The sequence below is a fragment of the Caballeronia grimmiae genome (assembly GCF_000698555.1).
Taxonomy (GTDB): domain Bacteria; phylum Pseudomonadota; class Gammaproteobacteria; order Burkholderiales; family Burkholderiaceae; genus Caballeronia; species Caballeronia grimmiae.
In genome coordinates, this window is the sequence record NZ_JFHE01000026.1 from 1 (window position 1) to 56,228 (window position 56,228).

51 protein-coding genes and 5 pseudogenes (1 of these 56 running past the window's edge) are annotated in these 56,228 nt (G+C 63.6%); 29 read left to right on the top strand and 27 right to left on the bottom strand.

Annotated elements, in window-relative coordinates:
- Positions 1–474: 474 nt before the first annotated feature.
- The gene (locus BG57_RS21745; RefSeq protein WP_035967957.1) at positions 475–1,050 is read right to left on the bottom strand and encodes a TetR/AcrR family transcriptional regulator; all 576 of its coding nucleotides are present in this window, start codon (positions 1,048–1,050) and stop codon (positions 475–477) included.
- 179 nt (positions 1,051–1,229) lie between these two features.
- Here BG57_RS21745 and BG57_RS21750 point away from each other — a divergent pair, with 179 nt between their 5' ends.
- The gene (locus BG57_RS21750) at positions 1,230–2,639 is read left to right on the top strand and encodes an amidase (RefSeq protein WP_035967958.1); all 1,410 of its coding nucleotides are present in this window, start codon (positions 1,230–1,232) and stop codon (positions 2,637–2,639) included.
- Between the two features lie 350 nt (positions 2,640–2,989).
- On the opposite strand, the gene BG57_RS21755 is transcribed toward BG57_RS21750, so the two are convergent.
- Entirely contained in the window at positions 2,990–3,763 is a 774-nt protein-coding gene (locus BG57_RS21755) for a helix-turn-helix transcriptional regulator (protein ID WP_035967960.1), read from the bottom strand.
- A 115-nt stretch (positions 3,764–3,878) separates the two neighbouring features.
- On the opposite strand from BG57_RS21755, the gene BG57_RS21760 reads away from it, so the two are divergent.
- Entirely contained in the window at positions 3,879–4,958 is a 1,080-nt protein-coding gene (locus BG57_RS21760) for an alcohol dehydrogenase catalytic domain-containing protein (RefSeq protein ID WP_035967962.1), read from the top strand.
- Positions 4,959–5,369: 411 nt separating this feature from the next.
- Here BG57_RS21760 and BG57_RS21765 read toward each other — a convergent pair whose 3' ends face one another.
- On the bottom strand, positions 5,370–6,356 hold the full coding sequence (locus BG57_RS21765; protein WP_035967963.1) for a zinc-dependent alcohol dehydrogenase family protein: 987 nt from the start codon (positions 6,354–6,356) through the stop codon (positions 5,370–5,372).
- Positions 6,357–6,467: 111 nt separating this feature from the next.
- On the opposite strand from BG57_RS21765, the gene BG57_RS21770 reads away from it, so the two are divergent.
- Positions 6,468–7,337 carry a LysR family transcriptional regulator gene (locus BG57_RS21770; RefSeq protein ID WP_035968055.1) on the top strand — a complete coding sequence of 290 codons (870 nt, stop codon included), beginning with the start codon at positions 6,468–6,470 and terminating at the stop codon, positions 7,335–7,337.
- A 207-nt stretch (positions 7,338–7,544) separates the two neighbouring features.
- On the opposite strand, the gene BG57_RS21775 is transcribed toward BG57_RS21770, so the two are convergent.
- The gene (locus tag BG57_RS21775) at positions 7,545–8,294 is read right to left on the bottom strand and encodes a glucose 1-dehydrogenase (RefSeq protein ID WP_035967964.1); all 750 of its coding nucleotides are present in this window, start codon (positions 8,292–8,294) and stop codon (positions 7,545–7,547) included.
- A 906-nt stretch (positions 8,295–9,200) separates the two neighbouring features.
- Between BG57_RS21775 and BG57_RS32675 the strand changes: the two genes are divergently transcribed.
- The gene (locus BG57_RS32675; protein ID WP_035967966.1) at positions 9,201–9,431 is read left to right on the top strand and encodes a hypothetical protein; all 231 of its coding nucleotides are present in this window, start codon (positions 9,201–9,203) and stop codon (positions 9,429–9,431) included.
- A gap of 758 nt (positions 9,432–10,189) precedes the next feature.
- On the opposite strand, the gene BG57_RS21785 is transcribed toward BG57_RS32675, so the two are convergent.
- From BG57_RS21785 to BG57_RS21810, 6 genes are all read right to left on the bottom strand, one after another.
- Positions 10,190–11,167, bottom strand: coding sequence for an aldo/keto reductase (locus tag BG57_RS21785; RefSeq protein ID WP_052005931.1), 978 nt, complete (start codon positions 11,165–11,167; stop codon positions 10,190–10,192).
- A gap of 92 nt (positions 11,168–11,259) precedes the next feature.
- Positions 11,260–12,051 carry an IclR family transcriptional regulator gene (locus BG57_RS21790; protein WP_035967967.1) on the bottom strand — a complete coding sequence of 264 codons (792 nt, stop codon included), beginning with the start codon at positions 12,049–12,051 and terminating at the stop codon, positions 11,260–11,262.
- Positions 12,052–12,087: 36 nt separating this feature from the next.
- Complete coding sequence (locus tag BG57_RS21795) at positions 12,088–12,897, bottom strand: sugar phosphate isomerase/epimerase family protein (protein ID WP_035967968.1); 810 nt, start codon at positions 12,895–12,897, stop codon at positions 12,088–12,090.
- Between the two features lie 45 nt (positions 12,898–12,942).
- Positions 12,943–13,809, bottom strand: coding sequence for an intradiol ring-cleavage dioxygenase (locus tag BG57_RS21800; RefSeq protein ID WP_035967970.1), 867 nt, complete (start codon positions 13,807–13,809; stop codon positions 12,943–12,945).
- A gap of 8 nt (positions 13,810–13,817) precedes the next feature.
- Positions 13,818–14,903 carry a maleylacetate reductase gene (locus BG57_RS21805; RefSeq protein WP_035967972.1) on the bottom strand — a complete coding sequence of 362 codons (1,086 nt, stop codon included), beginning with the start codon at positions 14,901–14,903 and terminating at the stop codon, positions 13,818–13,820.
- A complete protein-coding gene (locus BG57_RS21810) occupies positions 14,903–15,490 on the bottom strand; it encodes a nuclear transport factor 2 family protein (protein ID WP_229753946.1) in 588 nt (195 codons plus the stop codon). The genes BG57_RS21805 and BG57_RS21810 overlap by 1 nt, the downstream gene beginning before the upstream one ends.
- A gap of 210 nt (positions 15,491–15,700) precedes the next feature.
- Here BG57_RS21810 and BG57_RS21815 point away from each other — a divergent pair, with 210 nt between their 5' ends.
- Both BG57_RS21815 and BG57_RS21820 read left to right on the top strand, forming a co-directional pair.
- Positions 15,701–16,456 (top strand): SDR family NAD(P)-dependent oxidoreductase, encoded by a 756-nt coding sequence (locus BG57_RS21815; RefSeq protein WP_035967974.1) that lies wholly within the window; start codon positions 15,701–15,703, stop codon positions 16,454–16,456.
- 60 nt (positions 16,457–16,516) lie between these two features.
- Positions 16,517–17,917 carry an MFS transporter gene (locus BG57_RS21820; RefSeq protein WP_035967975.1) on the top strand — a complete coding sequence of 467 codons (1,401 nt, stop codon included), beginning with the start codon at positions 16,517–16,519 and terminating at the stop codon, positions 17,915–17,917.
- 27 nt (positions 17,918–17,944) lie between these two features.
- Here BG57_RS21820 and BG57_RS21825 read toward each other — a convergent pair whose 3' ends face one another.
- The gene (locus BG57_RS21825; protein WP_035967976.1) at positions 17,945–18,331 is read right to left on the bottom strand and encodes a MerR family transcriptional regulator; all 387 of its coding nucleotides are present in this window, start codon (positions 18,329–18,331) and stop codon (positions 17,945–17,947) included.
- An 85-nt stretch (positions 18,332–18,416) separates the two neighbouring features.
- On the opposite strand from BG57_RS21825, the gene BG57_RS21830 reads away from it, so the two are divergent.
- Positions 18,417–19,325, top strand: coding sequence for an alpha/beta fold hydrolase (locus BG57_RS21830; RefSeq protein WP_035967977.1), 909 nt, complete (start codon positions 18,417–18,419; stop codon positions 19,323–19,325).
- A 25-nt stretch (positions 19,326–19,350) separates the two neighbouring features.
- Complete coding sequence (locus tag BG57_RS21835) at positions 19,351–20,250, top strand: alpha/beta fold hydrolase (RefSeq protein WP_035967978.1); 900 nt, start codon at positions 19,351–19,353, stop codon at positions 20,248–20,250.
- Between the two features lie 189 nt (positions 20,251–20,439).
- On the opposite strand, the gene BG57_RS21840 is transcribed toward BG57_RS21835, so the two are convergent.
- Entirely contained in the window at positions 20,440–21,222 is a 783-nt protein-coding gene (locus BG57_RS21840; protein WP_035967981.1) for an IclR family transcriptional regulator, read from the bottom strand.
- Between the two features lie 136 nt (positions 21,223–21,358).
- Between BG57_RS21840 and BG57_RS21845 the strand changes: the two genes are divergently transcribed.
- From BG57_RS21845 to BG57_RS21860, 4 genes and pseudogenes are all read left to right on the top strand, one after another.
- Positions 21,359–22,204 (top strand): sugar phosphate isomerase/epimerase family protein, encoded by an 846-nt coding sequence (locus BG57_RS21845; protein ID WP_035968057.1) that lies wholly within the window; start codon positions 21,359–21,361, stop codon positions 22,202–22,204.
- A gap of 31 nt (positions 22,205–22,235) precedes the next feature.
- A complete protein-coding gene (locus BG57_RS21850; RefSeq protein ID WP_035967983.1) occupies positions 22,236–23,591 on the top strand; it encodes an MFS transporter in 1,356 nt (451 codons plus the stop codon).
- Between the two features lie 16 nt (positions 23,592–23,607).
- Positions 23,608–24,642, top strand: coding sequence for a Gfo/Idh/MocA family protein (locus BG57_RS21855; protein WP_035967984.1), 1,035 nt, complete (start codon positions 23,608–23,610; stop codon positions 24,640–24,642).
- A gap of 317 nt (positions 24,643–24,959) precedes the next feature.
- Positions 24,960–25,687, top strand: a pseudogene (locus BG57_RS21860) (FAD-dependent oxidoreductase); the annotation flags it as partial.
- A 122-nt stretch (positions 25,688–25,809) separates the two neighbouring features.
- On the opposite strand, the gene BG57_RS21865 reads toward BG57_RS21860, so the two are convergent.
- The 9 genes and pseudogenes from BG57_RS21865 to BG57_RS21900 form a co-directional block, all read right to left on the bottom strand.
- Positions 25,810–27,414 carry a gamma-glutamyltransferase family protein gene (locus BG57_RS21865; RefSeq protein WP_052005932.1) on the bottom strand — a complete coding sequence of 535 codons (1,605 nt, stop codon included), beginning with the start codon at positions 27,412–27,414 and terminating at the stop codon, positions 25,810–25,812.
- A gap of 20 nt (positions 27,415–27,434) precedes the next feature.
- Complete coding sequence (locus BG57_RS21870; protein WP_035967985.1) at positions 27,435–28,343, bottom strand: LysR family transcriptional regulator; 909 nt, start codon at positions 28,341–28,343, stop codon at positions 27,435–27,437.
- Positions 28,344–28,413: 70 nt separating this feature from the next.
- A complete protein-coding gene (locus BG57_RS21875) occupies positions 28,414–29,724 on the bottom strand; it encodes an MFS transporter (RefSeq protein ID WP_052005933.1) in 1,311 nt (436 codons plus the stop codon).
- A 70-nt stretch (positions 29,725–29,794) separates the two neighbouring features.
- Positions 29,795–31,075: a M20/M25/M40 family metallo-hydrolase gene (locus BG57_RS21880; RefSeq protein ID WP_035967986.1), complete on the bottom strand. Its 1,281-nt coding sequence runs from the start codon at positions 31,073–31,075 to the stop codon at positions 29,795–29,797.
- Positions 31,076–32,082: 1,007 nt separating this feature from the next.
- Positions 32,083–32,397 (bottom strand): annotated as a pseudogene (locus BG57_RS21885) (dihydrodipicolinate synthase family protein); the annotation flags it as partial.
- A pseudogene (locus BG57_RS21890) lies at positions 32,397–32,702 on the bottom strand (LLM class flavin-dependent oxidoreductase); the annotation flags it as partial. The pseudogenes BG57_RS21885 and BG57_RS21890, both read right to left, overlap by 1 nt.
- Positions 32,703–32,812: 110 nt before the next feature.
- A complete protein-coding gene (locus tag BG57_RS21895; protein ID WP_052005936.1) occupies positions 32,813–33,073 on the bottom strand; it encodes a hypothetical protein in 261 nt (86 codons plus the stop codon).
- 145 nt (positions 33,074–33,218) lie between these two features.
- Positions 33,219–33,420, bottom strand: a pseudogene (locus tag BG57_RS31755) (cold-shock protein).
- A gap of 221 nt (positions 33,421–33,641) precedes the next feature.
- Positions 33,642–34,835 (bottom strand): porin, encoded by a 1,194-nt coding sequence (locus BG57_RS21900; RefSeq protein WP_035967994.1) that lies wholly within the window; start codon positions 34,833–34,835, stop codon positions 33,642–33,644.
- 329 nt (positions 34,836–35,164) lie between these two features.
- Here BG57_RS21900 and BG57_RS21905 point away from each other — a divergent pair, with 329 nt between their 5' ends.
- The 8 genes and pseudogenes from BG57_RS21905 to BG57_RS21935 all read left to right on the top strand — a co-directional run bounded on the left by BG57_RS21905 (position 35,165) and on the right by BG57_RS21935 (position 41,303).
- Positions 35,165–36,106 (top strand): TauD/TfdA dioxygenase family protein, encoded by a 942-nt coding sequence (locus BG57_RS21905; RefSeq protein WP_035967995.1) that lies wholly within the window; start codon positions 35,165–35,167, stop codon positions 36,104–36,106.
- Positions 36,052–36,180 (top strand): annotated as a pseudogene (locus BG57_RS34440) (hypothetical protein); the annotation flags it as partial. The gene BG57_RS21905 and the pseudogene BG57_RS34440, both read left to right, overlap by 55 nt.
- Positions 36,154–37,134, top strand: a complete 981-nt coding sequence (locus tag BG57_RS21910) for an ABC transporter substrate-binding protein (RefSeq protein WP_479389482.1) — start codon at positions 36,154–36,156, stop codon at positions 37,132–37,134. The pseudogene BG57_RS34440 and the gene BG57_RS21910, both read left to right, overlap by 27 nt.
- Before the next feature lie 19 nt (positions 37,135–37,153).
- Positions 37,154–37,954 carry an ABC transporter ATP-binding protein gene (locus BG57_RS21915; RefSeq protein WP_035967996.1) on the top strand — a complete coding sequence of 267 codons (801 nt, stop codon included), beginning with the start codon at positions 37,154–37,156 and terminating at the stop codon, positions 37,952–37,954.
- Between the two features lie 21 nt (positions 37,955–37,975).
- On the top strand, positions 37,976–38,767 hold the full coding sequence (locus BG57_RS21920) for an ABC transporter permease (RefSeq protein ID WP_035967998.1): 792 nt from the start codon (positions 37,976–37,978) through the stop codon (positions 38,765–38,767).
- Entirely contained in the window at positions 38,764–40,380 is a 1,617-nt protein-coding gene (locus tag BG57_RS21925; protein WP_035968066.1) for an FAD-dependent oxidoreductase, read from the top strand. Before BG57_RS21920 ends, BG57_RS21925 begins: the two co-directional genes overlap by 4 nt.
- Positions 40,377–40,700, top strand: a complete 324-nt coding sequence (locus BG57_RS21930; RefSeq protein WP_035968000.1) for a 4Fe-4S dicluster domain-containing protein — start codon at positions 40,377–40,379, stop codon at positions 40,698–40,700. Before BG57_RS21925 ends, BG57_RS21930 begins: the two co-directional genes overlap by 4 nt.
- Positions 40,701–40,838: 138 nt before the next feature.
- Positions 40,839–41,303 carry a RidA family protein gene (locus BG57_RS21935; protein WP_035968002.1) on the top strand — a complete coding sequence of 155 codons (465 nt, stop codon included), beginning with the start codon at positions 40,839–40,841 and terminating at the stop codon, positions 41,301–41,303.
- Between the two features lie 59 nt (positions 41,304–41,362).
- Here BG57_RS21935 and BG57_RS21940 read toward each other — a convergent pair whose 3' ends face one another.
- Positions 41,363–42,190 carry a MetQ/NlpA family ABC transporter substrate-binding protein gene (locus tag BG57_RS21940; protein WP_035968003.1) on the bottom strand — a complete coding sequence of 276 codons (828 nt, stop codon included), beginning with the start codon at positions 42,188–42,190 and terminating at the stop codon, positions 41,363–41,365.
- 243 nt (positions 42,191–42,433) lie between these two features.
- On the opposite strand from BG57_RS21940, the gene BG57_RS21945 reads away from it, so the two are divergent.
- From BG57_RS21945 to BG57_RS21970, 6 genes are all read left to right on the top strand, one after another.
- Entirely contained in the window at positions 42,434–43,456 is a 1,023-nt protein-coding gene (locus BG57_RS21945; protein ID WP_035968004.1) for an ABC transporter permease, read from the top strand.
- Positions 43,450–44,259: an ABC transporter ATP-binding protein gene (locus BG57_RS21950; protein ID WP_035968005.1), complete on the top strand. Its 810-nt coding sequence runs from the start codon at positions 43,450–43,452 to the stop codon at positions 44,257–44,259. Before BG57_RS21945 ends, BG57_RS21950 begins: the two co-directional genes overlap by 7 nt.
- A gap of 19 nt (positions 44,260–44,278) precedes the next feature.
- Entirely contained in the window at positions 44,279–45,301 is a 1,023-nt protein-coding gene (locus BG57_RS21955) for an ABC transporter substrate-binding protein (protein ID WP_035968067.1), read from the top strand.
- Positions 45,302–45,317: 16 nt separating this feature from the next.
- Positions 45,318–46,757, top strand: a complete 1,440-nt coding sequence (locus BG57_RS21960; protein WP_035968006.1) for an NAD(P)-binding domain-containing protein — start codon at positions 45,318–45,320, stop codon at positions 46,755–46,757.
- A 267-nt stretch (positions 46,758–47,024) separates the two neighbouring features.
- Positions 47,025–48,245 carry a sulfite dehydrogenase gene (soxC, locus tag BG57_RS21965; protein ID WP_052005937.1) on the top strand — a complete coding sequence of 407 codons (1,221 nt, stop codon included), beginning with the start codon at positions 47,025–47,027 and terminating at the stop codon, positions 48,243–48,245.
- Positions 48,238–48,846 carry a c-type cytochrome gene (locus BG57_RS21970; protein ID WP_035968008.1) on the top strand — a complete coding sequence of 203 codons (609 nt, stop codon included), beginning with the start codon at positions 48,238–48,240 and terminating at the stop codon, positions 48,844–48,846. The genes soxC and BG57_RS21970 overlap by 8 nt, the downstream gene beginning before the upstream one ends.
- Positions 48,847–49,020: 174 nt before the next feature.
- Here BG57_RS21970 and BG57_RS21975 read toward each other — a convergent pair whose 3' ends face one another.
- The 3 genes from BG57_RS21975 to BG57_RS21985 are packed head-to-tail and all read right to left on the bottom strand — an operon-like array spanning position 49,021 to position 51,645.
- Positions 49,021–49,782 (bottom strand): ABC transporter ATP-binding protein, encoded by a 762-nt coding sequence (locus BG57_RS21975; RefSeq protein WP_035968009.1) that lies wholly within the window; start codon positions 49,780–49,782, stop codon positions 49,021–49,023.
- On the bottom strand, positions 49,779–50,630 hold the full coding sequence (locus tag BG57_RS21980; RefSeq protein WP_035968011.1) for an ABC transporter permease: 852 nt from the start codon (positions 50,628–50,630) through the stop codon (positions 49,779–49,781). Before BG57_RS21980 ends, BG57_RS21975 begins: the two co-directional genes overlap by 4 nt.
- Positions 50,631–50,643: 13 nt before the next feature.
- Complete coding sequence (locus BG57_RS21985) at positions 50,644–51,645, bottom strand: aliphatic sulfonate ABC transporter substrate-binding protein (protein ID WP_035968012.1); 1,002 nt, start codon at positions 51,643–51,645, stop codon at positions 50,644–50,646.
- Between the two features lie 241 nt (positions 51,646–51,886).
- Here BG57_RS21985 and BG57_RS21990 point away from each other — a divergent pair, with 241 nt between their 5' ends.
- Genes BG57_RS21990 through BG57_RS22000 form a run of 3 tightly spaced genes read left to right on the top strand, consistent with a single transcriptional unit; the run spans position 51,887 to position 54,543 of the window.
- Positions 51,887–52,237: a DUF3088 domain-containing protein gene (locus BG57_RS21990; protein ID WP_035968072.1), complete on the top strand. Its 351-nt coding sequence runs from the start codon at positions 51,887–51,889 to the stop codon at positions 52,235–52,237.
- A gap of 24 nt (positions 52,238–52,261) precedes the next feature.
- Positions 52,262–53,590, top strand: a complete 1,329-nt coding sequence (locus BG57_RS21995) for an LLM class flavin-dependent oxidoreductase (RefSeq protein ID WP_035968014.1) — start codon at positions 52,262–52,264, stop codon at positions 53,588–53,590.
- Positions 53,590–54,543 (top strand): aliphatic sulfonate ABC transporter substrate-binding protein, encoded by a 954-nt coding sequence (locus BG57_RS22000; protein WP_035968015.1) that lies wholly within the window; start codon positions 53,590–53,592, stop codon positions 54,541–54,543. Before BG57_RS21995 ends, BG57_RS22000 begins: the two co-directional genes overlap by 1 nt.
- 311 nt (positions 54,544–54,854) lie before the next feature.
- On the opposite strand, the gene BG57_RS22005 is transcribed toward BG57_RS22000, so the two are convergent.
- Together BG57_RS22005 and BG57_RS22010 are read right to left on the bottom strand one after the other, a co-directional pair.
- Complete coding sequence (locus BG57_RS22005; protein ID WP_052005935.1) at positions 54,855–56,030, bottom strand: acyl-CoA dehydrogenase family protein; 1,176 nt, start codon at positions 56,028–56,030, stop codon at positions 54,855–54,857.
- Positions 56,027–56,228: the 3' portion of an aldo/keto reductase gene (locus BG57_RS22010; protein ID WP_035968017.1), read on the bottom strand. Its footprint extends 854 nt past the window's final position; the window shows 202 of its 1,056 coding nt (coding positions 855–1,056); its start codon lies beyond the right edge, outside the window — the gene reads right to left on this strand; the stop codon is at positions 56,027–56,029. The genes BG57_RS22005 and BG57_RS22010 overlap by 4 nt, the downstream gene beginning before the upstream one ends.

A 56,228-nucleotide genomic window follows, 5' to 3' on the forward strand; every position in this document is an offset into this window, starting at 1 on the left:
CCGCGTGTCCAGCTTTCGCGAATTACGCAGCTTAAGCAGGATTGGGAGCTATCCCCGTGCCCGGATCTAGGGGATAAAAGATGGTGATTAGTGACCGTTGTCGAACCGCGATAGGCGCGATTTTATTGACGCACCTCGGTGCGCGATGGCAACACGCAAAGCGCGGTCGCGGGAATCTGCACTAGGCCGCGGATTTTTGCCAGACCAGCGCAGGGTCGCGGATCAGGATGCCTGGCAGCGTCTAGCTGTCTCTGTTCGAATACTCCCAACCAAACGAAGTGGGTAGGGTCGCGGCGCGCCAAGTCGCATGAAACGCGACGGCGGGCTCATCTCATTTGCCGCGTCTCGTAGCGGGGGTATCCGGGCGACAGGCCGAACCTGATAAAGCCGCCTAACGTACGGGTCGCCGTTGCGAGGCGGAGAATGTTGCGGATGGACGTTGATTGCACTCACCGCGAAGTTCAAGAGCATCTCCTACCCGGGCAACAAGCCGACTTTCCTGTAACTGCTCATCAAGGCGTCGAACAAGGCAATGTCTGCCCGGCCGCGCGCCATCAGTTGAGCACCGGCCACTGCGGCGTAGATCGCGCACGCGCGCTCTTGGCTCCCCTCGGCAGTGACGACGCCCGACGCTTCCAAAGACTTGCGGAGCCAGGCCACGTTGACGTCAGCAAAGGTCTGCACTTCCTTTTTGACTGCTTCAGGCAGATCGTCATATTCCGCGGCCATAAAGCTGCTTAAGCACATGCGGTTGTCGCACTCTAGAGACCGGCGAAACGTCTCCGGGTAACGTCGCAAACTGACGAGCGGATCGCCTGACGACGCCGAGAGTTCTTCTAGCGCAGCGGCCGCGTCTTGGTAGTATCGTCGCGCGACCGCCGCCGCGAGGTCCGCTTTGCTCGCGAAATGATGGTAGATGCTGGCCGCTTTAATGCCGACCTCCTGCGCGAGTTCTCGAATGTTGAGCCCGGTGTACCCGTGCGCCTGCGCCATTCTTGTCGCAGCCACGAGGATCCGGTCCCCTGAGCGGGCGACGGCCTCAGTAGTCATCAAAGCCTTCGTAAAAAAATGGTTGACCCGACGCATTGTACCGCTTAGAGTCACCCTAACAAACGTTAGGCAGGGTGCTTGGTGCCGCACAAAATGGCGGCATTTTTTTGATCCGTTGAATCTACCTAATGTTAGGTAGATTCAACGGGGTGATAATTCACAACTGCAAGGGAACAACCATGACCTCCGAACTGTTCTATTTCGACGCCACCCGTCTCGCTGAACTCATTCGCACGCGCGAAGTCTCGCCGGTGGAAGTTGTGCAGGCGCATCTGGACCGCATCGACGCTGTCGATCCGAAAGTCAACGCCGTTGTTTCGGTCGCACAGGATGCGCTGAAAGCCGCCAAGGCTGCCGAAGCGGCTGTGTTGTCGGGTAAGGCTCTGGGCCCGCTGCACGGCGTGCCTTTCACCGCCAAAGATTCAATTGACACGGTCGACGTGGCGACCCAGCGTGGCTCGCCGATCTTTAGAGGACGCATTCCTGGCGCCGACGCGACCAGCGTTGCGCGGTTGAAAAGAGCGGGCGGCATCCTCCTCGCAAAAACGAACTTGCCCGAATTTTCATATTGGATCGAAAGCGACAACCTGCTCAGTGGACGATCGAATAACCCGTGGGACCTGGAGCGCACTCCGGGCGGCTCGAGCGGCGGCGAATCGGCGGCCATCGCAGCAGGAATGTCGCCGCTGGGACTCGGCACCGATCTGGCGATATCCGTGCGCGGGCCAGCTGCTCAGACCGGCATCGTCTCACTGAAGGCGACTCACGGACGCATACCGATGACAGGCATCTGGCCGCGCGCTCCGCGCCGCTTCTGGCACGTGGGTCCGATGGCCCGCAGCATCCGCGACCTGGCGCTCGCGTTCTCGCAGCTGTCAGGTCCTGATGGGCACGATGCTTTCGCCAGCAGTACGGTCCCGTTCCATGCCGGGCTGCGCCAGTCTGCGGACCGTCCGCTGCGAGTGGGCTGGATGGTCGGGCCTGGCTTCGGGCCGGTCGACCCGGAAGTTGCCGCCACCGTTGAGGCAGCAGCGGAGGCGCTCAAGAGCTTTGACATTCTCGTGGAGCCCGTGCGCATTCCTGCGCTAGAGCGCGACTTCGCTCTCGATGTCTTCAACCGCCTGCACGTCATGGAAATGAAGCCGGCTTTCGCCGAAGCGACAGCAGGTCGCGGACAGGACGAACTCTACAAGATGGCCAAAACGATGCTGGCGCTGCCCGATACGTCGATGAAGGACTATATCGATGCTGAGCAGGCTGCCGAGCGTCTTCGGGACGGATACGCTGAGTACTTCCGGACATACGACGTGTTGATCACGCATGTGCTTCCCATCCCGGCTCACAAGCACGGCGTGGACACGTTCGCGATCGATGGTCACTTAGTCGATGCGACTTATCTTCAGGGCGCAACTGTGCCATTGAACGTCACGGGTTTGCCCGGCGTCTCAATGCGGTTCGGCACGAGCACGGAGGGCTTGCCGATTAACGTGCAGATCGTCGGCAGTTGGCAGGATGAGTCAACCATTCTTCACGTGGCGTCGCTGCTCGAATCGGTCAGCCCTGTGCGCGATCTGCATCCGACCATCTGAGTGCCCTGCGATTCGTCCGTCGCGAAAAAGCGAAGATTAATCGGCGATGACATGTAGCGTCGAAAATGCTGGGCGTCAGAACCAGAGCACGCGACGGACGGCCGCTTCTGTTCCGTCAAGAGACATGCAGTCTTCCGGGGAACGAATCGCAGAGACGGTCCGGTTCAGCCGACGGCGGCAGTCGGCCAAGAACGGACGCCCGGCTTCCGACCACTAATCGTCGACGAGCGCCTAGCGATCAAACACATGCGGGGCAATGAGCCGTCCCATGTCGTCGGTCGCTGGAGCCTATCCGGAACCCGGCTTAACCGGCCTCGCCATGCTGATGCGCCGCGCGTGGTGAGTTCGATTCACGCGGGCGTGTATATCGCGAGTTTCAACGCAGGGTCGTCGTTCGCCTGAAACGTTGCGTAGTCGTAGCGTTGCGCGCCGCGCTCAGGATGGGTCAGCACCTTCTGCCCGGACGCGCCCCCACGAACATCGTGCGCGTTCCACCATTTCGCGAACTCGGTGCTGTGTGCGCGCAGTCGTTCGACCAGTTCAACAAACGCCGGATCGTCGGCATAAAGATCATGCGTTGCGCGAAACAACGCGATCATGCGACGCGCCTCGCTGGTCCAGGTCGCGCCGAAAAGCCGGCGTGAGTCCGGTTCGATAAACATGAACACCAAAATGTTGCAATCCGCTTCGGCAAGGCGGTCGAAGCCGAGAAGATCGGCCGCTGCTGCATTCCAGGCCAGCAGATCCCAACGCATGCCCGTGAGATACGCCGGAAGTTCGAGTGTCGCGATCAGATTCGCGATGGGTCCCGGCACGTTCTCGCGAGCGAAGGGCTGCCGATCGCCACTGCGTGCCAGTGCGCGCAGATGCGCTGCCTCGACTTTGCCGAGCCGCAGCGCGCGAGCCAGCGCCTGGAGCGTGGTATCGGACGGACTCACCGTGCGGCCCTGCTCGAGCCGCACATACCAGTCCACGCCGATGCCCGCGAGTTCTGCGACTTCCTCGCGACGCAAACCGGGCGTGCGACGCCGCCGCCCGTTACTGAGTCCCACCGATTCGGGACTTAGCTTCTCACGCCGTGAGCGCAGAAAATCGCCAAATTCCCTTCGGCTCGCTGTTGTCACGACCGTCCTTCCTCCACAAGCAGGTATGCACGAATCCCAGGATAGTACTAGGCCTTGTTACCGATTCTACGCCTGCCAGAATGGCCTTGTCCGACCACCATCAAAGGAAACTCCGATGAAGGCAGCGATTTTGAAGACACTCGGCGAGCCGCTTACGATTGAAGATGTAGCGGATCCTTCCTTGGGCACCGGCGAAGTGATCGTCGACGTCGTTGCCGCGCCAGTATTGTCGTATGCCCGAGAAGTGTTCAGCGGGGAGCGTCGCTACGCGATTGAATTGCCGATCGTCCCTGGCTGCGGGGCAATCGGGCGCGTGCGTGCGTTCGGTCCCGACGCCACTCATCTCAAGATAGGCGACTGGGTTTTCTGCGATCCGACCGTTCGTTCACGCGACGACGCGCTCACGCCCGACATCACATTGCAGGGGTGGAGTGCGCGCGGCGACGGCGGCCTGCGACTCGCGCGCCATTTCCACCACGGCTCGTTCGCCGCACAAATGCGCGTGCCGACCGAGAACGCCATTCGCATCGGTGAAATCGGTCCAGCCGACGCCGCGAAATGGTGCGCGCTCAACACGATGCTGGTTCCGTACGGCGGGCTACTTGCATCGAATCTGCAGGCTGGCGAGACATTGCTTGTGAGCGGGGCAACCGGCAACTTCGGCAGCGCGTGCGTAGCCGTTGCCCTCGCAATGGGTGTGCGCTGCGTGGTCGCGCCAGGCCGCAATGAACGCGTACTCGCGGATCTGCAAAGGCGCTTCGGCGAACGCATCCGTACAGTGAAGCTGACTGGCAACGAGGACGACGATCGGGAACGGATGCGTGCTGCTGCCGGAGCCCCTGTCGACTGTGTAATGGACCTGCTGCCGCCTTCTGCGACCACGAGGACGGTGCGCGCGGCAGTGATGGCCGTGCGGCCCTACGGACGTGTTGTGTTAATGGGCGGTGTCGGCATGCTCGGCGGCGACGGTCTTGATTTGCCTTATCCGTGGATCATGCGCAACGACATCACCGTGCGGGGCAAATGGATGTATCCGCCGCAAGCGGTCACGCTTATGACTGGCCTGATTCGTGGCGGTCTGCTCGATCTCGGTCACTTCGACGTGACGTCCTTCGCACTCGACGACGTCAACGAAGCCATCAGTCATGCTGCGGCGAATGGCGGCCCGTTCAGGATGACGGTCGTCTATCCATAAACTCCGCTGTTCTAGCGCTTCGGTCACGCGATGCCAGCGCGTCGGCATTCTTCGGACAACGCCACGCCCGATTGCGCCTGACCGATCTGACTGGAACTGGATTGACAAGATCTTGCTGCGCGAATGCGATGCGAAATCTAAGGCAAAGCGAAATTGGAAAGGCGGCTCTCGACAACGGCCACTTACTGCATGAAACGGCCGCCTTCGAGGAAGTCGGCTGACGGCTCGGGGTCGCGTTCTCCCGTTGGCCCGCGCGAGGCAGCAAGCGGCCAGTTTCAGTCCCTCGCTTACTTCCTGTGGCGGACGCTCAAATGTCCGGTTCGTTCAGATAGTGACCTCTTGCCTCTGACTAGCGAATTGAACGCCGCGTGCACCGGCCTCAACGGGGCACTCAAGCTGGCATGTTCGATCTCATGCGACGTCCACCACGATTTTTCCGCGTGCGGTGGCGTTCGTGATGGCATCGTAGGCGAGTTCCGCGGATTGCAGGTCGAACCGGCGAGCATCGAGATTCGGCGTGAGCTTGCCGGCTTCAATCATCTGTGTGGCCTCGCGCAGCATCGCTCCATGATGCGCGCGATGCGTGCCGGTCAGGAGCGGATAGAGGGTAAAGACTCCCGAGTACGTCGCTTCTCGAAACGATAGGGGAGCCAGCGCGTGCGTGCCCCAGCCCAAGGCGCTGACGACATGGCCAAAATGCTTGACCGCGGCGAACGACGCGTCGAGCGAAGGGCCGCCGACGGTGTCGACAACAACGTCGAAGCCTGCGTCCTGCGTCAACGAAGCGACATACTGCTGAACCGATTGCGACCGGTAGTCGATGGGCGTAGCGCCAAGACGCGCAACGAGCTCGTGGTCACGGGAACTCGCTGTTGCGAAGACCTGGGCCCCAAGCGCGCGCGCCAATTGCACGGAGACATGCCCGACACCGCCTGCTCCGCCTTGCACCAGCACAGTTTGGCCCGCTTTCAGATGGGCTCGGTCGACAATGCCGGAATAGGACGTGATGAACGCAAGGGGCAGCGCTGCGGATTCACGCATCGACAGGTTGGCCGGCTTGATCGCAAGCAGGTCGGCATCGACCGCCGCGTACTGCGCCAGCGAGCCCTGAATACCGCCGACGCCACCCGTCATGCCATAGACCTCGTCGCCGACATGGAACGCGGTTACCCCCGGCCCAACGGCGTCGACCACGCCAGCCATATCGATGCCAAGCACCAGTGGGAGGGGATGCTTCGCATGTGCTGCGCTACCGGCGCGGATCTTGGTGTCGAGCGGATTAAGGCCGCTTGCGGCAATGCGCACACGTACCTGGCCCTCTGACGGTTCGGGCATCGCGATTTCGGTTAACTCGAGCGGGCCGTTGTAGCGGTTAAGAACAAGCGCTTGCATGGTCATGATGGGTTCCTATCGGGTTGCTTGCTCGTTGAGCCAACGAGCCAATGGCTTTATGTTGGTTTATGCTGAAACGCATGTAAAACCACGTTTTCGCATATGCGCCATGCAAACTTGAATGGACCCCGCCTGGATTGGAGCGATGTGCGGATCTTTCTGGCCATTGCCCGCTGCGGCACGCTGGGGGCAGCAGCGAAGCGCGTCGGCCAGACCCAGCCGACGATGGGGCGCCGGTTGCGTGCACTCGAAGATGCGCTCGGACATGCGCTGTTCCAGCGCACGAGCGATGGCTTCGTGCTGACGGATGAGGGCGCCACGGTGCTCGCCTATGCCGAGCGAATGGAGGAGGAAGCGCATGGTCTCACGCGCGCGCTCACCGGGAAGGAGGCTCAGTTGACAGGTCTGCTCCGCGTCTCCTCCTCGGACTGGTTTGGCGTGCACATACTCACGCCAGTGTTCGCGCGCTTTCTCGCAAAGCACCCGGCCATCTCGTTGGAACTCGTCACGGATTCGCGCCTGTACAACCTCGCGCGCCGTGATGCGGATCTGCTGTTTCGCATTACGCCGTTTGACGAACCCGATGTCATCCAGCGCAAACTGATGCGCATCGACTACGCGTTGTATGGGCACGTCGATCTCGTTCCGCCGACACGCGGTGATGGTGACGGCTATGCGCTGATCAGTATGGACAGCGAGTTCGGCTCCCTGCCCGACGTTGAGTGGGTCGCGCGCATGTTGCCCCGGGCCCGGATCGTCTTCGGCAGCAATAATCGTGGAGTACAGGCGCGCATGTGTGCCGAAGGATCTGGCTTCGCAGTGCTGCCTTGCCCGCTCGGTGATGCGACGCCGGGCATCCGACGAGTCGATTTGGGCGAAGCGCCGCCGGGCCGCGATGTCTGGCTTGGCTTTCATCGCGATTTACGTCGCGTCGCACGCCTGCGCGCACTTCTGGATGCAACGATCGATTCGCTAGCGAACGTCTGAGTGCGATGCTCTTCTGCGGACATCGAACCGGCTCTAGTCAACGGCCATTGCGCCGAAGCCATCGTCCGAGTGTTCGTCATATCCGATGCAACGTCCATTGCATCTTTAACTACGCTATTCGTCTCCCGTCGGGAAAGACAATCTCAGCGCCAACGCAATAAGCGGCGTCGCTGACTCAGGCCGATGCCGCCCACCTGCCGCGTTATCTTAGACTTGTGCCATACCGCCATCAACGGTAAGTTCGATGCCCGAGATATAGCTGCTATCGTCGGATGCCAGGAACAACACCGGCTTGGCGATTTCTTCCGACAGACCAATGCGGCCTAGTGGCACCTGCGAAGCAATGCCCGACTTAAAGCCTTCGATTTGTTCGTCGGTTAGGCCGGTCTTGCCGAAGATCGGCGTATCTATAGGACCTGGGCTGATCGCATTCACACGAATTTTGCGTGCCTTAAGATCCGCCGTCAACGTACGCGCGAACGAACGCACCGCAGCTTTAGTGGCCGAATAAACGCTGAACGCTTCCATACCTGTGGACGATGCAATCGATGCGTTCAAAATGATCGATCCACCGTCCGGCACTAGCGGAAGAAGCTTCTGCACCGTGAAGTAAGTACCCTTCACGTTGACGTTGAAGGTTTCATCGACTTGTACTTCCGTAACCTGATCGATCGGTGCGAATGACCCCAAACCTGCGTTCGCGAAGATGACATCCACGCGGCCGTATTTCGCTTTCACGTGGTCGTGAAGCTTGTCCAGATCCGACAGCTTGGAGACATCACCCAGCACGCCTTCCGCGTCAGCACCGATGCTTTCCACCGCTTGGTCGAGCTCCTTCTGGCGGCGCCCCGTGATGATGACCTTCGCTCCCTCCTTAGCGAAGAGTCGGGCCGTTGCCAAGCCCATGCCGCTGTTTCCGCCCGTGATTAAGGCGATCTTTCCCGCTAGTTTTGTCATGTCAGTCCTTGGTTGGATGTTTGACCGGAGCAGGCCTGTTCTCAAGCGCTGTTCCGGCGCGAAGGATTAGCGGCTCCCGTAACCGTTAACATCGGTTGCGTGGGGTTGGATCGACTATAGGGGCGGTGCATCGCGAGAGATAGTAGGTGGCGACGAACACACTCGTCGGCTCAAACGAATAATCAAGATGACGCTATCGATATATCGCCAGGGAGTAAGCGCCAAACAAGTTGACGACGGCTCGATGCGCGCTGCGCCTTTACATTGTCGTCCAGCGTCACAATAGGTAGCTCTAACGTGAGGTCGCCGTCGGACATGGCGTTGTGCAATCGACTGCCACATTCAGGATCACGTTTCCGATTGATGCGGTTCGACGAAAAATTAGCAGTGCGCCGGAAACGACCGACTTGATCGGGATCGTCTCGCTCAGCGTCGGTCACAGAAGATCATTAGCGGCCCCCGGATGGTCCCAGCGCGAGCGCTGAGACCAGTGAACGCTATGTTCAAATAATTGAGGTCGCGCGCTGGCGTCAGATCCTTGTGTCGTGCTGCGCTCCCCGGTCGTCAGACCGGCCGCACTAACGGCCATTGCACGTTGGGAGCGGCCATCGGTTACGCGCTGGGTTGATTGGCCGCTCAGGGTCGCGTGCGTCGATCGCGAGCTTGCGTAGGTTCGACTCCTACGGGCCCTGCCGTATAACAGTGAATGCCTCGCACTCGGCCCTTACATTAATCCGGCAAACTTACCTGACCAGTGCAATAATGCCCGCTGATTGTGCGCAGAGTGGGGAAAATTTAATGGATACACGAGACCAGGTGGCGACCATGCGAATGGCCGTCAGCCCTTAACTAGTACGGGAACGGTCTCGTACAGCTGACGGCCAGTCGCTCCTTTTTGGAGCACACATGGTTGAGAAGTCCACCAAGCGCGCCCTTCGGCGCCATCACCTCGCACGGGTAAAGCGTGCGCGTCGCTTCTACTTCTGTGGCGACTTGTCCCTTGAGGGAAATGCAGTCGGCAAGCTGGCGCACACGGCCACGCCTTGTTCATGCTTTATGTGCGGCAATCCTCGCCGCTACTTTCTGGAACTGACCATTCAGGAACGACGTCTGTTTCAGAACGTCGACGAGGACTGAATTTTGCCCGGGGTCTATCCGGGGCGCTGTCACGCGCGCTGACTTTGGGCTTTCGTGCACGGTCCGGGGTGCCAGTCAGTCGTCGGGCGTTGACCTGCCAATAGCTGTCGATCGTCCGCCAGGCTGTTGGACGTTTAGGGCGGTGGCCTCACTCGTGATCGGCCTATGGCCGTTGTGACTGAATCATGCTTACCGGCCCCCAACGTCGCCCGCCGGGGCTACGCCCACTCAATCTAGCGAAGACCTGCTGAGCACGGCACTGCTGGCTCTATGTGCGACAGCCGGCCAGCTTTTCTTCACGGTGGCGGTAAGGTGAGATCGTGCTGCGAAACCGGCTCCCTACACTTACACAAGCATCATCTGGGCAACGTTTTTCGGCTTCTTGTTGTAAGGCGAGACGTTAGGCCTCGTGCCAGTCATTGGAATAGCCGCGCTTGTCGGCAGCTCGATCGCTGTTGCTGTTCGAGAGGAGCCACCTGAGGGACCGGCGGTCTAGCAACGAAGCTCTTAGGCGGACATTGGACCGGCTCGGGTCCATCGACCCAGCTCGGCCACAAACAGTCATTGGTCGCCGCGCTCCTGCGGCCATCAGTACGTCAACTCTTCAGCAGGGAACGGACATCAGCGCGCGGCGTTTGAATTTTTGAGGGAGGTACTCCGGTGCAGAATTTATGTCGGCCGAACCGATCGGGGAGCAGGCCTCCCATCAGCGCGCCGATAGCAAGGCCGCCTTCGTGATTGCTTGCGCGAGTACCCGCTCAATTATGCTTTTCCCAATCCTTCGTCTCGACCAGGAATGTGTCCATTTCCTGCCAGAACTGATCGGACAGGCTTTCAGAGAGACGCGCAAAAGATTCATTGAATTCGTCTGCGGTTTTGGCACCGAAAACGATCGTGCTTACCGCCGGATGCCGCAGCGGAAAATTCAGGGCAGCGGTAGCCAGCGACACGTCGTGGCGCCGGCAAATGCACTCGAGTCCTTCCGTTTGCGATAGGACTTGCCGTGTCGCGGGGCGCATGTTGTAGAAGGCGTTTGGCAGCGGACCGGTCGCGAGAATGCCCGAGTTGAATGGCGACGCTGCGATCCAGGCTATGCCTTTCTCGACGCAGTGCTCCAGTAAGGCAGTGCTGCGCGTCCGAAGCAACGAGTACTCTCCCGCAGGCATCACGACATCGACGTCGGCCAGTTCGGCGAAGTCCAGGCAGGCCTGCCAGTCCATGCTGGCAACACCTATCGCGCCGACCACCTTTTCATCCTTGAGCCGCTGCAAAGCGGGAAACGCACCTTCGACGGCCGTCTTGAGTTCCTCTCGATACGCCGTTTGTGCAAAACCGGGGTCGAGATCGTGAATAAAAACGGCATCGAGACGATCGACCTTGAGCCGCGACAGACTGCGCTCTACCGATCGAAGCGTCGTATCGAAGGTGTAGTCCAGGTAGAAGTCGCTAGCGCCTGGCAAAGAGCTTGCGCCGGGCTGGCTCAAATACCTGCCGAGCTTCGTCGACACATACAACTCGTCGCGCGGATACGCTTCTAGCGCCGCGCCAAGCCGTTGCTCGCTTTCACCGCCAAGATAAGCCGCCGAGGTATCGAAGTATCGAACGCCGCTCGCCCACGCGGCATGAATCATGTTGAAGAACGCCTGCTCGCCCGCGGCGTTAGCGAGGCTGCCGGCTCCGACTCCGACCCGAGGAAACTTCACGGTTCCTTTGTGTTCTACAATTTTCGTGTGCATTAAATTCGGTATCCTTGATAAATAGCTCAGAGAGTCGGAATCAATTTTGGGCGGCCACACAGACGATGGCCATCGCGAATGTGTCAGCGGACTTACCTGGTATGTTCGTTTGCAGCGATGTAATCGCGCTGCACGCGCTCCGCGGCGGCCTCCAGAACGGCGACGGCCCGTGCGCCGACACGTTCCGAATAACGGACCGACGGAATCGCGACGTTCAGCGATCCGAGCGGAAAGCCCGACGATGACAACACCGGCACGCCCACGCCTACGATGCCCGGTGTGTATTCGTCCATCGAATAGGCGACTCCGGTCTGTCGGATCGTTTCGATCTGTGCGAGCAGCGCCTTCTTGGCCGTGATCGTTTTTGGTGTGATGGCTTGCATTTTCACGGTCTTTACGTACTCACTGCGCATCTGATCCGGAAGAAACGCGAGAATCACCTTTCCACCCGAGACTGCATAAAGCGGCGCAAGATCGCCGAGTCGCAGGTGCGATACCAACCGTTGCGGGCTGGTCACCGTCGCAACGACCTCAACCTGATCGCCCTTGAGCTGATTGAGCGCGCACGACTCCAGCGTCTGCTGTGTGATCTCTGCCAGCACCGGCTGCGCGCAACTGACGAGCGAGCGACTATGCGTGGACTGTTGAGAAAGCCGGATAAGCGCTTCGCCAAGGCGATAACCCTTGGTGACAGGGACGAATTCAACAAAGCCACGAGCCGTAAGATTCTTGAGCAGCTTGGTCAGCGAACTCTTCGGTATGCCCAGCGCTTCCGCGATTTCCGTGTGGGGCATCTCGCGTCCCCATCTCGCGAGCAACTCGATCACGTCGAGCACGCGATCCGCCGACTTCACCACTCCGTTCGATTCGTCTTCCAACAGCATATCCGGCTCCTGTTTACGTATGGGAACATACTAGCATCAGGATGCTGGATCAGCGAGGAACGTCCGCATGCGCGCAAGGATGCGTCTCGCCTGTTCGTCGAACGGCAGGCCACGGAGCGCGAGCGTCGGTGCCTCGACGGCGAGTGGCAGACCGGACCGCAGTTTCGACAGCATTTCGCGCAGCGGTAATTCACCATCGCCGGGCAACAGCCGGGCTGTTCTCGCTTCCTGTCGCCGCGTTTCAAGAGACTGCGGTGCGGCGCTCGGTGCATCGCAAATCTGGATGTATTCGATGAGCGCCGGGTCGATTGCACCGATCTGCTCGCACGTCGCGCCCGAACGGAAGAACTGCAGTGCGTCGATGAGTATGCGTGCGTTCGACTGTCCGCTGGCTCGCACGACCTCGAGCGCGTCGGCGGGCGTACCGACCGCGCAGTACGTGATCGCTTCAAGTCCGACCGTAAGGCCGAAACCGTCCGCCGCTTCGCATAGACGGCCGAAGTTGTCCCGCAGGCGATTGCCTTCGGTGTCGTTGCCGACGCAGAGCACGTGCCGCGCACCGAGCATACGACCCGCTTCGAGTGCAGGCAGTAGTGACGCGACATCCGTCTGCGGACTCAGCCAGATGGCTTCGATGTCGAGGAGCCTGACGCCGGTTGCGTCGAGTCGCGTGCGTAACTCGCGGATCAGTGCGGGATTGCTCGCGACATCCACAATCGCGTCCGCAGCGGTAGGCGCGACCAGCCGCAAGCCGCAATATTCAAATCCCGCAGCGGCGGCCGCATCGACGAGTTGCAGCGGATGCGCGTCGAGGATGGTCAGATGATGCAACGACAGTTCATGCATGGGAACGCGTCCATAACTTAAAGAAAGGCTCGTGGCGCAGCGCGATCAGTTCTGCGGCGGCAGGACGAAATCATAGGCAAGCAGGGCAGTGGGAACATCGACGCGATGTCCGGCCGGACTCAGGCCCGGTGCGAGCGGCACCAGCGTTTCGATCAGTGCGTCTTTCACGCCGAACACGACGTCCGAATCCAGGTAGCTGTCGCCGCTCACGAACACATGCGTAACGAGCGTCTGAAAGCCGGGCGCACTGACGCGAAAGTGCACATGGGCCGGGCGGTAAGGATGTCGTCCCTGCGCGTCGAGCATGCGGCCAACCGGGCCGTCGTTCGGAATCGGATAGGCTGCGGGCACGATCGAGTGATACCAAAATGCACCATCCGGATCGGTCAGGAAGCGCGCTCGCATGTGCAGATCCGACTTGCCAGCGGCCTTCTGCACGTCATAGAAGCCATGGCTGTCCGCGTGCCACGTCTCGACCAGCGCGCCCGCGATCGCCTTCCCGTTCAGATCGTGCACGGTGCCTTCGACCAGCAGAGGGTCGCCCGGCTCGCCATCTGCGATCGAAACGCCGAGCGGCAGCGTAGCCGCTTCTTCGACATAGAACGGACCGAGCACCGTGGTTTGCGTCGCGTCGCCCGGGTAGCGATGATTGATCGCGTCCACCAGCATCGATACACCGAGCGTGTCGGACAGCAGAATGAATTCCTGCCGGGTGTCGGTGCACATCTGCCCCGTCTGCGTGAGAAAGCGAATCGCAGCAGCCCATTCGTCTTCAGTCGGCTCGATCTCCTTCACGAATGCATGCAGATGACGAACCAGCGCGGCGCTGATCTGGTGCACGCGTTCGCTCTTGCTTCCCGCAAGACGCTCGATGACCGCTGCGGTGATGTTGTCTTCGTTCAAGTTGCGCATCGTGTTCCTCACGGCGAATCGGGTTGTGGTGCTGCGCCGTGCCATGCTCTTTCGAGCATCAGCGTGATCGACTCATAGTCCGGCGTGCGCGGATTCGCATAGGTCTCTTGCAGCACCAGTTCGGCCGCGCGCCCGATGCCCTCGTGCGGCATGCCGATCTCGGCAAGAGACTGCGGAACTTGCAGCCTTGCGGCGAGTGCGTGCAGTCCAGTCCACGCGTCATCGGCGCCAAGCGCGCGTGCGATGCGGCGCATTGCATGCGGCGCCGCGCCAGCCTGATAAGCGACGACATGCGCCAGCATGATCGCATGCGTGTCGGCGTGCGGCAGATCGAAGGTGCCGCCCAGCACATGACAGACCTTATGATGCAGCGCCATGCCCACGGAGCCGAGGCAGGTTCCGCACAACCACGCGCCGTATTGTGCGCGGCTGCGCGCATCACGACTCGCGGGATCGGCGAGAATCTCGGGTAACGCGGCGGCGAGGGCCGCGATGCCCTGTTCAGCCATAATCGACGTGACCGGATTGGCGTCGACGGAGTAGAGCGCTTCCACCGCGTGGGCCATTGCGTTCAGACCGCTCGTCGCCGACAAGCGCGCGGGCAGCGTCAGGGTGAGTTCGACATCGTAAATCACGGCCTCCGGCAACACGTCGAGCGTACGACGCGTACGTTTCTCGCCGTCCTGCGTTTCCCCGATGATCGGTGTGACTTCAGAGCCGGCGTACGTGGTGGGCAGTGCGATCTGCGGCAGGCCGGTGCGGAGTGCAAGCGCTTTCGCGAGGCCGATTGCCGAGCCGCCGCCCACGGCTATCAAGGAGTCGACAGCGCTCGCCTGCGTAAGCGAGAGCGCACGCGCTGTCACGTCCCACGGCGTATGCATTGCGGCCTCGGGAAAAATCTGAGCCGGCGAACCGGTGAACAACGATGCGATGGCGCCGGCCAAATCCTTCTGCTCCGGCGTGGAGACGATTAACGGACGCGTGCAGCCGAGTTGCCGCGCGACTTCAGGCGTTTCCCGACGCCTGCCCGCACCAAACAGCACGCGCGACGGCAGCGCGTGGTAATCGAAGCGCATCGGCGAGACGTCCTCCATCACAGCGCTCCGCTTTGCAGATACTGGCGGCCGCGCGCATAGAGCGCTTCGACTTCCGGGCCCGTCAGCGTGGGCATGTCGCGTTTGACCTTGTAGCCGATTCGGGTCTGCATGTACGCGAGATGCCGATAGCCGGCGGGAAACTCGGCCAGCAGCGCGGCATCGAGCACGGGACGGGCGTCCGGCCTGACCGGATCGAGACGATCCTTTTCGTAGATGGGCTGACGAAGCAGCAGCAACCATCGGTCGTCGACCTTCTCGAAGAAGTCGTAGAAGCGGCCGGTGCACACGACATCGCATAACGTGCCTTCGACTTCTCCACGTTGCGAAATGGTCATCTTGGTCTGCGCGACTGCACGGGAGCCGTTCACTTCGATCGACGTGCCGCCCAAAAAATGCAGGATGCTCACGCCGTTCGCCCAACCGGCCTTCGTCACTTCGATAAACTCACGACCGCTTCCCTGAAACCAGGTCGCCATCATGCGGCCGTCCGGATGCCAGAGCGTCGCAAAGCGCTCCCAGTCTCCCGCATCTCGCCATACCGCCCAGTTTTCGATCGTCTCGCGGATCGTCCATCGATCAATCATCGCCTGTCCCATCTATCGGTCCTCCGAGTTCACGTATAGAAATCCGTTTCTATGGTGGTACTCATGGCCGTGCGCGGTCAAGCGGTTTTTGCAGCAAACCGGGACATTCCCTAGTTTGTTCCCGTCTGTGAACGAATGGAGGGATGACCGTTGACGAATCGTAATCTCGTTTCTAGCATGGGAACTAGGTTATATGGAGGAACAAGGGATATGGAAACGCAACCGGTAAAGGAACGAAGATTCGAAACACGCACGGCCATCGTGACGGGCGCCGCGCGCGGCATCGGGCGTGGTATCGCAGAGCGTCTCGCGGACGAAGGCTGCCGGATCGCCTGCTGGGACATCGATTGTTCATCGCTCGAAACAGGCGGTGACTCGTTCGCCGCCCTCGTGCAGGCCGTCGATCTTGCCGACGCGCGTTCCGTCGAGGCCGCGTTCGCTGCCACGCTCGAGTCGTTCGGTCATGTCGACATCCTCGTGAACAACGCCGGCATCAACGGTCCGGTCGTGCCGATCCAGGACTATCCGGTCGACGCATGGAAGCGCGTTCTCGACGTCGATCTGAACAGCGTCTTCCACACCTGCCGCCTCGCGGTGCCACACATGCGCGCGCGCGGTGCGGGACGCATCGTCAACGTGGCGTCGATCGTCGGCAAGGAGGGGCATCCGAACATTTGCGCTTATGCCGCAGCGAAGGCGGGTGTCATCGGTCTGACTAAATCCATCGCGCGCGAGCTGGCCGGAACGGGTGTCACGGTCAACGGCATCGCACCTGCGATCACCGAAACGGACCTTTTCCGGGAGATGACGGAGGAGCACATCGAGAGCAGCAAAGCACGCATTCCGATGGGGCGATTTCTGACCGTGCCGGAAATCGCCGCGATGGTGGCGTGGATCGCGAGCGACGAATGCAGCTTCACGACCGGCTTCACCTTCGACCTGTCGGGCGGCCGCGCGACGTATTGAGCGCGCGACGCTACGCGAGCCGTGCTCGCGACCATCGACAAGACACACGCAGGAGACGAAATGTCAGCAACGCATCAGCAGAGCAGTAATCAGGCACGAACCGCCACGGCGAGCGCGTGGATCGGATCGGCGCTGGAGTACTACGATTACTTCATTTACGCGCAGGCCGCTGCGCTGGTCTTTCCGCAACTCTTCTTTCCGTCCGGAGACAGTCGCGTTGCGATTGCCGCGTCGCTCGCAACGTATGGCGTCGGTTATCTCGCTCGCCCGGTCGGCGCATTTGTGCTCGGCCGTCGTGGTGATACGCATGGCCGCAAGAACCTGCTTCTTACCTGCATGTTCATGATGGGCTTGTCGACGCTCGCTGTGGGTCTTCTGCCGACCTTTGCGCAAGTGGGATTCGCGGCGCCGATCCTGCTCGTGGCCTTGCGGCTCATCCAGGGCTTCGCGGTCGCCGGGGAGATCTCCGGTTCCAGTTCCCTCGTGCTGGAGCATGCGCCACTCGGCCGTCGCGGCTACTTTGCGAGTTATGCGATGCAGGGCGTCACCGCCGGCCAGGTGTTCGCGGCGGCCATCTTCATGCCGCTCGCTTACTATTTGCCCGAGAAGCAGTTCCTGGCGTGGGGCTGGCGCGTACCGTTCCTGCTGAGTGTGCTCGTGCTCATAGCCGGTTATGTGATTCGGCGGAAAGTGTCGGAGACGCCGGCTTTCGTCGATGAAGCTCAACATCGGCAGATTCCCGCGTCGCCCGTCAAGGAAGCATTGCGCGATGGCTGGCGGGATATTGTCCGCATTGCTGCAATCGCATTGATTGCGATCATCCTCGCAGTGACTTCGATCTTCGGCGCGGCCTATGCAGTACAGCCCGCTTACGGTATCGGTCTTTCGAAAGGCTTCTTTCTCTGGATTCCGCTGCTCGCCAATCTGACCGCGATGTTCTTCATTCCCTTCGCAGGCAGTCTGTCCGATCGATGGGGACGCCGACCGCTCATCATATTCGGCGCGCTTGCTTCGGGCTTGCTGTCTTATGCATATCTCTATGCCATCAGTCTGCACAATGCCATGCTGGCGATCGTCATCGCGATCGTGATGTGGGGCGTGGTGTATCAGTGCTTCAACGCGGTCTATCCGAGCTTCATGCCTGAACTGTTCCCGACGCGTATCCGGGTTACCGCCATGGCGATCGGCCAGAACATCGGCACGGCCATCACCGCGGTCCTGCCGGCGTTCATCGCGGCCGCCGTGCCGCCCGGTACACAGCACATTCCGTTGATTGTGGGGACGATCACGCTGACCGTCTGCGGCATCGGGGCGCTAGGCGCATGGACGGCGCGCGAAACCTATCGGCTGCCCGTCAACGCGCTCGGGCAGCGAGACGCAGCGCCGATCAGTCAGGAGGAATACGACAGCCTGCGTGCGGATATCGGCAGGAAGAAAACCGCGTCGGATGTTCCCGTTTGAGGGCGATCTCTGTGTGGGCAGTCCGCGTCATTCGACGGGCGGCACCGCACCTTCGAGCAAGGTCTTGATGAGCCGCGCGCGACGCTTTTCGAGGTCCGCGATCTGACGATCGATAGCTTCGAGCCGTACTCGCTGGACGTCGGTGATCTGATCGCAAGAGCGTGCGCCTTCGATCAGAAGCATGCAGTCCGGAAAGCCGCGAATATCGTCGATAGTGAAACCGGTCGCGATCATGCGCTGAATCTGCTTGACCTGCGTGACTGCTTTCTCGGGGAACATGCGATAGCCATTGCTCGCACGTACCGAGGCGAGCAGACCGTGTTCGTCGTAATGTCGGATGGATCGCAGGCTCGCGCCGGTGAGTTGAGAGAGCTGTCCAATCGTCAGCAGTTCCTGTGAAGGCGTGTCTTTCATGAAAAGCAGGCTAACACAATTCTCTTGACTCTCACATCAGTGTAAGGGTTGAGACTAGGCGCACTGACACTCTCAAGGAAAGGCAATGAGCTTACGAACGTTTCCTCGCTTTTTGATGTCGGCGTTCTCTGCGGCGACGCTGTTTGCTTCCGTACCCGACGCGATCGCGGCGCCGAGCAGTTATACGGTTACATCGACGGATGGGGTGAAGCTGGCGGTTCAGGAAAGCGGCAACCTCAACGGCCCGCCGATCATTCTGGTGCATGGGCTGCTCGGCAGCCGCCTGAACTGGGACGCGCAGGTGCAGAGTCCCGAATTGCGCCAATACCGGATCATTACCTACGATCTGCGCGGCCACGGTCTGTCGGATAAGCCATCCGGCCCGGAGCCATATCACGACGGAAACCGTTGGGGGGACGACCTCGCAGCGGTGATTCAGGGCTCACACGCGCGCAAGCCCGTCGTGGTTGGCTGGTCGCTCGGCGGTGTGGTGATATCGAACTACCTCGCGAAGTATGGCGATCGCGCGATCGCGGGCGCCGTGTATGTCGACGGCGTGGTGGAGCTTGCGCCGGGTCAGATCGTCGATCATCCCGACGTTTACCGGGACATGAACTCGCCGGATCTGAGGACGCATCTCGACGGTGAGCGCACGTTCGTCGGCCTGTGTTTCAACCATCGGCCTGACACCGATACATTCGACCGGCTGCTCGCGAACGCCGCGACGGCATCGTGGGACATGCAGAAGGAAGTGCCGACGATGACGGTCTTCGCTGCGGAGGGGCTCGGCAAGGCGCGCGTCCCGCTGCTCTTCATCTACGGCGGCCACGACGCGCTGGTCGACACGCATGCGACGCTGGCTCGGGCGGCTGAGTTGAATCCGCGCATCGTCAGCAAGGTGTACGCGGACTCGGGTCACGCGCCGTTCATCGAGGAAGTCGAGCGTTTCAATCGCGATCTGGCCGGGTTCGTCAGGTCGGCGTCGCAGCAATGAAGTCACGTTTGACGAGGAGATAACCATGACGCATGAAGTCGGACAGGACCTCTTTCCGTGCTTTGCGAGGCTCGACGTCGAGGCGGGCGATGTCTCGTTTCGCGGCAGGATCGGCGGGACCGGATCGCCGGTTCTGTTGCTGCACGGCTACCCGCAAACGCACGTTGCGTGGCGATTGATTGCTCCGACGCTCGCGAGGTCGCATACGGTCATCGTGCCGGATCTGCCGGGATACGGCGACAGCCGGACCCGCAACGATCAGCCGCGATGGACCAAACGTCGCGCAGCCGACGCGCTCGTGGCGTTGATGGATCGACTCGGGCACGAACGATTCGCCGTGGTCGGGCATGACCGGGGCGCTCGTGCGGGATACCGGCTTGCGCTGGATCATCCGCAGCGCGTCGCCGCGTATGCATCACTGACCGTCATACCCACGCTCGATGCGTTCGCGAGCGTCGACAAGCGCTTCGCGCTCAACGCCTGGCACTGGTTCTTCCTGGCGCAGCCGGGCGATCTGCCGGAGCGGATGCTTGCGGCGGATCCCGACGCTTATCTCGACACTGCCCTGGCGAGCATGGCGGGCGGTCTCGAGCGGATCGATCCCTTGGCCCTCGACGCCTATCGAACGGCGTTCAGAGATCCGCGCGTGCGCCACGCCATGTGCGAAGACTATCGCGCCGCGGCTTCCGAGGACTTGGAACACGATGCGAGCGATCTTGCGGCGGGCCGAAAACTCACCTGTCCGGTCCTGATACTGTGGAGTGAGAGGGAACAGCAGGCGAGAAGCGGATTGCCCATCGACGCTTGGTCCCGATGGGCAACGAACGTAACGGGAAGGGGGTTGCCCGGCGGCCATCTGCTTCCCGAGGATGCGCCGAATGAGGTGTTGACGTCCCTTAACGATTTCCTGGTCGGAAAGTTCTAAGCTTGGATTCTCGGCAGACACTGAAGCTTCGATGGTGGGCCGCGACGTCTCGCAAGTGTGACGTGTGGGATCGTCTCCAAGGGCGGTCGCCGTAGTGTTCACCGGATCTGAGCACAGTCCTACAAAGGCCGATGCGCTAGTCCGCGCTTGTGATTCGCGCGGGGTGCCGATATCTACATTCTGCCCGCATCAACCACGTGCGAACAACGGAGAACTCCGGCTGGCGATCGCCATGGCCTTCGCACATTCGATGAGCTTCGGAGCGAGCGCTTCCATCCGTTCCGCTGTCATGCGGATAGACGGCCCAGCGATACTGATCGTGCCAAGTGGCTCGCTGTTCCCGCCGAGCTGGACTACCGCGGCGATGGCACTCGTCCCAGCCTCATAGGCGTCGAAGACAACGGCATAGCCTCGCTGGCGAGCCAGCTCGATGTGCTCAAGCAGGGCTCGAAGCGATTGCGGCGCGCCAGGTCCCATTTCCCGAGCCCGCTCCATTCCTTGGCGCGATATCAACGCCAGCGCGCGCTCTTCATCGAAGGCCGCTAGATATGCGATGCCGTTTGCCGTCGCCGGAAAGTAAATCTCGAGTCCCGCGTCCGCGTCTAGCCGCAGCCCTGTGCGAGCGCCTTGGGCCTTGGCCACCCAGATCAGGTCCTCTCCCTCGGCCACTGCAAGCCGGACTAGCTCTCCGCTGAACTCGGCAAGGTCATCGAGCAGCGGTTGAGCGGCGTCCGTGATGCCGGTCGCCGCGAGGTAGCTCAGACCAAGGGATGCGAGTTTAACGGTGAGCCGGTACTGCGAGGTATTAGGGTCCTGCTTCACATAGCCCGTTTCCTTCAGATCCGTGAGAAGACGATGCGCGGCCGTACGTGGAATGCCAAGGCGGTCGCCTACTTCGGACATCGGAAGGCCGTGGACGTGGTGGGAAAGCAGCTCGACGATCGCAAGCGCTCGGTCGCGGACGGCAGTCATATAAATCGAGAAGGGATTAATGGGCCCACCATTCTATCCCATCTGGAATCCTGTTTCATCTGGAGGGCTTTAGGGTTTACTGCAGATGTGGTGTTCTATTCCAGTTGGTAAGGTAAACCATCAAAGAGAGATGGACATGAAACTGGCAATCGATTCATACAGTTACCACCGCTATTTCGGCGAGATTTATTCAGGTTTGGAGCAGGACCCCGGAACGCGAATCAACATGGAAGGATTCGTCGACCGCGCAAAAGCATTAGGCGTGGATGGCGTTTCGCTCGAATCGTGCTTTCTGCCGAATCCGACGCCCGACGAAATCGCACGTCTGCGCGCGCAGCTCGAGCGTCTCGAACTCGACCGGGTATGGGCGTGGGGACATCCAGGCGGACTGCGCTCGGGCGCGGCGCCGGACGAGGTCGCGGACCTCAAGCGGCATACGGAGATTGCCGCGGCTATCGGCGCGAAGGTGATGCGCATTTGCTGTGGCGGACGCCGCACGCGCATCGACGATTGGACGGAGCACAAGGCCCGCCTTGTTCCGCTACTGAGCGATGCCGCCCGCCACGCCGGACGCCACGGTGTCGTGCTCGCCATCGAAAACCATATCGACCTGCTGGCCGACGAACTGGTCGAGCTCATCGAGACCGTCGATTCGCCCGCACTCGGCGTGTGCCTTGATACCGCCAATAACCTGCGCATGCTCGAAGACCCGGCGCTCGCCATCGAGAAGCTTGCGCCCTACGCGCGTGCAACGCACATCAAGGACATCGCCGCGAAAAGCGGTAATCCGCGTGAGTTCGCCTTCTGGCCAAGCGTGCCGCTGGGACAAGGTCTCATCGACATTCCGCGAGCATTCGACGAGCTACGCAAGCATGGCTATGCCGGCTTGCTGGCACTCGAGATCGACTATCTGCATCCCGCCTACGAAGACGACGAAAAGGCTATCGCCGACAGCATCGAATACATGCGCGGACTGCTTTAAGCATGCCGCATTCGAAATACTAGGAGACAACATGAGCGCCCCTGCCAAGCAACTGAACGTCCAGGAATTCTTGGATTCGAGGCCGTTCGCCGGCTTCCATTGGAAGATTCTTTTTTTGGGCCTCGTGGTCCTGATTCTTGATGGCTTCGACGTGGTCGCGATGGGTTTTATCGCTCCCGCGCTGATCGCCGACTGGAAAATCAGCCGTGCCGCGCTTGGGCCAGTGCTCAGCATGGGCCTGTTCGGCCTCGCTATTGGCGCGCTGACCGGCGGGCCGCTGGCGGACCGTTTCGGTCGTCGCAAGGTCATCATCGGCGCAGTCATCTTCTTTGGCGTGATGAGTCTTGCATCCGCATGGTCGCCTAACATCGAAGTGCTCTCCGTCTTGCGCTTTCTGACCGGACTCGGCTTGGGCGCATCGCAACCGAACGCCGCGACCCTGGCATCCGAATACGCCCCCAAGAAGCATCGATCGGTCATGGTGACAGTGATTTACTGCGGATTCACGCTGGGCGCAGCCGGGGGTGGCTTTCTCTCCAGCTACCTTGTTCCCACTCACGGCTGGCAATCGATTCTGGTGGTGGGCGGTATGGTTCCGCTTCTGTTTGCAGCGGTGCTGTTTTTCGTTCTGCCGGAATCTGCAAAGTTCCTGGCCGTGAAGCACGAAGGACGAAAGGCCCTCGCGAAAATCATCAACAAAATTCAGCCCGGCACGGTGGACGCTTCCACCGAACTCACAACGGCCGAACGGGAACACGCAGGCAAGGGCGCCATCCGGCTCATCGTGTCGAAGCCGCATACCTCGGTCACGCTGGCGCTGTGGGTCGGGCTGTTCATGAACCTGATGACGGTCTACTTCCTCAATAGCTGGTTGCCGATCATCGTCAGGGACAATAACTTCTCGCTCGCCGATGCGGCGCTCGTCGGCGCGATGATGCAGGTGGGCGGCACGCTCGGGAATATTGTCATCGGCTGGGAGATGGACCGCTTCAAGGCGCACAAGGTCATGATCGCGACACTGTTCGCGGCGCTCATTTTCACGATTGCCATCTCGCAGTTGAACGTGGGCCTGGCCGGTCTCATTAGCCTCGTGTTCCTGCTCGGCTACTGCACCAACTCGACGAATACCGGCTGGACCGCGATGGCGGCGAGCTACTACCCGACCGAGATGCGCGCGACGGGCACGAGCTGGATGACGGGCATCGGCCGCTTCGGCGCCATCTCCGGCGCATCGATCGGCGCCGTGCTGCTGAGCTTCAAATGGAACTTTGGTCAGCTCTTTCTGTTCCTGACGGCTCCTATCGCAATTGCCATCGTCGCAGCATATGTGCAGGGCCGAGTCCGTACCAATGCGGCACCCGTGCTGCGCAATGCAACGACGCATTGAACCAAGGAGAGCATCGATGTCTGTATCGCGAGTGGGTCTCATCGGTGCGGGCGCAATAGGGCGCGCGCATTTGGTCGGCGCTGCCGAAGCCGAAGGAGTCGAGATCGTTGGAATCGCAGACCCGAACGTCGCTGCGAAGGCGTTGGCCAATGAGTTCTCGATACCGTGGTTCGCCGACCACCGAGCACTTGTCGATCAGATGAAGCTCGACGGTGCCATCGTCGCAACGCCGAACGCCTTGCATGTGCCGATTTCGCTGGAACTGATTGGCGCGGGCATCGGCGTGCTGGTCGAAAAGCCGATTTCCGATACGGTCGAGGACGCATTGCGCCTGGCCAGGACGGCAGCCGATGCGAACGTTCCCTTGCTCGTGGGTCATCACAGGCGACACAACCCGATTATCCGCACGGCGCGTTCGCTGGTGCGGGACGGCAAGCTGGGTCGGCTGGTTTCCGCGTCTGCGCTCGCTACCTTCCTCAAACCGGACGCCTACTTCGACGAAGCATGGCGCCGGACGACGGCGGCCGGACCGGTGTTGATCAACCTCATCCACGAGATCGACTTATTGCGCTTCGTTTGCGGCGAGATCGGGAGCCTGCAAGCCATTACCTCCAATGCGGTTCGCGGTTTCGAAGTTGAGGATACGGCGGCTATTATCATTCAGTTAAAGAACGGCGCGGTCGCGACGATTACCTTGTCCGATACGGCAGCCTCCCCTTGGAGTTGGGACACGTCTTCCGGTGAAAACGCTTCGTTTGCGAAAAATTCCATCGAGAGTCACTTCCTGTCTGGGACCGATGCGTCGCTGGCGCTGCCCACCTTGCGGATGTGGCACTACGCGGGAGATCGAGGATGGTTCCACCCGCTCTCGATTGGGATAGTGGACTACGCAGCCGCAGACCCCTATGTTGAGCAGATGCGCCACTTCGGATCCGTCATTCGGAAAGAGGAAGAGCCGCTGTGCGATGCGTTTGACGCAGCCAAAACGCTTGAAATCACTGCATCCGTGCGACAGGCCGCTCAGTCTGGAAAAGCCGTTCGTTTTAGCTGACCGCTGTTGTCGGAAGCAGTCGTAGCTGTGAAAGAAGGTTCTAGGTCCGCTTTGGGTCGGCAAGGGAAGTTCGTGTCGAGTTCGTGCAGGCAGCTGACGGGCGCCGGTCGGACTTCCGGGGTCAACCACTTGCAGCCACTCGATGGGGCTCCCGGATGGGCGTCCGAACGTCGACTACGGGTCCTGTTACCGCCGTTGCGGCTGCGCAGCGGGCGGCATGTACGTCGCGCGCAGCCGCTACGGTGCTCGCGGTTTACATGGAACGGCACTACGTCGAACGCCACTAAGCCTAACGCGAACCTCCGCCCAAACAACGACGCCGCCCCCGTCTACATGCGGTCACGGCGCAGGAAATCGCGTCGATCGAGCCGACGCTGAAGGGCAGTTTTCACGCGGGTTTCTCCACGCCCGTGGATTCGACCGGCGACATTCACAAGTTCACGCGCGGTGACGCCGATGCATGCATGCGTCACGGCGTCGAGTTCCGTTACGACACGTCGGTCAAATCGATCGGCCATCAACGGGCCGCGTCGCGCTGACGGTCGAGCAGGCGGGCGAAGAACAGCTTCTTCAGATCGACGGCATTGTGATCTGCGCGGGTGTCGGCAGCCGAGAGTTCGCCTCGATGGCGGGCGATCACGTGAACGTCTATCCCGTCAAAGGCTATTCGATCACCGTCTGTCTCGACGATGCGCGCAGCCGCGAGCACGCGCCGTGGGCCAGCCTGCTCGACGACCGCGCGAAGATCGTCACGAGCCGCCTCGGCGCGGATCGCTTCCGCGTCGCGGGCACGGCGGAACTGAACGGCTTCAACCGTGATATCCGCGCCGACCGCATCGCGCTACTCGTCGAATGGACGCGGCGCTACTTTCCTGAAGTTTCGACCGCGCGCGTGATTCCGTGGAGCGGCCTGCGGCCGATGTTGCCGAGCATGCTGCCGAAGGTCGGGCAGGGCAGGCGTCCCGGCGTGTTCTACAACACCGGGCACGGGCATCTCGGATGGACGCTTTCGGCAGCAACGGCGGAACTCGTCGCGCAAGCCGTGCTGCGTAAGTGGCCGGGAAAACCGGTTCAGTCGCCGCTACGCCGTCGGCAAGCATGGCGCGCAGCGAAGCGCTGCTCTGAGCGTCGCGTTCCCCGCATGAAGCATGACGCGGGGAACGTACGTTACCAGCCGATCGCCGCGCCGTCGCTGCGCGGATCGTGTCCGCCTTCGAAACATCCGTTCGGATAACGGATGATAGCGCCTGCGTGGCCCATCGTTTCGTCGTAGGGCCGCAACACATCGACATCATGTCCGAGGCTTCGAAGCGCCCCGGCGGTCTCTTCGCCGAAGCGCGCTTCGAGCTTGAGCGAATCGCTCGCCTGTCCCCACGTGCGGCCGAGCAGCCAGCGCGGCGCATCGATGGCCGTCTGCGGATTCCATCCGTACCGCGCGATGCGCGTGAACACCGCGCTCTGCGATTGCGGCTGGCCGTCGCCGCCCATGTTGCCGTAGACCATCACGCGCCCGTCGGCGAAACGCGCGAGCGCCGGATTCAGCGTGTGGAACGGCCGCCGTCCCGGCATCAGCGGATTGCGCGAGGCTGCGTCGAGCGAAAAGCTGCAGCCGCGGTTCTGCCAGTTGACGCCCGACGAAGGCAGCACGATTCCGCTGCCGAACTCGTGATAGATGCTCTGGATGAAGCTCACGGCGAGGCCATTGCCATCGATGGCGCCGAGCCATACCGTGTCGGCGGGGCCGAGGCCGTTGCCCCACGGCGCGGCGCGATCCATCGAGATTTGCGCGGCGAGTTCGTCGAGACGTTCGGGGGCGAGCAGCGCCTGCGGATCGATGTCCATGTGATCGGGATCGGTGACGTGCGCATCCCGGATCACGAAGGCGAGCTTCGTCGCCTCGACGCACGCGTGAACATACTCCGGGCCGAGCGGGTCCATGTCGTCGCGCAGCACGCGGTCGAGAAGCCCGACGATGATGAGCGAAACGATGCCCTGCGTCGGCGGCGGCATGTTGTAGACGGTGCCGAGCGAATGCGCGAGGGCGAGCGGCGTCACGATCCGCGCATGATGGCGCTCCAGATCGCCGGCGGCGAGCGGGCTTCCCAGCGCGCTCAGTTCGGCTGCCATGCTGCGCGCGAGATCGCCGCGATAGAAATCGTCGAGCCCGCTGCGCACGAGTTGCGCGAGCGTCGCGGCCATGCGCGGCTGCGTGAAGCGATCGCCGGCCTGCAAGGGCGAGGGCATGAAGGTGTTCGCGAAGCCGGGCACGCTTGCGAGTTCATCGCGCTTGGCGGCGATGCAGCGCGCCTGACTGTCCGTGGCGGGCACGCCGTGCATCGCGTAGTCGATTGCATCGTCCAGCAGGCGCGACAGCGGCAGGCGTCCGCCGAGCGTCGTGCGCGACCACTCGAACGCCGCATGCCAGCCCGACACCGTGCCCGCAACCGTATTCGCGGCAAGCGGCCCGCGATGCGGAATGCGATCGAGCCCGAGCGCGCGATACCGATCGAGCGTCGCCGCCGCCGCAGCCGCGCCGCACGCCTCGATGCCGACGGGTTCGGCGCCGGGCCGCGAGATCAGCCAGAAGCCGTCGCCGCCGATGCCGTTCATGTGCGGATAGACGACCGCGATTGTCGCGGCGGCGGCGATCATGGCTTCGACGGCGTTGCCGCCTTCGCGCAGCACCGCGAGCGCGCTCTGCGAGGCGAGCGAGTGGGGCGCGACCGCCATGCCGCGGGTGCCGCGCGACGGATTGAACGTCTGAATGGTCATGGCTCGGGTGGCGGAAAGGTTCAGGGTTGAACGGCGCGCGGCTTCATCTGCGTACGCATGATTTTTTTGCACATCTGCACGAACTGATCGACGAGGGCAGAACGCTCGCCGCTGATCGCGAGGCTCGCGACGACCGGAATCGCGATCTCCGGCGCGAGCGGCGCGACGTTCAGACCGAACGCGCGCGCGGAGAGCGCCGAGAATTCATCGACGATCGTAACGAGCCGCGAGCGCGCGGCAAGGGCGATGAGCGAGTGATACGACTGCGCCGTGATGGTCGTACGCACGTTGAGCGCATGCTCCTCGAAGCGCTTGTTGAGCAGGCGGCCGACCGGATCGTCGGGGTCGGGGCCGAGGATCTCGCGCCCGTCGAAGGCGGCGAGGTCGATTGACGCGGCGTCTTCGAGCACGTCGGGATGACCCACGCACACGAGCCGGCTCGACGCCAGCTCGATCTCCCGGATCGCCGGATGCGCAATGCTGTGATAGAGCACGCCGACATCGGCGTCCATCAGGGCAATGTTCGCAACCGCGGTCGCCGAGTAGTCGGAGCGCACGGAGAGCTTTACGTTCGGATGCATCGCGGCGAACGCAAGCGCCGCATCGGCGACGACGGTCTGTGCGAGCGCCGGTGCGGCCAGCACGCGGATCGACGATTCGTCGGTGCCGCCGCGCAGGTTGTCGGCGAGCCGCTGCACCGCGTGCAACTGCTCGTCGAGCTTCATGATCTCGGGGAAGAGGCGCTGTGCCTCGCGCGTCGGAACCAGCTTGCCGCGCGTGCGCTCGAAGAGCGCGTAGCCCAGCTGGCGCTCCGCGCTCTGCAGGATCTGCGTGACCGCTGGCTGCGTCAGCGACAGCAGCGCTGCGGCGGCTTTCAGCGTGCCCGTGACGCGGATCGCGTTGACTACCTCTATGTGCCTAAGTCTCATCGAATGTCGTTTTCGGTCTGGGTCGGCCAGGGCCGGCGAGCCGGCCCGCGCGGCAAGACCGGCGCGATGCTCACGCGTTGTTCAGCGCGTTCTCCTCGATGCGCGCGGGTTGATAGCGCAACCTGAACCAGAGGATACAGGTAAGCGCGACCACCGCGGTGACCATCACGTACCACGCGGGAACGAACTTGCTGCCGGTTTCGTTGGCGATCCACGTGCAGATGATCAGCGAGAGCCCGCCGAAGACCGCGAAGGTCAGGTTATGCACGATCGCGAGGCAGGTTGTGCGCGTGCCGTGCGGAAACAGCTCCGCGACGAACGCGGGCATCGCGCCCTGGAATACCATCACGCAGGCGGTGAGGCCGGTGATGCAGAGCACGTACATGCCGACCGTGGGCTGCGCGACCATCAGATGGAACGCCGGCATTGTGAGGGCGACCGTCAGCAGCGTGCCCGCCGTGATAAGCGCGAGCCGTCCCACGCGATCCGACAGCGCGCCGAACACGGGCGGCAGGAAGATCTGCGCGACGGAGTAGCCGATCGCGCCGAGCATCGAATCGGCAGGGGAAAGGCCGAGCACCTTCTGCGCATAGAGCGGAATGAAGACACCCAGCAGATAGTTCGTCGACGCGGCGAGCGAGTACAGACCGATCGCCGCCGCGATGCGCGCCTTGGCCGTCGCGAGCGTCTCGCGCAGCGGACGGTGTTCGTGCCGGCTCGCCTCGAACTCCGGCGTTTCGTCGACGCGGCGGCGAATCCAGTAGCCGAACGGCACGATCGCGAGGCCGATGATGAACGGCACGCGCCATCCCCAGGACAGCAGCGTTTCAGGCGTCATCAGGCGCGTCGTGCCGAGGCCGACGATGCTCGCGAGTCCCGTCGCGAGCCCGATGCCGACCACCTGATAGCTCGCGAAATAGCCCTTCATGCCGCGCGGCGCGTGCTCGGTGACGAACGAGACCGTCGAGCCGAACTCGCCGCCCGCCGAGAAGCCCTGCAGGATCTTGCCGAGCACGAGGATCAGCGTGCCGCCGGCGCCAAGCATCGCATACGAAGGCGCGCAGGCGATGACGAGGGTGCCGAGCGCCATGAGCCAGATGGTCAGCATCATCGCGGACTTGCGGCCGCGCCGGTCGGCGTATCCGCCGATCACGACAGCGCCAAGCGGCCGGATGAAGTAGCTGATGCCGAAGGTCGCGGCGGTGGCGAGCATCGACGTGTAGGCGTCGCCCGTCGGAAAGAACGCCTTCGCGAGGATGGCGGCGAGAAAGCCGTAGATGAAGAGATCGTAGAACTCGAGCATGTTGCCGACGAGCGCGGAGGCCAGAATGCGCCGGAACTTGCCGCGCTGCTCGCAGCTGAGACTCAGGTTGTGTGACATGGCGTTTTCCTTGGTCGATGCGACGTGTGGAAGCTGACGCGATACGCGATACGAAAGCGGGACCGGCCGTTCAGATGCCGTGCAGGTAATCGAAGGCGGTGAGGGCGTAGATCTCGCCGAGCGCGCGCAGCTCGTCGACGTGGACGTGCTCGTCGAACGAGCCCATGTTGTGCGCGGTGAGTCCGCAGACCACGGTGGGCACGCCGTGCATCCGGTAGTGACGCGCGTCCGATGCGCCCACGCGCATGTTGACGACCGGCTCGATGCCGAGCCGCGCCGCGCAATTGCGGCGCACGCGCTGCACGATCTCGTGATCGGGCGAGGTCCAGTTCGGCTCGTAGCGCCGCGTGATCTCGACGCTGACGCCTTCGTGCCGCGCAACGATCGCGTCGATGCGCGCTTCGATCTGCGCGACGCTCACGCCGACCGGCAGGCGGATATCGGCGGTGGCGCATGCGTGATCCGCGACGAGATTCGATAACCGGCCGCCCTGAACGGTGCCGAAGGTGACCGTCACGCGCCGCAGCACGTCGCTTTCGCCGCGGCCGGACAGTTCCTCGGATGCGGGGCCCGCGTGTTCGATCGCGGCGAGCACGTCGGCGGGCGCGTCGACGGGATGATCGCGGAGTGTTTTCAGTTCCTGAATGGCGTCGAGCAGGCGCTCGATCGCGCTGATGCCGCGGTGAACATGGGCCGCATGCGCCGACCTGCCGGACGCGTCCAGCCGCAGCCAGATCATGCCTTTCTCGCCGAAGCGCAGGACGCCGGGCGAACCGGTGTCGGCGCTGATCATCGCGTCTCCGGAGGCTTCGGGCACGTTCTTGAGCAGATAGCCCGCGCCCTCGGTGCCCATGCTCTCCTCGTCGCCGACGAAGGTCGCGACGACTTCGCCCGGCAGGGTGTCGCGCAGTGACGCGAGGTGGCGCAGCGCGAACACGATTGCCGCGATGCCGCCTTTCATGTCGGAGACGCCCAGGCCGTAGAGCTTGCCGTCGCGGGCCTCGCCGTTGGGGTCGACGCTCCAGCGATCCGCATCGACGAGCGGGAAGGTGTCGAGATGGCCGTTGAAGACGAGCCGCCGGCCGGGCCGCATGCCGCGCGCCCGCACGACGAGGTTCATCACGTGCGGAAGGGTGCAGTATCGCGTGATCTCGACGCCGGTGCCCGCTAGCATGGCCTCAATGCGTTGTGCGACGGCGTGCGTGTCGCCGGGCGGATATGGGCTCGGCTCCGCGACCAGCGCGCGCGCCAGATCGACGACTTCCTGACTGCTTGCGGCGACGGCGCGTGAAAGGGCGCGCCGCAGATCGGATACTTCGGCGTTGCGGGCGACGAGAACATCGGCTTGCATGGATGACCTCCGTGGATTCGTTGCGTTTCCGGCGCGCACAGGCGCGTCGGGCATGAATCCATGGTCGGTGGCCGATTTCTCAGCGTCGAATTAGGCAAAAAGGAGGGGGTATAAGTAAAACTTAATTGCGGGCGGGACCGGTTCAAACGCCGTTCATCAGACTGGACGGGTGATCTCAGGCATCGACCCATAGATACGACAGCCTGTCGCGGTCGACACGCGGTTGAGCCCGCGCAAAGGGTAAGAGCGTGGAGACCTTCGTCGGCGCTCGTGTCCCATGATGGCAAGGTGAGTGAGAACGATAGCGTCGGGCCTTTGGAAAACCTTAGCCATTTTGCGAGCGACGGTATCTGGGGTTGCAGCGATAGCATTGTGGCGTGCGACCGTTCGACTCTTGGAAGAAGCCATTCGAGGAGCTCGGGTCCAACGGCCGCAGTGGGTCGAAAGTGTGAGTTCGCGGTGAAAGCTTAACCGGCCGCGAGGTTGCCGCTGCAAGGCGGTTCTCGTTTTTGTCGGACGCAACTACGAGTCTCCGCGTTGGCCGTCCCGGCAAACTTGAACCGAGCTCAGCGATTTGCAGGAGCAATGTCCAAAGCGACGGTAGACCATTATCTATTCGAAAAATCTGCGCGCGTAAGTAGCATATTAGGCGTCGGATGCGCCAGCAACTTGCGCCGGGCGACCGATTCAATGCGCGCAAACCCGTCCCCGAACACTCTCACCGTTCGGGCATCGTCCGCATCCGGCGGTAGCCAAAAGAACACCTCCGAACACTTACGCGGCACGACACATGTCACGGTTTGCTCACGCCAATCGAGGACAAAGGTTAGCGTCTGTCTATCTGCGGAGATCTGCGCTTCTGGTACAAGCACTTTCATGAGCGGTGATGCGATGACTGAATGAAGGAATGACCGGCGCGAGGCCGATGGGTCACCAGTCCACCCGGTGTTTTTCTTCGGTTTCCTGATGGCGCCGATCGTGGTCCACATGCAGATAGACGCTGGTTGTCGCTCCCGCAGGCATTTGTACAGATCGGGATGAAAGTTGGTGAACACGCCGTCGAAGCCGGCCGAACCCGCCTTCATGGCATCGCGCGCGGTGACCGCATTGGCGTTCAACACCTTGAGCGGCGAACCTTGCGCGAGCGCCACGCGGCGCTTGACTGTATCGAGGTCGCAGCTCACGTCCTTCAGCATCATGAAGCGGCCCGTGTCAATGCAGCGCTTCAGTTCATCGTCGGAAAGCAGACGACGATACGGCGCCGGACATTCGTAGAGGCCCAGCGGCACATCGGCGGGAAGACGCGCGAGCAGAGGAATCAAACGGCCACGCGCAGCCAGGAGCGTTCGGTCACCGCGGCGAGCGCCGCTAGCAGCGTGACGGGATCGAAGAAGTCGCTGCGGGCCGTGCGCGCAAGCGATGGCAGATGTGTCGAGCGTATGCCCGAAGAGTCCGCGAAGAAAATCGTGTCGAACTTCGCAGCTTCCGCGAGCCGCGCCAGTTCCACGTAGTGGCGAAAGTTGCTGCCGGCGTCGGCCTGGGCATCGGGGTGCCGCCAGCCGGCGATGTGATGGCCGGTCTGCATTAAGAATGCACCGAGCGCTAACTGTCGGGCGGGTCGTGTCATGGATCGGTCCCTGAACGAAGCGTTGCAGTGTGGGCAAAGCGAAGTCCGGGGGCTTCATCGCCGGACGCCTTCATTGACGATGCGACGCGCGCCTGTCCGATATGGTTCGATCACGCGGGACGGAACACGATGCTGGCTGTCGAGACCGTGGGCACTCCGCACGGAGGACGCGGCATGACGTCGCCATCGATGAACGCCGCGGCACAGCGGACGGCGAACCGGTACGCACCCACTCGGTTCGCGAAGACGCCGAGATCGCCCAGAGAAGTCGATTCTCCGTCTTTCTCGAGAATGGACGCTCGGGCGATGAAGACATTGCCCATGCGGAGCGCGGATGCCTGAATCGCGGCTCCGTTGTGATATGAAATCATCGGCGATTCCATGTGTACGCATGCATGGTGACCCGAGCAGCGTGGATTCAGTTTCTCGATCGGGCGAAGCGGCGGCTGATTCCGCCGTTGGCCAGCGCAAAGGCAATTGCCGGGCGTGGGTTGCCGGGATAAACCCGGCATCATCTCAAAGGGGATCGATTTCCGGGGCTTGCCGGCCTTTCGGTCCCTGCTTGACCTCGTAATTCACTCTGATGTTCGTGCAGCGTCTTGAATCCTTCGCTGCACACTTCCGGGAAATGGGCGAACAGATCATCGGTACCGACGTCCGGGATGATGAAACCGTAGCCTTTCGCGTCGTTGGACCACTTGACCGTCCCCGTTGCCATGACTCCATCCTTGCTAAGTTGAAGCGGACCTCAACGTAGGCGTTGCGCATCATGGATGCTCCGTTGCTGTCGGGTCCGCACGCGCCGCCTTATGCGGTTTTGCGGCACTGACAGACGATACGTCCGCCAGTTCGTCATGCAAAGGAATGGATCATTCGATCGATATCAGCCCACTCGTGCCGAGCTTATGATGGTCAATCGATGCGGTGCGACTCCGCCTGTCAGAAGCGCACGCGAACGCCGCCGAACGCCGCCACTTGCCGGTTCGTCGACGACGGCGTGCCCGCATCGGCGATAGCGGCGATCTTCTGATAGCCGTTGCCGACGCGCGTCGAGGCATCGCCCGCCGCGAGCTGATAGACGCCGGAAAGATAGATGTCGGTGCGCTTGGACAACACGTAGTCGACGCCGAGGGTGAACTGATGCCAGCGCGGCTTGAGCGTCGCGCCGGCGGTGCCGGGCAGGCTGTTTGCGCGGCCATCGGTGAAGCTATACACGCCGATTAAGGTCGCCGCCGGCGTGATGTTGTAGCGGCCGTTCACGTCGTAGTTGTTGAACTTGCGCGACGAGCCGTCGTTGTAGTCGAGCTGCGTGTGGCTCCATGCGAAGCCGACCGTCGCGACCGAGCCCAACGCATAGTTGCCGCCTGCGACCGCCACCTGCTGCCGCGCCACCCCGCCGTTGACGCCATAGAAGAATGCGCCGCTGTAGTCGTCGCCGGATGTGGTCGATGCCCCGCCGATCGCGCCGCTCGTGTTCGACGCGACATTCGGATGATCGAGCCGCAGATAGCCCGCGCCGAGTTGCAGCGGCCCGGCGGCATAACTCGCCGATACGCCCCACGCGCGGTTGTTGCCGAAGCCCGCGCCCGCGCCGTTGCTGGCCTGATTGCTAAACCCATAGAGCGCGTCGAGAGTCACGCCCGCGAAGGTATCGCTCCTGAACTTCACGGCATTGTTGATGCGGAAGGTCTGATTCAGATTGTCGTTATCGCCGACGTGCGTGGCGGGCGACCAGAAGCCCGGCCCGGCGAACAGCGCGACGAGGTCCGTGTTCGGATCGTACTGACGACCGAGCGTCAGCGTGCCGATGCCCGTCTTTGCCACGCCCACATAGGCTTGCCGTCCGAACTCGCGGCCACCCTGAGCGAGCGTGCCGTCGTTGACGCGATAGCCGCTTTCGAGGGTGAACAGCGCCTTGTAGCCGCCGCCGAGATCTTCGACGCCTTTCAGGCCCCAACGGCTGCCGTTGAGCTTGCCGCTCGTCGCCTGCACGTTGGACGCGCCACGCTGATTGTTCGTATAGGCGAGGCCCGCGTCGATGATCCCGTACAAGGTGACGGAACTCTGTGCCTGAACGATGCCGGGAAGGGCGGCCAGTAAGCCAGCGGCGCCGGCGTGTGCGACTCGTTTCATTCGCTTCCTTAGTATTAACCATGAGTTCGAGGAAGCCGGATATTACGGTCGTGCTTACCGAAGTCCAACGATGCATTTCTTGTTTGTAATGGCTCGCACGCCTTATTTACATTCCGGATGACATAGAGAGCGATGTGTCCAGAAAAAGCGCGACCTAAAAAAATAGGACATCCCCACGCAATGCGTATGTAACGCTTTGCTCGATGCATTCGAGCGCTCGCGTGAAAAGGGTCATCGACGATGCGTTCATACGCTTGCATCGATTCGTTCGTTGCGAAGCACCGCGCTCCGGTGGTTTGATTGAACGACCCAACGACGACGGAGGATGTATGAGCACGGTGCTGGATCATGGAGAAGCGCAGTCGCAAACTAAAGGCCACCAGGACTTGCGCGTGCGGCGCTACAAGCCGCTCGTCGGCGCGGTCATCGATAATGTCGATCTCGCCGCGCCGCTCAGCGAGGACAACCGTCAGACGCTGCGTCAGGCGTTGGTCGATCACGGCGTGATCTTTTTTCGTGAACAGACGCTCACGTCGGCGCAGCACGTGGCGCTCGCGCGCATCTTCGGCAACCCGATCCGCAAGAACGTCTATCTTCCGGCCGTCTCCGGTTTTCCCGAGATCGAGGTCATCGCGCACGGCGGCGACAAGACCCGCTCGGGCGGCACGGACAACTGGCATGTCGATGTTTCGTGGCAGCATCAGCCGCCCAAGGCCACCGTCCTTCACGCGCAGGAGATTCCGGAAGGTGGCGGAGGCGACACGATCTGGGCCTCGTCGGCGGCAGTCTACGACTTGCTGGATGCCGATCTGGCCCGCTACTTCGAGAAGCTGACCGCGGTGAACACCTTCATCGCGTCGCCGAAGAAGGGCGCGCTCGCGGATCTGCTGAGCGGCTATGAGATTCCCGATGGCACGGAGGACAACAGCGTCGAGGCCGGGCTCGCGCGTGTGCGTGACGCCGCGCAGAAGTATCCGCCGATCGAAGTGCCCGTCATCAAGACGCATCCCGAGAACGGACGCAAGCTCGTGTTCGTCAACGAGGGACATACGAGCCATATCCTCGGCGTATCGAAGACGCAGAGTCAGACCCTGCTCAACTATCTCTACGACCTCATCAAGACACCCGAAGTGCAGGCGCGCTTCGAATGGAAGCAGGGCGATGTCGCCATCTGGGACAACCGGCAAGTGCAGCACTATGCGGCGCGCGATTACGGCGCGGCGAAGCGGCGCATTCACCGCATCACGCTCGAACACGACGGCGTGTTCTGACCGGAGGCACACGCGTGACTTTCATCAAGCGATTCATTCAAGCAACGTTGCCGGTCGTCGCGTTCGCCGCGAGCGCGACGGCGGTTCTTGCGCAGACCCCCGAAAAGTTCGAACTGCGCTATCAGGGCTGGGCGAGCAAGGTCCTGTATCCGGAGCTTGCCGAAGAACTGGGCTATCTCGCGCCGATCAGGCTGAAGTGGGTCGGCAACACGATCAGCGGGCCGCAGGACATTCAGGCGGCCGTGACCGGCGATGTCGATTTCGGCGGCGCGTTCAACGGTTCCATTGTCAAGCTCGTCGCGGCGCATGCGCCGGTCAAGGCGGTGATCTCGTATGTCGGCACGGACAAGGAGACCAACGGCGGTCTCTTCGTCTTGCAGGACAGCGCGATCAAGGAGCCGCGCGATCTCGTCGGCAAAAAGATCGGCGTGAATACGCCGGGCGCGTATCAGCAATATCTCGTGACGGCGTATCTTCAGAAATCTGGGCTGACTCAGGCCGATATCGACCGCGTGACGTTCGTGCCCGCGCCGCCGGTGAATCTTGCGCAACTGCTCAAGCAGAAGCAGCTCGACGCGATCTTTCTCGAAGACATCATCAAGGACAAGCTGCTCGCCGATGGCGGCGCGCGCTTGCTCACGACCGACTACGCGCAGTTCGGCTCTTACGGCTATGCGAGCTATCTGTTCACGGACCGCTTCATCGGGCAGAACCCGAACACGGTGCGTAAATTCGTCGAAGGCACTGCCCGCGCGATCGAATGGGCGCGCACGACGCCGCGCGATCAGGTCGTTGCACGCCTGAAGAAGATCGTCGAGGCGCGGCATCGCAATGAAGATGCGACGATCGTCAATTACTGGAAATCGCCGGGCGTGGGCGGCAAGGGCGGCCTGATCGCGGCGGAGGATTTCACGACGTACATCGACTGGTATGTGAAGAACGGCGTGCTCAAGCCCGGACAGGTCAAGCCGGAAACGGTGTATTCCAACCAGTTCAATCCGTTTAACCAGGCCGTGGCCAGCCACTGACGCATCGGGAGGCGCAGCAATGAGTGCATCGATCGATGTGCGCAATGTCGCGAAGGGCTATCGCGTGAATCGGCGCGATCGCTTCGCGGTGCTCGACGAGGTTTCCTTTCACGTGGCGGCGGGCGAGTTCGTCTCGCTCGTCGGCCCGAGCGGATGCGGCAAGACCACGCTGCTCGATCTCATCGGCGGGCTGACGCTGCCGGATGCAGGCGAGATTCGGATCGACGGACGCAAGATCGAAGGGCCGGGCCTGGATCGCGGCATCGTGTTCCAGCAGTACGCACTGTTTCCGTGGCGCACGGCGCTCGGCAATGTCGCGTTCGGGCTGGAAGCGAAGGGCGTCGCGAAGGCGGAGCGGTTCGCGCGGGCACGGCGCTTTCTCGAACTCGTCGGACTCGGCGAGTTCGCGGACCGCTACCCGCATCAGTTGTCGGGCGGCATGAAGCAGCGCGTCGCCATCGCGCGTTCGCTCGCCTACGAACCCGACGTCCTGCTGATGGACGAACCGTTCGCCGCGCTCGATGCGCAGACGCGCGAATCCTTGCAGGACGAGCTGCTGCGCATCTGGAAGCACACCGGGACCTCCATCGTTTTCATCACGCATTCGATCGACGAAGCCATCTATCTCGGTCAGCGCGTGCTGGTGATGGCGGCATCGCCCGGGCGCATCACGCATGTGCTGCCGGTCAATGCGCCGAAGGACGCTACCGGCGAGGACGTGCGCGCGACGCCTGAATTCGTCCGGCTGCGGCATGAGATCTGGCAGATCATCCGCTCGCGTCGCGCGGCGGCACATCTGCAGGTTGCGCAGGCGGCCTGATCCACCCTTCAAGGAGCTTCGATGAGTACGGTCATCACCGCGCCCCCGCGCGTCGCCTGGGGCTTGCCGCGGGCGCTTCGGTCGAGCATCGCCGTCGTGGCGTTCGTCGCGCTGTGGGAAGCGCTGCCGCGCCTGCACTGGGTCGATGCGACCTTCCTGCCGCCGTTTTCCGTGGTGCTTCGCGCCTTGTGCGACATGGCGCTGTCGGGCGAGCTCTGGGTGCATCTCTTCGCCAGCGCGGCGCGCGCGCTCTCCGGCTTCGCGATCGCGGTCGCGTTCGGCGTGCCGCTGGGATTGTTCATCGGCTGGTATCGAACGCTCGCGGAAGTGCTCGATCCGCTGCTCGAACTGTTTCGCAATACCGCGCCGCTCGCCTTGCTGCCGGTCTTCGTGCTCGTGCTCGGCATGGGCGAAACCTCGAAAGTGTCGATGGTCGTGTACTCGTGCATCTGGCCCGTCGTGCTCAATACGGTGAGCGGCGTGCGCAACGTCGATCCGCTGCTGATCCGCTCGGCCCGCTCGATGGGACTCAAGCCGCTGCAACTGTTCGCGAAGGTCGTTCTGCCTGCGTCGGTGCCCTCGGTGTTCACGGGCGTTCGCATCGCGGGCGCGTATTCGATTCTCGTGCTCATCGCGGCCGAAATGGTCGGCGCGAAGGCGGGCTTGGGCTATCTCGTCAACTATTCGCAATTCACCTTCGAGATTCCGAAGATGTACGCGGGCATCCTCACCCTTGCCTTGCTCGGACTCGCCTTTAATCAGACGGTGCTGTTCGCCGAAAAGCGGCTTGCCGCATGGAAGGAGCGGGCATGACGCAGCGCGCGAGCGTGACCGATGCACAACGTCACTACGACGCCGACGTGCTCGTCATCGGCGGCGGCCCGGCGGGCACGTGGGCCGCGATCAGTGCCGCCGCAAGAGGGGCGCGCGTGGTGCTCGCGGACAAGGGCTTTTGCGGCACGTCGGGCGCGACGGCGCCATCGGGCACGGGCGTCTGGTACGTGCCGCGCGACAGGGACGCCCGCGAACGCGCGAGGGCCAGCCGTTACGCGCTCGGCGGCGAACTCGCCGAACGCGCGTGGATGGATCGCGTGCTGGAGCAGACCTGGCTCAACTGCGAACGCCTGGCGCAATGGGGCTATCCGTTTCCGGTCGACGAAGCCGGCAACGCGCGCCGCACCTCTCTGCAGGGTCCCGAATACATGCGCCTCATGCGCAAGCGTGTGAAGGAGGCGGGCGCGCGCATTCTCGATCACAGTCCGGCGCTGGAACTGCTGATCGATGAGCGCGGTGCGGTGGCGGGCGCTTCGGGCGTGCATCGGCAGACGGGCGAGACCTGGAGTGCGCGGACCGGCAGCGTCGTCATCGCGACGGGCGGCTGCGCGTTCCTGAGCAACGCGCTCGGCTGCAACGTGCTGACGGGCGACGGTCATCTGATGGCCGCCGAAGCCGGCGCGGAATGCTCCGGCATGGAGTTCTCGAACGCTTACGGTCTCGGTCCGGCGTTCTCCTCGGTGACGAAATCGCTGTTCTATAACTGGGCCACTTTCTACGATGCCACGGGCACGGCGATCCCCGGCGCCGGTTCGTCGCACGGGCGCGGGGTGATCGCGAAGACGCTGGAATCGCAGCCGGTGTTCGCATGCCTCGATCGCACGGATGCCGACATCCGCGCGTGGATGCGCCGCTCGCAGCCGAACTTCTTCGTGCCGTTCGACCGATCAGGCATCGATCCCTTCACCCGGCATTTTCCGGTGACGTTGCGCCTCGAAGGCACCGTGCGCGGCACGGGCGGCCTGCACGTGACCGATGCGACCTGCGCGAGCTCGGTCCCGGGCCTGTACGCCGCCGGCGACGCCGCCACGCGCGAGCTGATCTGCGGCGGCTTCACGGGCGGCGGCAGCCACAACGCCGCATGGGCGATGTCGTCCGGCTTCTGGGCCGGCGCGGGCGCGGCCGATCACGCCCGCACGGTGCGCGCGCTGCGCACGCCGCGAACGTTGCTTCGGGCAGGCCGTGCGAGTTTGCGCGATGGCGGCGCGAACGCGCCCATCGATCCCGCCGCGCTCATCCGCGCGGTTCAGGACGAAGTGTTGCCGACGCAGCGCAACTGGACACGTCGTGCGGACCTGCTCGAAGACTCGCTCGGGCGGCTCGATGCGCTTTGGCATCGGGTGCGAGGCGCAGCGGCGTCGGATCTGAACCAGATGGTCCGTGCCCGCGAAGCCGTCGCCATGCTCGCCGTGTCGCGCTGGATGTATCGCAGTGCGCTCGCCCGCACGGAGACGCGCGGCATGGCCCGCCGACAGGACTACCCGGCGGCCGATGCGGCGCAGCGGCATCGCCTGCTGAGCGGCGGTCTCGATGAAGTCTGGGTCGCGCGCCACGCGGTGCGCCATGACGCGAACGGGGATATCGCCGCATGATCGAAATCGTCGATACGGAACGCTGCACCGGCTGCGACATCTGCGTGCGCGTGTGCCCGACCAATGTTTTCGATGCAGCGGCATCGACGGATGGCCCGCCGGTCATCGCGCGGCAGGACGATTGTCAGACCTGCTTCATGTGCGAACTGTACTGCCCGGAAGACGCGCTGTATGTCGCGCCTCAGACCACATCCGGCGTGAGCGTCGATGCGGCGGCGACGCTCAAGGGGAGTTATCGGCAAGCCATCGGCTGGCGTCGCGGCCAGCGGTCCGGCGCGGCGGACGATGCGAGCTATGAACTGCTGAGCCGCGCGCACTGAGCAGGCGGGTAACGAACGCCCTGCGCCGCGCATGGACTGTCATATCGATATGAAGCTTCGTTGGTTAGCGCGTTGACCGACGCTGCATAACATGAGCGGCTTCGCGTTATTCCACGCATTCGTACCGACAGGAGCACCATGAGCGCCGACGAAAGACTCAACCGTCTGATCGACCCCGACCGCACTTCGAGCAATCCGAAGGCGAACTATCGCAATGCCACGCGCTGGGGCGATCTCGTTTTCGTGTCGGGCAAGTCGGCGGGCGCCGCCATCGACGGCAAGCCATCCAGAGGACGGCTCGGCGACACGCTCACGCTCGAAGACGGCGTCGCGTTCGCACGCGAGGCGGCGCTGGAGCTGCTGCTCGTGCTGCGCGACGAACTCGGCTCGCTCGAACGCGTGAAGCAGGTGCTCGACGTGCAGGGCTTCGTGAACGCCGACGCCGCTTTCGAAGACCACGCGAAGGTGCTCGACGGCGCATCGGACGTGCTGGTCGAGGTTCTGGGCGAAGCCGGCGTGCACGCGCGTTCGGTGTTGGGCGCCGTGTCGCTGCGCGGCGGGCAGCCGGTGATTCTGCGCGCCGTCGTCGGCGTGAGCGGCTGATCGCTCCGGAGAGCGGCGAAGGAGGGGGCGCGCAAGACAGCGCCTCACGCCGCACCGTTTCACTTCGAGGGTGCGCCGTCCCATGCCGGCAGCACCGCGCCGTGGTACACGCTCAGGATGACCGACGCGACATTCGCCTGCTGATAGCTCTCGAGCAGTTCCTTCACCCACGGAGCCTGCGCATCTTTCGCGTTGACGGCCAGAAAGTTGCGATACGGATTGTCCGTCACCTTCTCCTGCGCGATGCGCTCCTGCGGCACCTTGATGCCGCTTTTGAACGCCCAGCCCGTGTTGACCACGGCGGCGTCGAGATCGTCGATCGCGCGGCCCACGATGCCCGCGTCGAGTTCCTTGATTTGGACGTGCTTCGGGTTGTCGGCGATGTCGCGCGCGGTCGGCAGCAGGCCGACGTTCTCACGCAGCCTGATCAAGCCGTTGGCCTGCAACAGCAGCAGCGCGCGGCCCTCGTTGCTCGGATCGTTGGGCACGCCGATAGTCGCGTTCTGTGGCAGGGCGTCAATGGATTTCCACTTGCGCGAGTACAGGCCGATCGGCTGCACGTAGGTGTAGCCCGCCGGCACGATATCGTAGTGACGCGCCTTGACTTGCGCGTCGAGATACGGCTTGTGCTGGAAGGCGTTGAGGTCGAGATCATGCTGGGCGAGCGCTTCGTTCGGCTGGGTGTAGTCCGAAAAAGTCGTGAGCTTCACGGTGATGCCATGTTTCGCGGCGTTCGCCGCGACCGTGCGCCAGATGTCCTCGTCCTCGCCGGACATGATGCCGACGCGCACGGTCTGACTGGCCGCTGACGAAAGTGGCGCGCTCGCGATGCCGCAGACGAGTGCAACAGAGAACAGGGCGGTTTTGAAGGGCAGCTTGATCTTCACGAAATCATCGGTGACAGGTTGAGAGACTGCCCATGCTAGAGGCGCGGCGTGCGCCCGGCAAACAATATCCAGCGCTATCGATATGCGATCGAGAGGCGTGAATGCATCGCGGAGCGCGAGCGGTTCGTCATCCTGAGTGACTGGCCGCCCCGCATATATCGATAGTCGAATCCATTGATTCACTTCGGCGTCGCGCCTCGCTACGCTGCGCAACATCAATCGTGCTGTCCTCAGGCCATACTCATGTCCACACGCATTCAAACGCTCGATACAGGCGGCATCGCGCCGGCGCACGAGACCGCGCCGGGGCCGCTCGTTCCGCAGCGCAAGACGCTCGTCGCGGCGCTCGCCACCCTCGGCTGGCTCGGCGGAGCGGCGCTCACACAATGGTGGCCCGCGCTCGACGACTGGCCTGATACGCGCGAGCTGCTGGTTCTCAAGCTCCTGCTAGCGCTGGCCGGTGCGCTGTTGTTCGCTGGCAGTCTGAGGCACGCGCGCTTGGCCGCGAAGTGGATCGAGACCGCGCCGTGGCTGCTCGCGCTGGCGATCGGCATCACGGCGTGGGAGGCCGTCACCGCGCAGCTCGAATGGCTGCCGCGTCCCTTCTTCGCGCCGCCGCAGGCGCTCATCGCCGTCTTCTTCGACGATCTGCCGCGCCTGTCTTCCAGCGTCGGTCATTCGTTCGTCCTGCTCGCTTATGGCTACGTGCTGGGCGCGCTCACGGGGTTCATCGTCGGCGTCTCGATCGGCTGGTCGCGCGCGGTCGGTTACTGGCTGCATCCGGTATTGCGCCTGATCGGGCCGTTGCCCGCGACGGCGTGGCTGCCGCTCGCGTTCTTCTTCTTTCCATCGAGCTTCTCCGCGAGCGTGTTTCTCATCGCGCTCGCGACGGGCTTTCCCGTGGCCGTTCTGACCTGGTCGGGCGTGGCGGGCGTCAACAAGGCGTTCTACGACGTCGCCCGCACGCTCGGCGCGAAACCCTCGTTCCTCATTTTGCGAGTCGCGATTCCGGCCGCCTTGCCGAACGTGTTCGTCGGCCTGTTCATGGGCCTGGGCGCATCGTTTTCGGTGCTGATCGTCGCCGAGATGATGGGCGTGAAGGCGGGCCTCGGCTGGTATCTGCAATGGGCGCAGGGCTGGGCCGCGTATTCGAACATGTATGCCGCGCTGCTCGTCATGGCGCTGATGTGCTCCGGGCTCATTACCTTGCTGTTCAAACTGCGCGACCGGCTGCTGAGCTGGCAGAAGGGGGTGCTCAAATGGTAGGCGCATCGGCATTGCGGGCGGGGACGCCGGTCGCGAAAGGAGCGCGCATCGAGGTGGATCACGTCGGTCATGCGTTCGCGCTTAAAGGCGAAACGCTGCCCGTACTAGACGACATCTGCCTCACGGTCGAACCCGGCGAGTTCGTCGCGCTGCTGGGCCCGAGCGGATGCGGCAAGTCCACCTTGCTGCGGCTCGTCGCGGGTCTCGACCGCCCGCTGAAAGGCGCGCTGCACGAGGATGGCGCGCCGATCGCCGGTCCCGATCCGTCGCGCGTGGTCGTGTTTCAGGATCCGACGCTGTTCCCGTGGCGCACGGTACGCGAGAACGTCGGTCTGGGACCGCAGGCGCAGGGTGCGCTGAAGGACAGGCATGCGCGCCGCGATGTCCATGCGCGCATCGATGCCGCGCTGGAACTGGTCGGCCTCACTGCATTCGCGCACGCACATCCGCATCAGCTCTCGGGCGGCATGGCGCAGCGCGCGGCGCTGGCGCGCGCGCTGGTCAACGATCCGCGTCTGCTCGTGCTCGACGAACCGTTCGGCAAGCTCGACTCGCTCACGCGCATTCGCATGCAGGGCGAGCTGGTGCGGCTGTGGCAGCGCGCGAACTTCTCCGTGCTGCTCGTCACGCACGACGTCGAAGAAGCACTGTTCGTGGCGAATCGCGTGATCGTGCTGTCAGAGCGCCCGGCGCGCATCGTGACGGAAGTGCGCAACGACCTGCCTTATCCGCGTCATCGCGACGACCCGAAACTCGTCGGGTTGCGGCGTGAAGTGCTCGGGCGACTTGGGCTCGCGGCCTGATCAAAAAGGAAACGATACGATGCACACCCTGCTGAACGATCCGTCACGACGTGCGTGGCTCAGGAAAACCGCCTGGAGCGCGGGCGGTCTCGCACTCGCGGGCGCGAGTTTCGGCTTGCCCGCCACGCGCGCGTCAGCCGATGAAAACCTCAAAAAACTCAAGCTCTCATGGAACGCGGGTGGCATCTGCACGGCGCCCGTGCCGGTGGCCGTGAAGGAGGGCTTCTTCCATAAGCACGGGCTGGACGTGGAACTCGTCAACTTCGCGGGCTCCACGGACCAGTTGCTGGAAGCCATAGCGACAGGCAAATCCGATGCGGGCGTCGGCATGGCGCTGCGCTGGATCAAGCCGCTGGAGCAGGGCTTCGACGTGAAGCTGACCGCGGGCATCCACGGCGGCTGCATGCGCGTGCTGTCGGCGAAGTCATCGGGCATCGTGGATTTGCAAGGTCTGAAGGGGCGCACCATCGGCGTGAGCGACATGGCCAGTCCCGCGAAGAACTTCTTCGCGATCAGCTTCAGGAAGATCGGCGTCGATCCGGAAAACGAAGTGCACTGGCGCCAGTACCCCGCGCCGCTTCTTGGCGAAGCCTTGAAAAAGGGCGAAGTGCAGGCCATTGCCGACGGCGATCCGACCATCTGGAACCTGCGCGAGTCGGATCATCTCTACGAGGTCTCGAACAACTTGTGCGGCGAATATGCGAACCGCGTGTGCTGCGTGCTCGGCGTGCGCGGCTCGCTCGTGCGCAAGGACCGCGCGACGGCGCAGGCGCTGACCCAGGCGCTGCTCGAAGCGACCGAGTGGACGGCAAACCATCCCGATGAAGCCGCCGCCATCTTCGCGCCCAATGCGCCGAGCGCCAATGTCGCGCAACTCGCGGCGATGTTGCGCAGCCACACGCATCACCATCATCCGACGGGCGATGCCTTCAAGGAGGAAATCGCGCTATATGCGGACGATCTGAAGTCGGTCGGTGTGATCAATGCCGGCACCGACAGCAACCGCTTCGCGACGCGCGTGTTCTCCGATGTCATTGCGTGACCACCCCGAAAAGCCCATGAGCGAATCGAACCACTCACACGACCAGCACGCGCTCGACACGCTGTGTCTCATCGGCCCCGATCCGGAGAACTGGGTCGTCGCGCGGCCGGGCATCGACCATAACGTATTGATCGTCGGCGGCGGACAAACCGGTGCGGCGTTCGCGTTCGCGTTGCGTCGCGCGGGCATCGGCGGGGTCAGCGTGATCGACGCCGCGCCCGACGAAGCGCGCGCGGGCTCATGGACCAATTACGCGCGGATGAATCGCCTGCGCACGCCGAAGAGTCTGCCCGGACCTGAAGGGGGCGTGCCGGGGTTGAGCTTTCAGGCGTGGCACGAGGCGCGTCACGGCGAGGCGTCGTATGCCGATATCGAGCGGATTGGGCGCAGGCAATGGGCCGACTATCTCGCGTGGTATCGCGCGTTTCTCGGCATTCCGGTTCGCTATGGCACAACGCTCACGCTCATCGAGCCACAAGGCGCGCATTTCCGCCTGCATTTGACGGTGCGCACGGAACGCGGCGTCGAGCTGCGCGTCGAGACGGCGCGCAAGATCATTCTCGGCAACGGCGTATCGGGCAACGGGCGGCCGAACATCGTGCCGCCGCTGGCGTCGCTGCCGGCCACGCATCTGGCGCATACGTCCGATGCGATCGATTTCGCGTCGCTCGCGGGCAAGACGGTTGCGGTGATCGGCGGCGCGGCATCGGCCTTCGATGCGGCGGCGGCCGCACTCGAAGCCGGCGCGCGCGACGTGCATCTGTTCGTGCGGCGCGCGACATTGCCTGCGGTCCCGGTGAGCCGCGCACGGGCGTATCCCGGCGCGTACGATAACTTTCCCTCGCTGCCGGATGCCGTGCGCTGGCGGCAGGCGCTGCGTTTCCGTCGCGCGGGCTCGACCGCGCCCGCCGACGCTATCGAACGCGTGGCGCGTCATGCCAACTTCCATCTGCATCTGGGTGCGCCCTGGCATGAAGCCTTCGTCGATGGCGGGCGCGTGCGCGCGCGTGCGGCAGACGGCGCGTTCGAATTCGACTTCGTGATCGCGGGAACGGGCTACGCCGTCGATCTGCATGCACGGCCCGAGCTTGCGGGCATCGCCGATCATGTGCTGCTCTGGCGCGACCGCTATACGCCGCCATCCGGCGAACGCGATGATGCGCTCGGCGCGCATCCCTACCTCGGCGATGCGCTCGAATATATCGAGAAGCGGCCCGGCGAGGCATCGTTCCTGAAGAACATTCACGTCTTCAATCCGGCAGGATTCGTGAGCCGCGGCGTGCCGGTCGGCGACGTGCCGTGCATGAAGCGCGATATTCCGGCAGTCGTACGGCGCATCAGCCGGGACCTGTTCCTGGAGGATCTCGAAGCGCATGAAGCCCGCATGGGCGGCGATGTTCCAGCTGACTTCGACGAGGCGGCTTACGCGGATCGCGTGTATCGCCAGGCGGGTTAGCGGGCGAGGCGGCCCGTATCGCCGTCATTGCATTCCCAGGCGCGCCTTGGACGATGGCGCTCGAGCAATCCTTGTCGTTTGCATAGCCGCAATCTCGAATGGGAATCCCGAAACGGCGACCCATGACCGCGCGTGCAACTGTCTGTCTTTCTTCTGCCCGACTCATCGAGCATGCCGAAAATTCCGCGTTTTTCATCGTTTTCCGCCAAAAGGCCCGTCGATCCGGCGAAGCCCGCGCAACAATCCCCCGCGTCGCCGCGACGCCGGATGCTGGGCGGCCTCGCGCTGTCGGCTGTCGTGACGCCTCACGCGAATGCGGCGTCGGGGCTGTTGCAGCCGCTCAGCGTCGAGCCGTGGACGCGCATGCCCGGCGCGCCGATTCTCGACCATCCCTATGGCCAGCCATCCGCGCACGAATCCAACGTCGTGCGCCGCGCGGCACGTGCGTGGCCGGTGCCGGGCGCGGCTTCGTCGCTCACGCCGCTCGCCGATCTGCAAGGCGCGATCACTCCGAGCGGGCTCGTCTATGAGCGTCATCATGCCGGTGTGCCGGATATCGATCCGGACCAGCACCGGCTCGTGATTCACGGCCTCGTGCGCGAGCCGAAGCTCTTCACGATGGACGACTTGCTGCGGCTGCCTTCCGAATCGCGCGTGCACTTTCTCGAATGTTCGGGCAATACCGGGAGCGAATGGAAAGGGCCGAGCGGGCTGCCCGTTCAGCTCACGCACGGGCTTCTGTCGTGCTGCGAGTGGACCGGCGTGCGGCTTTCGACGTTGATCGAGGCCGCCGGCGGGGTCGCTGCAAACGAGCGCCAGGAACCGCGCTGGATTCTCGCGGAGGGCGCGGATGCCGCCGCGATGACGCGCAGCCTGCCGCTCGATCGCGTGCTCGATCGCGCGCTCGTCGTGTATGCGCAGAACGGCGAGCGCCTGCGGCCGGAGAACGGCTATCCGCTGCGGCTTCTGATCCCTGGCTTCGAAGGCAATACCAATGTGAAGTGGCTGCGCAGGCTGAAGCTCGTCGACGCGCCGCTCGAAACGCGCGAGGAAACGTCGAAATACACGAACCTGCTGGCCGATGGCCGCGCCCGCCAGTTCGTTTTCGAGATGGATGCGAAATCGGTCATCACGCGGCCATCGCCCGGGCACACATTGACGACCCGCGGCTACTACCCGATCGTGGGGCTGGCCTGGTCGGGACGTGGCGCGATTCGTCAGGTCGAAGTGTCCGTCGATGGCGGCCGGTCATGGCAGCAGGCCCGGCTCGACGGGCCGCCCAGGGATCGCGCGCTCACGCGTTTTCATGCGGGATGGGTGTGGAACGGCGAGCCGGCCACGATCCTCTCGCGGGCGACGGACTCGACCGGGTACATCCAGCCCACGCGCGAGGCGCTGGTCGCGGCGCGCGGGCTGAACTCGATTTACCACTACAACGGCATTCAGCAATGGCGCGTCTACGCCGATGGCAGCGTAAAAAATGCATAGGGAATCAGCTCGACAACGTCGTTCCGTGCGTCCGCTGATCGCGGGCCTGACGGCGCTCTGCCTGGCCGCCTGCTCGGCGCCGTCGCGGGACGGGCGCGCATCGCGGTCCACGACGGATGATGCGACGGCTCGCGCCGCCATCGGCACGATCGGCACGCCCGTGAGCGCGGCGGACATCGCCGCGTGGAACATCGATATCGCGCCTGACGGTCACGGCCTCCCTGCGGGCAGTGGCGACGTGGCGACCGGCGCGCGGATCTTCGCCGCAAAGTGCGCCGCGTGCCACGGCGCGAAAGGCGAGGGCGTGCTGGGCGACCGGCTGATCGGCGGGCGTGGCACGCTCACGAGCGCGAACCCGGTGCGCACGGTCGGAAGCTACTGGCCGTACGCGACGACACTCTTCGATTACATCCGCCGCGCCATGCCTTATAACGCGCCGCAATCGTTGAGCGCGGACGAGGTCTATGCAGTGAGCGCGTGGATCCTGAATCAGAATGGCGTCGTTGCCGACGACGCTCGTCTCGATGCGCGTTCGCTGGCCGCCATCCGCATGCCGAACCGCGATGGATTCGTTCCGGACCCGCGACCGGGCCGCCTTTAAGCGGAATGTCCGCGGCTCGACCGGGACCCGCCCTCTGTGCTACGGGTCTTGATCCGATAGCAAAAGCATTGGCTTGGAATGCGTGGCATGCCGTAATGATGGATCGATGCCGCCGGTGATTTGCGATCGCCGAAGGATTGTTGGGTGGTGCGTTCGTTCCTCAAGCGGTCAGGTTCAACGAGACACCGCGGCGTTCTCCTGGAAACGCTGGAATGCATCGAACAGCCGGGCGCGTAGCCGTGCAAGCTCGGGATCGCGGCGATCGCGGGGACGCGGCAGCCCGACGGTCAGTTCGCCGTCGAGGCGTCCGGGATCGGCGGCGAGCATCAGCACGCGGTCGCCGAGGTAGAGCGCCTCGTCCAGGTCGTGCGTGACGACGATGGCGCTGGCGCCGTGGCGCGCCACGATATCGAGCAGCAATCCCTGCAGATGCATGCGCGTCATGGCGTCGACGGCGCTGAAGGGCTCGTCGAGCAACAGCACTTCCGGCTCGCCGAACAGACCGCGAGCGATCGCCGCGCGCTGCGCCATGCCGCCGGACAGCGCCGAGGGCAGCGCATCGGCCGCGTCGGTCAGTTGCACCTCGTTCAGCAACCGCGCCACACGCGGATCGCGACCGCCGCGCCGGCCCGCCGCGAAGCCGACGTTGTCGGCGACGCTGAGCCACGGTAACAGGCGCGGCTCCTGGAAGATCACGCCGACGCGCGGCGACGGTCCGTCGAGCGGCGTGCCGTCCAGCGTCACCGCGCCGCGATAATCACGGTCGATGCCCGCGACGATGCGCAGGAGCGTGCTCTTGCCGCATCCGCTCGGGCCGACGAGACAGACGATCTCGCCACGCCTCACGGTCAGCGCAACATCGGCGAGCACGGTGCGTTGCGCATAGCTTTTGCGCACGACACGCGCTTCGAGCAGAACAGGCGGCGCAAGGGTCATCGCCCCTCCTTGCGCGCGGCGCCGTCGAAGGCGTCGCGCCAGGCGAGCAGACGCGTCTCGATGCGGCGCATCGCGCCGTCGCTGAGCTTGCCGAGCAGCGCGAGCAGGAGAATCGCGCCGAACACGAGATCGGGGCGGCCGGTCTCGCGGCCATCGCTCAGCATGAAGCCGAGACCCCGCGTGGCGGCGATCAGCTCGGCCGCGACCATGAACATCCATGCGAGACTGAGGCCGGTGCGCAGCCCGGTCACGATCTGCGGCAGCGCGGCGGGCAGAAGGATGCGCCGGAACAGCGCAAACGAACCCAGCCGGTACACCGCGCCGAGTTCGACGAACTTGCGATCCACGCCGCGAATGCCTGCGACCACCGCGAGATGCACCGGAAAGAATGCGCCGATGGCGATCAGCGTGATCTTCGGCGCTTCGTCGATGCCGAGCCATAGCAGCAACAGCGGCACCCACGCGAGCGACGGAATCGAGCGCAACGCCTGAAAGGTCGGTTCGAGGAGCGCCTCGATGCGGCGCGAAAGCCCCATCGCCGCGCCGACGACGAGCGCGAGCCCCGCGCCCGCGCCGAACCCCGCGAAGACGCGCAAGGTGCTCGCGCCGATGTGCCTCGCGACGCGCGCCGCGCCCATGTGCGCTAGCGTGGCCAGAATCTCGCTGGGCGCGGGAATCAGGTGATCGGGCAGCCAGTCTGCGCGCACCGCAAGCTCGACCGCCGCGAGCGCGGCGAACGGCAGCGCGATGCCGGCGATGCGCCAGATCCGCAACGCATCGCGCGGCCCGGGCGATGGCGAACCGAGTGCGGGCGCGAGCGCGTCGCGGCGTGTGGCGGTATTGGTCATCTTTGCGGGAAAATCAGCGCGCAGCAGCCGCGACCGGCCGCGCGAACGCCGGATCGATCAGGGCATCGACCACCTGGGCCGGGTCGACGCCCGCCTTCACGAGCTGCTCCTCGGTGAGGATCGGCGCGGCTGCCTTCAGTGCCGCGCGTTGCGTGTCGCCGGGGAGCGGATCGCTGAAATCGTTGCGCTCCAGTTGCAGTTTCGCGACCGGCAGGGAGACCCTGGACTCGTCGGCGAGAATCTTCGCCGTATCGTCCGGATGCGCGATGATCCACACGCGCGCGTGCTCGTAGACCTTCAGCACGCGGCCGACGGCCTGCGGATACTGGCTGGCGAAGGCCTCGCGAACGTTAAGGAAACCGTATGTGTTGAAGCCGACGTTGCGATAGAGCAGACGCGCGCCATCATCGATCTGCGCGGCCGCCATGTGAGGGTCGAGGCCGGCCCACGCATCGACCTGTCCCTTCGCCAGCGCGGCGCGTCCGTCCGGATGCTGGAGATTGACGATCTCGACGTCGTCGCGTGAGAGGCCTGCGGTCTTCAATGCGCGGAGGGTGAAGAGGAACGGATCGGTGCCGCGCGTGGCCGCAATCTTCCTCCCTTTCAGGTCGGCGAGCGAGTGGATCGGCGAGTCCCGGCGCACGACGAGCGCGGTCCACTCCGGACGCGAGAAGACGTACACCGCGCGGATCGGGTTGCCGTTGGCGCGTCCGAGCACGGCCGCAAGTCCGGCGGTCGAACCGAAATCGACCGCGCCGCTGTTCAGATATTCGAGCGCCCGGTTGGAGCCGAGGCTCAGCACCCAGCGGATCGCCGTCTGGTCCGGTTTGAATTCTTCATCCAGCCAGCCGAAGTGCTTGATGACGAGACTCTCGGGCGAGTAGTACGCATAGTCCACACGGATCTCGGCGGGAGCGGCAGCGGTCGCCGCGCGGGCATGCAGCGGCAAGACGCTCGCCAGCGACATGCACAGAATGGCCGCGTAGTGCAGCACGCGCGAGCAGAACGGCTTCATCGGAAACACTCCGGAAGTAAAAAAGAGGGATGCCGCGTGACGCGGGCTCAACGTTTGAATGTAGTTCAGCGGACAGCCGTGGAAAACCAAGAAATCCGCGTTTGAAAAGCGCGCGGACTGCTAAGTCGGGCACGGCTTTTCGTCATGCGCGCCGCAGATTTGGTTATCAGATGCAATTCGTTCCAATCCCCGCGCGAGATGGCTACGCTGTGGCGGCTCTCAACCACGCATGACGCCGACCATGACTCAACGCGATCTACTGATTCTGCTGGAACCGGGCCTCACCGATCCGAAGCGCCCCGGCGAAGTGTTCATCTGTCCGGATGGCGCACCGATCGAGGGCCTGCTCGCAAGCGATCCGGCGCGCAACGCCCGGCTCGATATCCGCCGCGTGCCGTTCGAGCGTCCGCGCCAGGCGGCGGTCGAAGCACTGAGCGAGGCGCATCAAAGTCTGCCCGTGCTGGTGCTCGGCGACGAGTACCCCGCACCGTCCGACGCGAAGAGCCTGGGCGAGAAACGCTTCGTCACCGATACGCGCCGCATTCTCGCGTTGCTTGCGCAGCGGCACGGTTTTCCGAAAGTGCATGATTGATCCGGCATACGAGACTATTCGCTCATGGCCCGACCCATACATCTGAATCTCTTCGTTCACGGACGCGGTCATCACGAGGCAGGCTGGCGTCATTCCGGCGCGACGCGCCAGGCGCTGACCGATATTGATTATTTTCGCGATCTCGCCGTCAGGGCCGAGCAAAGCCGGTTCGATTCCGTGTTCTTCGCCGATGCGCTCGCGCTTGGCGATGGCGCGCAATTCGTCGCGTCCGGCGCACTGGAGCCGATCACCACACTCGCGGCGCTCTCGCAGACGACCTCGCGCATCGGACTGATCGCGACGGCATCGACCACTTACACGGAGCCGTTCAATCTCGCGCGCCAGTTCGCCTCGCTGGATCATATTTCGCGCGGCCGCATCGGCTGGAACATCGTGACTTCGTGGGTGGGCGGCGCGGGGCCGAACTTCGGCTACGAGCAGCAGATCGAGCATGCCGAACGCTATGCGCGCGCGCATGAGTTTCTCGAAGTCGTCACGCAGCTATGGGATAGCTGGGCCGATGACGCCATCGTCGATGACGCGTCGAGCGGCCGCTTTCTCGATCCGGCGCGCGTGCGGAAGATCGGCTATCGCGGGAAGTTTCATCGCGTAGCAGGGCCGCTGAATCTGCCGCGCCCGCCGCAGGGGCATCCGGTGCTGGTGCAGGCGGGATCGTCGGCGACGGGCAAGGCGTTCGCCGCGCGCTACGCGGAAGCGGTATTCACCGCGCATCTGACGAAGCAGTCCGCGATCGACTTCTACGCCGAACTCAAGGCGGGCGCGAGGGCCGCGGGCCGCTCGGAACAGGACATCGTGATCCTGCCGGGCATCAGCGCGGCGATCGGGTCGACCGAAGCCGAAGCCAGTGCCCTGCTCGACGAACTCGACTCGATCACCGATGTCAGCGTGGGGCTCGGCCGCCTGTCGAACCGCTTCGGCGGCTACGATTTTTCGACATTGCCGCTCGATCAGCCGTTGTCCGTGGATGACTTTCCGGACCCGTCCACGGTGCAGGCCGCGCAAAGCCGCGCGGCAGTCATCACGCAACTGGTGGCGCGCGAGCGTCCGACCTTGCGCAGCCTGTTGAGGAGGCTCGCCGCGGCGCGCGGGCACTTCACGCTGTCCGGCACTCCTGAACAGATCGCCGACGTGATCGCCGACTGGGCTGAAAGCCGCGCCGCCGATGGCTTCAACGTCATGCCGCCCGTGCTGCCCGCGCAGCTCGAACACTTTACCGAACACGTCGTGCCGATCCTGCAAAGTCGCGGCCTGTTCCGGCGCGAGTACGAAGCCGCCACGCTGCGCGGTCACTACGGTCTCGCACGTCCCGCCAATCCTCATTTCAAGTCTTGATGCCGATTCGATCCCTGAAATACATCATCGCCGCCGGGTGCCTCGCCGTCGCGTGCGCCGCGCACGCGGACGAGGGCTATCCCGCGCAGATTCACATCGGTATCCAGAAGGGCGACGGGCTCGTCGCGCTGCGTGCGTCGGGCAAGCTGGAGCAGGTGTTCGCTGTGCATCACGTCAAGGTTTCGTGGCATGAGTTCGTCTATGGCGCGCCGCTCGTCGAAGCCATCAACGCGGGCGACGTGGATGTAGGCACGGTCGGCTCGACGCCGCCGATCATGGCGCAGGCGGGCGCGGCGCCGGCGGTCGTGTACGTGGCGTATGCGCCGAGACTCGTCAGAAGCTATGCGATCGTCGTGCCGAAGGATTCGCCCGTGAAGAACCTGAGCGATCTCAAGGGCAGGAAGATCGCCTTCGCCAAGGGCTCGCAAGGGCACCTGTTCGTGCTCAAGGCGATGCAGGACGCACACATGAACCCGGACTCCGCGCAGTTCACGTACCTGTCCTACGGCGATGCGCGCTCGGCGTTCGAGCGCGGCTTCATCGATGCGTGGGCCGTGCCCGATCCGCGCTACGCGGACACCGAGTTGACCACCGGCGCGCGGACCATTCTCACCATCGGGGATCTGTCGGTGCCGCAATACGGCTTCTATATCTCGACGCGCGGCTTCGCGCAAAAGTATCCCGCCGCGCTGCGCCTGCTGTTCGATCAGCTTGCGCGGCAAACGAGCGACAGCCTCACGCATCCGCAAGACACGGCGCGATTCCTGTCCGCCAACACGGGAGTGCCGCTGGAGGTGTGGAAACGCGCGATCTCGCGTCTGGAGTGGGGCGCGAGCTATCCGATTCCCGACGATGTGATCCGCGCGCAGCAAAACTCGGCCGATCTGGCTTTCGATACGAAGGTCATTCCGCGCCGCATCGATGTGCGGCAGGCGGTGTTGCAGATCAAGTGAGCCGCCGCCTGCGCCGGGCGCACGTGCTTTGGCGGGGCACGCAGTGCACGGCGGCTTAGCGCGCATCAATGCAGGCTGCTTTTACTTAGCTCAAGAACGCCGAATGATCCCGCCTCGCTGGTCGCGCTGTCCGGCAGATCAGCGAACTTGCGGTAGCCCTCGCCTTATGCTGGCTTGCCTTCGGCTTCGGTCCCGGTTACGGCAGCACAGGTAGGCCAGCAAAAGTGCCTCTCAGGCCAACGCCGGTGCATGCGCTTGCCGTCGAGGTCGCGCATCCGGCCCGGCCTGGCTTGCGGGGATGAGCAATCGGTTCAAGCTTCGGCGCGCGGCAGCACACCCAGCGCGGCACGCCCCGCGTTGGCGCGAATCAGAGCGTTGACCGGCGCATGAATGCGACCGCACTGCACGTCGCGATAGTGTCGTTCGAGCGGATTGCGGCGCGCTAGTCCGTGATTGCCCGCCAGGTCGAGCGCGATGTCCACCGCTTCGATCGCGTTTTCGATGACCGCGTGCTTTACGACCGTCGCGAGCGCATCCGGCGCTTCGTTCGTATCGAAGGAGCGGGCGTGCGAGACGAGCAGCCAGTCGCTGGTGGCGAGCAGCGTTTCGATTCTGCCGATGCCCTCCTGCACCGCGGAGACCGTCGCAAGCGGCGCGCCGCCGAGGGCGCTCGGCCTGCGCTCCTTCACGAACGACACGATCCAGTCACGCGCCGCGCGGGCGACACCGTCGTAGACCGAGCCGATCAGACTCAGATACCACGCAATGCTGTGCGGGTCGCGCTGCAGACCGAGGCGGGCGGGCTTAAGCGCGACGGCGTCGTCGCGTGCCAGGGCGACGTCGTCGAACAGCACGTCGTGGCTCGCGCTCGCGCGCATGCCGATCGGGTCCCATGTCCCGACGATGCGCACGCCCGGCGCGTCGCGCGGCACGAGAAAATGCCCGAGGCGCGGCTCGTCCTCGTCGGTGCGCGCGAGCACGTTTATCCAGGCGAGCAGCGGCGCGCCGGTCACATACACCTTATGGCCGGAGATGTGCCAGCCGTCGCGCGTGCGGCGCGCGATCGTATCGGGCAATCCGCCGAACGACGGCGAGCCGAGCGCCGGTTCGACCTGCGCCGCGTTGAGCAGCGCGCGGCCTTCGACGGAAGCCCGCCGCAACCGTCGCGCGAGCGCGGGCGGCCAGTCGTCCGAGCCCGTGCCTTCGGCGCGCGTGATGATCGCGTGCTGGCAATAGTGCATCGACAGAATCAGCGCCACGGACGGATCGCCGCGCGCGATCTCGCTCACGATCGCGCGCGACACGGCCAGTCCCGCGCCGTGTCCGCCTTCATCCGCCGGAATGTTGGCGCGCACGAGGCCCGCCCGTTCGAGCGCATCGAACTGCGCGACGGGCGCCGCGCCGGTGCGGTCGTGCTCCGCGGCCTGCGCGGCGAACGTGCGCCCGAGTTCGGCCGCGGCGTCGATCAGCGTCCGGTGTGCGTTCATCGTGTCACCGTATCGTCGTCCGAACCATGACGGGCGATGCGCCCGAAAAATGGATGGCCCGGATCATTGAAGCCCGGCGTCGACGGATGGCCGGTCGCGACGAGCGCGTCGACGAAGGCCTCGTCCCGCGCATCGAGCCGGAAGCCGAGCGCGGGCAGATAGTCTTGCCACTGCGCTTCGGTGCGCGGCCCCGCGATG

What these genes read in the sequence shown, in the direction of transcription:
- BG57_RS21870 (WP_035967985.1), bottom strand. Translation starts at nt 28,343, where the DNA reads ATGAGACTTAGGCACATAGAGGTAGTCAACGCGATCCGCGTCACGGGC.
- BG57_RS21845 (WP_035968057.1), top strand. Translation starts at nt 21,359, where the DNA reads ATGAAACTGGCAATCGATTCATACAGTTACCACCGCTATTTCGGCGAG.
- BG57_RS21915 (WP_035967996.1), top strand. Translation starts at nt 37,154, where the DNA reads ATGAGTGCATCGATCGATGTGCGCAATGTCGCGAAGGGCTATCGCGTG.
- BG57_RS21990 (WP_035968072.1), top strand. Translation starts at nt 51,887, where the DNA reads ATGACTCAACGCGATCTACTGATTCTGCTGGAACCGGGCCTCACCGAT.
- BG57_RS21825 (WP_035967976.1), bottom strand. Translation starts at nt 18,331, where the DNA reads ATGAAAGACACGCCTTCACAGGAACTGCTGACGATTGGACAGCTCTCT.
- BG57_RS21955 (WP_035968067.1), top strand. Translation starts at nt 44,279, where the DNA reads ATGCACACCCTGCTGAACGATCCGTCACGACGTGCGTGGCTCAGGAAA.
- BG57_RS21900 (WP_035967994.1), bottom strand. Translation starts at nt 34,835, where the DNA reads ATGAAACGAGTCGCACACGCCGGCGCCGCTGGCTTACTGGCCGCCCTT.
- BG57_RS21895 (WP_052005936.1), bottom strand. Translation starts at nt 33,073, where the DNA reads ATGATTTCATATCACAACGGAGCCGCGATTCAGGCATCCGCGCTCCGC.
- BG57_RS32675 (WP_035967966.1), top strand. Translation starts at nt 9,201, where the DNA reads ATGGTTGAGAAGTCCACCAAGCGCGCCCTTCGGCGCCATCACCTCGCA.
- BG57_RS21760 (WP_035967962.1), top strand. Translation starts at nt 3,879, where the DNA reads ATGAAGGCAGCGATTTTGAAGACACTCGGCGAGCCGCTTACGATTGAA.
- BG57_RS21855 (WP_035967984.1), top strand. Translation starts at nt 23,608, where the DNA reads ATGTCTGTATCGCGAGTGGGTCTCATCGGTGCGGGCGCAATAGGGCGC.
- BG57_RS21980 (WP_035968011.1), bottom strand. Translation starts at nt 50,630, where the DNA reads ATGACCAATACCGCCACACGCCGCGACGCGCTCGCGCCCGCACTCGGT.
- soxC (WP_052005937.1), top strand. Translation starts at nt 47,025, where the DNA reads ATGCTGGGCGGCCTCGCGCTGTCGGCTGTCGTGACGCCTCACGCGAAT.
- BG57_RS21765 (WP_035967963.1), bottom strand. Translation starts at nt 6,356, where the DNA reads ATGACCATGCAAGCGCTTGTTCTTAACCGCTACAACGGCCCGCTCGAG.
- BG57_RS21785 (WP_052005931.1), bottom strand. Translation starts at nt 11,167, where the DNA reads ATGCACACGAAAATTGTAGAACACAAAGGAACCGTGAAGTTTCCTCGG.
- BG57_RS21920 (WP_035967998.1), top strand. Translation starts at nt 37,976, where the DNA reads ATGAGTACGGTCATCACCGCGCCCCCGCGCGTCGCCTGGGGCTTGCCG.
- BG57_RS21800 (WP_035967970.1), bottom strand. Translation starts at nt 13,809, where the DNA reads ATGCGCAACTTGAACGAAGACAACATCACCGCAGCGGTCATCGAGCGT.
- BG57_RS21795 (WP_035967968.1), bottom strand. Translation starts at nt 12,897, where the DNA reads ATGCATGAACTGTCGTTGCATCATCTGACCATCCTCGACGCGCATCCG.
- BG57_RS21745 (WP_035967957.1), bottom strand. Translation starts at nt 1,050, where the DNA reads ATGACTACTGAGGCCGTCGCCCGCTCAGGGGACCGGATCCTCGTGGCT.
- BG57_RS21905 (WP_035967995.1), top strand. Translation starts at nt 35,165, where the DNA reads ATGAGCACGGTGCTGGATCATGGAGAAGCGCAGTCGCAAACTAAAGGC.
- BG57_RS21820 (WP_035967975.1), top strand. Translation starts at nt 16,517, where the DNA reads ATGTCAGCAACGCATCAGCAGAGCAGTAATCAGGCACGAACCGCCACG.
- BG57_RS21970 (WP_035968008.1), top strand. Translation starts at nt 48,238, where the DNA reads ATGCATAGGGAATCAGCTCGACAACGTCGTTCCGTGCGTCCGCTGATC.
- BG57_RS21830 (WP_035967977.1), top strand. Translation starts at nt 18,417, where the DNA reads ATGAGCTTACGAACGTTTCCTCGCTTTTTGATGTCGGCGTTCTCTGCG.
- BG57_RS21945 (WP_035968004.1), top strand. Translation starts at nt 42,434, where the DNA reads ATGTCCACACGCATTCAAACGCTCGATACAGGCGGCATCGCGCCGGCG.
- BG57_RS21840 (WP_035967981.1), bottom strand. Translation starts at nt 21,222, where the DNA reads ATGACTGCCGTCCGCGACCGAGCGCTTGCGATCGTCGAGCTGCTTTCC.
- BG57_RS22005 (WP_052005935.1), bottom strand. Translation starts at nt 56,030, where the DNA reads ATGAACGCACACCGGACGCTGATCGACGCCGCGGCCGAACTCGGGCGC.
- BG57_RS21950 (WP_035968005.1), top strand. Translation starts at nt 43,450, where the DNA reads ATGGTAGGCGCATCGGCATTGCGGGCGGGGACGCCGGTCGCGAAAGGA.
- BG57_RS21775 (WP_035967964.1), bottom strand. Translation starts at nt 8,294, where the DNA reads ATGACAAAACTAGCGGGAAAGATCGCCTTAATCACGGGCGGAAACAGC.
- BG57_RS21960 (WP_035968006.1), top strand. Translation starts at nt 45,318, where the DNA reads ATGAGCGAATCGAACCACTCACACGACCAGCACGCGCTCGACACGCTG.
- BG57_RS21930 (WP_035968000.1), top strand. Translation starts at nt 40,377, where the DNA reads ATGATCGAAATCGTCGATACGGAACGCTGCACCGGCTGCGACATCTGC.
- BG57_RS21925 (WP_035968066.1), top strand. Translation starts at nt 38,764, where the DNA reads ATGACGCAGCGCGCGAGCGTGACCGATGCACAACGTCACTACGACGCC.
- BG57_RS21805 (WP_035967972.1), bottom strand. Translation starts at nt 14,903, where the DNA reads ATGGAGGACGTCTCGCCGATGCGCTTCGATTACCACGCGCTGCCGTCG.
- BG57_RS21790 (WP_035967967.1), bottom strand. Translation starts at nt 12,051, where the DNA reads ATGCTGTTGGAAGACGAATCGAACGGAGTGGTGAAGTCGGCGGATCGC.
- BG57_RS21880 (WP_035967986.1), bottom strand. Translation starts at nt 31,075, where the DNA reads ATGCAAGCCGATGTTCTCGTCGCCCGCAACGCCGAAGTATCCGATCTG.
- BG57_RS21985 (WP_035968012.1), bottom strand. Translation starts at nt 51,645, where the DNA reads ATGAAGCCGTTCTGCTCGCGCGTGCTGCACTACGCGGCCATTCTGTGC.
- BG57_RS21935 (WP_035968002.1), top strand. Translation starts at nt 40,839, where the DNA reads ATGAGCGCCGACGAAAGACTCAACCGTCTGATCGACCCCGACCGCACT.
- BG57_RS21810 (WP_229753946.1), bottom strand. Translation starts at nt 15,490, where the DNA reads ATGATTGATCGATGGACGATCCGCGAGACGATCGAAAACTGGGCGGTA.
- BG57_RS21865 (WP_052005932.1), bottom strand. Translation starts at nt 27,414, where the DNA reads ATGACCATTCAGACGTTCAATCCGTCGCGCGGCACCCGCGGCATGGCG.
- BG57_RS21975 (WP_035968009.1), bottom strand. Translation starts at nt 49,782, where the DNA reads ATGACCCTTGCGCCGCCTGTTCTGCTCGAAGCGCGTGTCGTGCGCAAA.
- BG57_RS22000 (WP_035968015.1), top strand. Translation starts at nt 53,590, where the DNA reads ATGCCGATTCGATCCCTGAAATACATCATCGCCGCCGGGTGCCTCGCC.
- BG57_RS21835 (WP_035967978.1), top strand. Translation starts at nt 19,351, where the DNA reads ATGACGCATGAAGTCGGACAGGACCTCTTTCCGTGCTTTGCGAGGCTC.
- BG57_RS21995 (WP_035968014.1), top strand. Translation starts at nt 52,262, where the DNA reads ATGGCCCGACCCATACATCTGAATCTCTTCGTTCACGGACGCGGTCAT.
- BG57_RS21815 (WP_035967974.1), top strand. Translation starts at nt 15,701, where the DNA reads ATGGAAACGCAACCGGTAAAGGAACGAAGATTCGAAACACGCACGGCC.
- BG57_RS21850 (WP_035967983.1), top strand. Translation starts at nt 22,236, where the DNA reads ATGAGCGCCCCTGCCAAGCAACTGAACGTCCAGGAATTCTTGGATTCG.
- BG57_RS21750 (WP_035967958.1), top strand. Translation starts at nt 1,230, where the DNA reads ATGACCTCCGAACTGTTCTATTTCGACGCCACCCGTCTCGCTGAACTC.
- BG57_RS21875 (WP_052005933.1), bottom strand. Translation starts at nt 29,724, where the DNA reads ATGTCACACAACCTGAGTCTCAGCTGCGAGCAGCGCGGCAAGTTCCGG.